This window comes from Methylophaga frappieri (assembly GCF_000260965.1).
In the GTDB taxonomy this organism is placed as follows: Bacteria; Pseudomonadota; Gammaproteobacteria; order Nitrosococcales; family Methylophagaceae; genus Methylophaga; species Methylophaga frappieri.
This window is the reverse complement of the sequence record NC_017856.1, coordinates 57,672-115,342: the sequence shown is the minus strand read 5'-3', so window position 1 is coordinate 115,342 and position 57,671 is coordinate 57,672. Positions and strand designations below refer to the sequence as shown.

At 44.6% G+C, this 57,671-nt stretch carries 53 protein-coding genes, 1 tRNA gene and 3 pseudogenes (2 of these 57 cut by a window edge); 36 read left to right on the top strand and 21 right to left on the bottom strand.

What is annotated here, in order from left to right:
* The 4 genes from lpdA to Q7C_RS00535 form a co-directional block, all read left to right on the top strand.
* A protein-coding gene (lpdA, locus tag Q7C_RS00550; protein ID WP_014702748.1) for a dihydrolipoyl dehydrogenase crosses the window boundary here: on the top strand, positions 1–412 show its end. 1,352 nt of this gene lie to the left of the window's left edge; the window shows 412 of its 1,764 coding nt (coding positions 1,353–1,764); the start codon falls outside the window, past its left edge; the stop codon is at positions 410–412.
* Between the two features lie 79 nt (positions 413–491).
* Positions 492–1,268 (top strand): DNA adenine methylase, encoded by a 777-nt coding sequence (locus Q7C_RS00545; protein WP_014702747.1) that lies wholly within the window; start codon positions 492–494, stop codon positions 1,266–1,268.
* 48 nt (positions 1,269–1,316) lie between these two features.
* Positions 1,317–2,525, top strand: coding sequence for an argininosuccinate synthase (locus Q7C_RS00540; RefSeq protein ID WP_014702746.1), 1,209 nt, complete (start codon positions 1,317–1,319; stop codon positions 2,523–2,525).
* 26 nt (positions 2,526–2,551) lie between these two features.
* Positions 2,552–3,592 carry a GGDEF domain-containing protein gene (locus Q7C_RS00535; protein WP_041366307.1) on the top strand — a complete coding sequence of 347 codons (1,041 nt, stop codon included), beginning with the start codon at positions 2,552–2,554 and terminating at the stop codon, positions 3,590–3,592.
* Positions 3,593–3,601: 9 nt separating this feature from the next.
* On the opposite strand, the gene Q7C_RS00530 is transcribed toward Q7C_RS00535, so the two are convergent.
* Genes Q7C_RS00530 through purB form a run of 4 tightly spaced genes read right to left on the bottom strand, consistent with a single transcriptional unit; the run spans position 3,602 to position 6,844 of the window.
* Positions 3,602–4,204, bottom strand: a complete 603-nt coding sequence (locus tag Q7C_RS00530; RefSeq protein ID WP_014702744.1) for a nitroreductase family protein — start codon at positions 4,202–4,204, stop codon at positions 3,602–3,604.
* A gap of 16 nt (positions 4,205–4,220) precedes the next feature.
* On the bottom strand, positions 4,221–4,967 hold the full coding sequence (locus tag Q7C_RS00525) for a hypothetical protein (RefSeq protein ID WP_014702743.1): 747 nt from the start codon (positions 4,965–4,967) through the stop codon (positions 4,221–4,223).
* 12 nt (positions 4,968–4,979) lie between these two features.
* Positions 4,980–5,477, bottom strand: coding sequence for a DUF7931 domain-containing protein (locus tag Q7C_RS00520; protein ID WP_014702742.1), 498 nt, complete (start codon positions 5,475–5,477; stop codon positions 4,980–4,982).
* Positions 5,477–6,844 (bottom strand): adenylosuccinate lyase, encoded by a 1,368-nt coding sequence (gene purB / locus Q7C_RS00515; RefSeq protein ID WP_014702741.1) that lies wholly within the window; start codon positions 6,842–6,844, stop codon positions 5,477–5,479. The genes Q7C_RS00520 and purB overlap by 1 nt, the downstream gene beginning before the upstream one ends.
* A gap of 126 nt (positions 6,845–6,970) precedes the next feature.
* Here purB and acnB point away from each other — a divergent pair, with 126 nt between their 5' ends.
* A complete protein-coding gene (acnB, locus tag Q7C_RS00510) occupies positions 6,971–9,508 on the top strand; it encodes a bifunctional aconitate hydratase 2/2-methylisocitrate dehydratase (RefSeq protein WP_014702740.1) in 2,538 nt (845 codons plus the stop codon).
* A 78-nt stretch (positions 9,509–9,586) separates the two neighbouring features.
* Positions 9,587–10,312, top strand: coding sequence for an ABC transporter permease (locus Q7C_RS00505; protein WP_014702739.1), 726 nt, complete (start codon positions 9,587–9,589; stop codon positions 10,310–10,312).
* On the opposite strand, the gene hflD is transcribed toward Q7C_RS00505, so the two are convergent.
* From hflD to Q7C_RS00485, 4 genes are read right to left on the bottom strand one after another with little or no spacing between them, the layout of a single operon-like run.
* Positions 10,287–10,919, bottom strand: coding sequence for a high frequency lysogenization protein HflD (gene hflD, locus Q7C_RS00500; RefSeq protein WP_014702738.1), 633 nt, complete (start codon positions 10,917–10,919; stop codon positions 10,287–10,289). The genes Q7C_RS00505 and hflD overlap by 26 nt on opposite strands.
* Entirely contained in the window at positions 10,916–12,016 is a 1,101-nt protein-coding gene (gene mnmA / locus Q7C_RS00495; RefSeq protein ID WP_337998636.1) for a tRNA 2-thiouridine(34) synthase MnmA, read from the bottom strand. The genes hflD and mnmA overlap by 4 nt, the downstream gene beginning before the upstream one ends.
* A gap of 5 nt (positions 12,017–12,021) precedes the next feature.
* Entirely contained in the window at positions 12,022–12,399 is a 378-nt protein-coding gene (locus Q7C_RS00490; RefSeq protein ID WP_083839433.1) for an NUDIX domain-containing protein, read from the bottom strand.
* Positions 12,320–13,018: a pseudouridine synthase gene (locus Q7C_RS00485; protein WP_014702735.1), complete on the bottom strand. Its 699-nt coding sequence runs from the start codon at positions 13,016–13,018 to the stop codon at positions 12,320–12,322. Before Q7C_RS00485 ends, Q7C_RS00490 begins: the two co-directional genes overlap by 80 nt.
* A 61-nt stretch (positions 13,019–13,079) precedes the next feature.
* Here Q7C_RS00485 and icd point away from each other — a divergent pair, with 61 nt between their 5' ends.
* The 5 genes from icd (at position 13,080) to Q7C_RS00460 (ending at position 17,315) form a co-directional block, all read left to right on the top strand.
* On the top strand, positions 13,080–14,333 hold the full coding sequence (icd, locus tag Q7C_RS00480; RefSeq protein WP_014702734.1) for an NADP-dependent isocitrate dehydrogenase: 1,254 nt from the start codon (positions 13,080–13,082) through the stop codon (positions 14,331–14,333).
* A 9-nt stretch (positions 14,334–14,342) separates the two neighbouring features.
* A complete protein-coding gene (locus tag Q7C_RS00475; protein WP_014702733.1) occupies positions 14,343–14,825 on the top strand; it encodes an FKBP-type peptidyl-prolyl cis-trans isomerase in 483 nt (160 codons plus the stop codon).
* Between the two features lie 67 nt (positions 14,826–14,892).
* Positions 14,893–15,792 carry a D-hexose-6-phosphate mutarotase gene (locus Q7C_RS00470; protein WP_014702732.1) on the top strand — a complete coding sequence of 300 codons (900 nt, stop codon included), beginning with the start codon at positions 14,893–14,895 and terminating at the stop codon, positions 15,790–15,792.
* Positions 15,793–16,025: 233 nt separating this feature from the next.
* Positions 16,026–17,072: a PepSY-associated TM helix domain-containing protein gene (locus Q7C_RS00465; RefSeq protein WP_014702731.1), complete on the top strand. Its 1,047-nt coding sequence runs from the start codon at positions 16,026–16,028 to the stop codon at positions 17,070–17,072.
* Positions 17,073–17,315 carry a DUF4198 domain-containing protein gene (locus Q7C_RS00460; protein WP_014702730.1) on the top strand — a complete coding sequence of 81 codons (243 nt, stop codon included), beginning with the start codon at positions 17,073–17,075 and terminating at the stop codon, positions 17,313–17,315. It begins immediately after the preceding gene.
* Between the two features lie 52 nt (positions 17,316–17,367).
* Here the strand turns inward: Q7C_RS00460 and Q7C_RS00455 are convergent, their stop codons facing one another.
* Positions 17,368–20,352: a Tn3-like element ISKox2 family transposase gene (locus tag Q7C_RS00455; protein WP_014702729.1), complete on the bottom strand. Its 2,985-nt coding sequence runs from the start codon at positions 20,350–20,352 to the stop codon at positions 17,368–17,370.
* A gap of 141 nt (positions 20,353–20,493) precedes the next feature.
* Here Q7C_RS00455 and Q7C_RS13425 point away from each other — a divergent pair, with 141 nt between their 5' ends.
* From Q7C_RS13425 to Q7C_RS00435, 5 genes are read left to right on the top strand one after another with little or no spacing between them, the layout of a single operon-like run.
* On the top strand, positions 20,494–20,670 hold the full coding sequence (locus tag Q7C_RS13425) for a winged helix-turn-helix domain-containing protein (protein ID WP_014702728.1): 177 nt from the start codon (positions 20,494–20,496) through the stop codon (positions 20,668–20,670).
* On the top strand, positions 20,667–21,992 hold the full coding sequence (locus tag Q7C_RS00450) for an ATP-binding protein (RefSeq protein ID WP_014702727.1): 1,326 nt from the start codon (positions 20,667–20,669) through the stop codon (positions 21,990–21,992). Before Q7C_RS13425 ends, Q7C_RS00450 begins: the two co-directional genes overlap by 4 nt.
* On the top strand, positions 21,989–22,327 hold the full coding sequence (locus tag Q7C_RS00445; RefSeq protein WP_014702726.1) for a cupredoxin domain-containing protein: 339 nt from the start codon (positions 21,989–21,991) through the stop codon (positions 22,325–22,327). The genes Q7C_RS00450 and Q7C_RS00445 overlap by 4 nt, the downstream gene beginning before the upstream one ends.
* 2 nt (positions 22,328–22,329) lie before the next feature.
* On the top strand, positions 22,330–23,109 hold the full coding sequence (locus tag Q7C_RS00440) for an FTR1 family protein (RefSeq protein ID WP_014702725.1): 780 nt from the start codon (positions 22,330–22,332) through the stop codon (positions 23,107–23,109).
* Positions 23,102–23,791: a hypothetical protein gene (locus tag Q7C_RS00435; protein ID WP_014702724.1), complete on the top strand. Its 690-nt coding sequence runs from the start codon at positions 23,102–23,104 to the stop codon at positions 23,789–23,791. Before Q7C_RS00440 ends, Q7C_RS00435 begins: the two co-directional genes overlap by 8 nt.
* Positions 23,792–23,794: 3 nt before the next feature.
* Here Q7C_RS00435 and Q7C_RS00430 read toward each other — a convergent pair whose 3' ends face one another.
* The gene (locus tag Q7C_RS00430) at positions 23,795–24,103 is read right to left on the bottom strand and encodes a hypothetical protein (protein WP_041366301.1); all 309 of its coding nucleotides are present in this window, start codon (positions 24,101–24,103) and stop codon (positions 23,795–23,797) included.
* A gap of 117 nt (positions 24,104–24,220) precedes the next feature.
* Entirely contained in the window at positions 24,221–25,438 is a 1,218-nt protein-coding gene (hmpA, locus tag Q7C_RS00425) for an NO-inducible flavohemoprotein (RefSeq protein WP_274377657.1), read from the bottom strand.
* A 166-nt stretch (positions 25,439–25,604) separates the two neighbouring features.
* On the opposite strand from hmpA, the gene norR reads away from it, so the two are divergent.
* Entirely contained in the window at positions 25,605–27,182 is a 1,578-nt protein-coding gene (gene norR / locus Q7C_RS00420) for a nitric oxide reductase transcriptional regulator NorR (protein ID WP_014702721.1), read from the top strand.
* Between the two features lie 47 nt (positions 27,183–27,229).
* Here the strand turns inward: norR and Q7C_RS00415 are convergent, their stop codons facing one another.
* Entirely contained in the window at positions 27,230–27,580 is a 351-nt protein-coding gene (locus Q7C_RS00415) for a DUF3147 family protein (RefSeq protein WP_041366300.1), read from the bottom strand.
* A gap of 391 nt (positions 27,581–27,971) precedes the next feature.
* On the opposite strand from Q7C_RS00415, the gene nirK reads away from it, so the two are divergent.
* The gene (nirK, locus tag Q7C_RS13230) at positions 27,972–29,285 is read left to right on the top strand and encodes a copper-containing nitrite reductase (RefSeq protein WP_083839432.1); all 1,314 of its coding nucleotides are present in this window, start codon (positions 27,972–27,974) and stop codon (positions 29,283–29,285) included.
* A gap of 36 nt (positions 29,286–29,321) precedes the next feature.
* Positions 29,322–30,524, top strand: a complete 1,203-nt coding sequence (locus Q7C_RS00405; protein ID WP_014702718.1) for an NnrS family protein — start codon at positions 29,322–29,324, stop codon at positions 30,522–30,524.
* Between the two features lie 33 nt (positions 30,525–30,557).
* On the opposite strand, the gene Q7C_RS13805 is transcribed toward Q7C_RS00405, so the two are convergent.
* Positions 30,558–30,713, bottom strand: coding sequence for a hexameric tyrosine-coordinated heme protein (locus tag Q7C_RS13805; RefSeq protein WP_014702717.1), 156 nt, complete (start codon positions 30,711–30,713; stop codon positions 30,558–30,560).
* 490 nt (positions 30,714–31,203) lie between these two features.
* On the opposite strand from Q7C_RS13805, the gene gntA reads away from it, so the two are divergent.
* The 6 genes from gntA (at position 31,204) to Q7C_RS00370 (ending at position 37,144) form a co-directional block, all read left to right on the top strand.
* Positions 31,204–31,920: a guanitoxin biosynthesis heme-dependent pre-guanitoxin N-hydroxylase GntA gene (gene gntA / locus Q7C_RS00395; RefSeq protein ID WP_014702715.1), complete on the top strand. Its 717-nt coding sequence runs from the start codon at positions 31,204–31,206 to the stop codon at positions 31,918–31,920.
* Entirely contained in the window at positions 31,917–32,525 is a 609-nt protein-coding gene (locus tag Q7C_RS00390; protein ID WP_014702714.1) for a DUF1989 domain-containing protein, read from the top strand. The genes gntA and Q7C_RS00390 overlap by 4 nt, the downstream gene beginning before the upstream one ends.
* A gap of 256 nt (positions 32,526–32,781) precedes the next feature.
* Complete coding sequence (locus Q7C_RS00385; RefSeq protein ID WP_014702713.1) at positions 32,782–33,501, top strand: Crp/Fnr family transcriptional regulator; 720 nt, start codon at positions 32,782–32,784, stop codon at positions 33,499–33,501.
* Positions 33,502–33,584: 83 nt separating this feature from the next.
* Complete coding sequence (locus tag Q7C_RS00380) at positions 33,585–34,643, top strand: SDR family oxidoreductase (RefSeq protein ID WP_014702712.1); 1,059 nt, start codon at positions 33,585–33,587, stop codon at positions 34,641–34,643.
* Positions 34,644–35,026: 383 nt separating this feature from the next.
* The gene (locus Q7C_RS00375) at positions 35,027–36,040 is read left to right on the top strand and encodes an SIR2 family protein (RefSeq protein ID WP_014702711.1); all 1,014 of its coding nucleotides are present in this window, start codon (positions 35,027–35,029) and stop codon (positions 36,038–36,040) included.
* Positions 36,041–36,049: 9 nt separating this feature from the next.
* Positions 36,050–37,144 carry an ATP-binding protein gene (locus tag Q7C_RS00370; RefSeq protein ID WP_014702710.1) on the top strand — a complete coding sequence of 365 codons (1,095 nt, stop codon included), beginning with the start codon at positions 36,050–36,052 and terminating at the stop codon, positions 37,142–37,144.
* A gap of 78 nt (positions 37,145–37,222) precedes the next feature.
* Here Q7C_RS00370 and Q7C_RS00365 read toward each other — a convergent pair.
* Positions 37,223–40,205: pseudogene (locus Q7C_RS00365) on the bottom strand (Tn3-like element ISKox2 family transposase).
* Positions 40,206–40,372: 167 nt separating this feature from the next.
* On the opposite strand from Q7C_RS00365, the gene Q7C_RS00355 reads away from it, so the two are divergent.
* The 3 genes from Q7C_RS00355 to Q7C_RS13745 are packed head-to-tail and all read left to right on the top strand — an operon-like array spanning position 40,373 to position 41,564.
* The gene (locus Q7C_RS00355; protein ID WP_003108276.1) at positions 40,373–40,624 is read left to right on the top strand and encodes an AbrB/MazE/SpoVT family DNA-binding domain-containing protein; all 252 of its coding nucleotides are present in this window, start codon (positions 40,373–40,375) and stop codon (positions 40,622–40,624) included.
* On the top strand, positions 40,621–41,016 hold the full coding sequence (locus Q7C_RS00350; protein ID WP_003159186.1) for a type II toxin-antitoxin system VapC family toxin: 396 nt from the start codon (positions 40,621–40,623) through the stop codon (positions 41,014–41,016). Before Q7C_RS00355 ends, Q7C_RS00350 begins: the two co-directional genes overlap by 4 nt.
* Before the next feature lie 11 nt (positions 41,017–41,027).
* Entirely contained in the window at positions 41,028–41,564 is a 537-nt protein-coding gene (locus tag Q7C_RS13745) for a hypothetical protein (protein WP_003159187.1), read from the top strand.
* 89 nt (positions 41,565–41,653) lie between these two features.
* On the opposite strand, the gene Q7C_RS00340 is transcribed toward Q7C_RS13745, so the two are convergent.
* The 3 genes and pseudogenes from Q7C_RS00340 to Q7C_RS14030 all read right to left on the bottom strand — a co-directional run bounded on the left by Q7C_RS00340 (position 41,654) and on the right by Q7C_RS14030 (position 44,634).
* Positions 41,654–43,798: a Tn3 family transposase gene (locus Q7C_RS00340; protein ID WP_014702707.1), complete on the bottom strand. Its 2,145-nt coding sequence runs from the start codon at positions 43,796–43,798 to the stop codon at positions 41,654–41,656.
* Between the two features lie 22 nt (positions 43,799–43,820).
* Entirely contained in the window at positions 43,821–44,162 is a 342-nt protein-coding gene (locus Q7C_RS14035; protein WP_420795009.1) for a hypothetical protein, read from the bottom strand.
* A pseudogene (locus Q7C_RS14030) lies at positions 44,089–44,634 on the bottom strand (DUF4158 domain-containing protein). The gene Q7C_RS14035 and the pseudogene Q7C_RS14030 overlap by 74 nt, the downstream one beginning before the upstream one ends.
* Positions 44,635–44,783: 149 nt before the next feature.
* Between Q7C_RS14030 and Q7C_RS00325 the strand changes: the two are divergent.
* Positions 44,784–45,191: pseudogene (locus tag Q7C_RS00325) on the top strand (DUF4198 domain-containing protein); the annotation flags it as partial.
* Positions 45,192–45,299: 108 nt separating this feature from the next.
* Here Q7C_RS00325 and Q7C_RS00320 read toward each other — a convergent pair.
* The 3 genes from Q7C_RS00320 to Q7C_RS00310 form a co-directional block, all read right to left on the bottom strand.
* On the bottom strand, positions 45,300–46,436 hold the full coding sequence (locus tag Q7C_RS00320; protein ID WP_014702705.1) for a sensor histidine kinase: 1,137 nt from the start codon (positions 46,434–46,436) through the stop codon (positions 45,300–45,302).
* A 65-nt stretch (positions 46,437–46,501) separates the two neighbouring features.
* Entirely contained in the window at positions 46,502–47,113 is a 612-nt protein-coding gene (locus Q7C_RS00315; protein WP_014702704.1) for a response regulator, read from the bottom strand.
* A gap of 74 nt (positions 47,114–47,187) precedes the next feature.
* Entirely contained in the window at positions 47,188–47,580 is a 393-nt protein-coding gene (locus Q7C_RS00310; RefSeq protein WP_014702703.1) for a response regulator transcription factor, read from the bottom strand.
* A 451-nt stretch (positions 47,581–48,031) separates the two neighbouring features.
* On the opposite strand from Q7C_RS00310, the gene Q7C_RS00305 reads away from it, so the two are divergent.
* The 4 genes from Q7C_RS00305 to Q7C_RS00290 all read left to right on the top strand — a co-directional run bounded on the left by Q7C_RS00305 (position 48,032) and on the right by Q7C_RS00290 (position 54,633).
* Positions 48,032–50,284: a collagen-like triple helix repeat-containing protein gene (locus Q7C_RS00305; protein ID WP_014702702.1), complete on the top strand. Its 2,253-nt coding sequence runs from the start codon at positions 48,032–48,034 to the stop codon at positions 50,282–50,284.
* Between the two features lie 123 nt (positions 50,285–50,407).
* Positions 50,408–52,069: a ShlB/FhaC/HecB family hemolysin secretion/activation protein gene (locus tag Q7C_RS00300; RefSeq protein ID WP_014702701.1), complete on the top strand. Its 1,662-nt coding sequence runs from the start codon at positions 50,408–50,410 to the stop codon at positions 52,067–52,069.
* A gap of 41 nt (positions 52,070–52,110) precedes the next feature.
* Entirely contained in the window at positions 52,111–52,860 is a 750-nt protein-coding gene (locus Q7C_RS00295; RefSeq protein ID WP_014702700.1) for a PhnD/SsuA/transferrin family substrate-binding protein, read from the top strand.
* Positions 52,861–52,977: 117 nt separating this feature from the next.
* Positions 52,978–54,633 carry an ATP-binding protein gene (locus Q7C_RS00290; protein WP_014702699.1) on the top strand — a complete coding sequence of 552 codons (1,656 nt, stop codon included), beginning with the start codon at positions 52,978–52,980 and terminating at the stop codon, positions 54,631–54,633.
* A gap of 57 nt (positions 54,634–54,690) precedes the next feature.
* On the opposite strand, the gene Q7C_RS00285 is transcribed toward Q7C_RS00290, so the two are convergent.
* Positions 54,691–54,780: transfer RNA gene (locus Q7C_RS00285), tRNA-Ser, on the bottom strand.
* Positions 54,781–54,939: 159 nt separating this feature from the next.
* Here Q7C_RS00285 and Q7C_RS00280 point away from each other — a divergent pair.
* The 3 genes from Q7C_RS00280 to Q7C_RS00270 all read left to right on the top strand — a co-directional run.
* Entirely contained in the window at positions 54,940–55,611 is a 672-nt protein-coding gene (locus tag Q7C_RS00280) for a Bax inhibitor-1/YccA family protein (RefSeq protein ID WP_014702698.1), read from the top strand.
* Positions 55,612–55,800: 189 nt separating this feature from the next.
* On the top strand, positions 55,801–56,814 hold the full coding sequence (gene moaA / locus Q7C_RS00275) for a GTP 3',8-cyclase MoaA (RefSeq protein ID WP_041366292.1): 1,014 nt from the start codon (positions 55,801–55,803) through the stop codon (positions 56,812–56,814).
* A 65-nt stretch (positions 56,815–56,879) separates the two neighbouring features.
* Positions 56,880–57,671 carry the start of a GGDEF domain-containing phosphodiesterase gene (locus tag Q7C_RS00270; RefSeq protein ID WP_014702696.1) on the top strand. Its footprint extends 1,323 nt past the window's final position, so only the first 792 of its 2,115 coding nucleotides appear in the window; it begins with the start codon at positions 56,880–56,882; its stop codon lies off the right edge, out of view.

Sequence of the window (57,671 nt, the reverse complement as noted above, 5' to 3'; positions counted from 1 at the left end):
GGTCTTCGAGCCGATGACTATTCCTTCTGTAGCCTATACTGATCCTGAAGTGGCCTGGATGGGCTTGAATGAGGCCGAAGCAAAAGCGCAAGGGATTGATTATGTTAAAGGGGCCTTTCCTTGGGCAGCCAGTGGTCGGAGTCTCAGCCTCGATCGTGATGAAGGACTCACCAAAGCGTTGTTCGAAAAATCGACAGGCAGGATCATTGGCGCGACGATTGTTGGTCCTAATGCCGGTGAACTCATTGCAGAAGCTGTCTTGGCACTTGAAATGGGAGCAGATGCCGAGGACATTGGACTCAGTATTCATCCGCACCCAACCTTATCTGAAACCTTGGGTTTTGCAGCAGAAATGGCCGAAGGCAGTATCACGGATCTGTTACCACCGAAAAAGACATTGCATAGCAAGTGATGTCGGCTGGAGGCAACGTTAAGCTTCAACGAGGGCTGGTTATGACACTGGCCCTTGTTTTTATTGGCTTAGTCATGTCATGACTGACGCTGGTTTACGGCCACCGTTAAAATGGGCCGGTGGTAAGCGTTGGCTTTTACCAGAACTGCAAAAGCGCTGGAAACCACATGCGTCGCGACGTTTGGTTGAGCCTTTTTGTGGCGGTCTCGCTGTGGCGTTGGGATTACAACCCAAACAGGCGTTACTGAATGATATTAATCCCGCACTGATAAATTTTTATCAGCAATTACAGCGGGGGCTTACCATGACAATTGCCATGGCCAATGATGAGTCGCTCTATTACCAGCACCGCCAATCTTTCAATAACCAGTCGCTAACAGATGCTGATCGGGCGCAATTGTTCTACTACTTGAACCGCACCGGTTATAACGGTTTGTGCCGATTTAACAAATCGGGTGCCTACAATGTGCCATTCGGTCGATACAAGACTATCTATTATCAGACAGACTTTAGTGCATATTCGCCGGTTTTATCCGACTGGCAGTTTACCCAGTTAGATTTTGAGGCGCTAACCACTCGGCCCACGGATTTTATTTATGCCGACCCGCCGTATGATGTGCCGTTTCGGCAATATGCTCAGCAAGGCTTTGATTGGCAAGATCAGGAGCGACTTGCCTTGTGGCTATCAAAACACCCTGGACCTGTCGTGTTATCCAATCAGGCCACAGACCGTATTTGCCGGCTTTATCGACAACTTGGCTTTCGGCTGCGTTATTTACAGGCACCCAGACGCATCAGTTGTAAAACGGCGTCAAGAAAAACCGTTAAGGAAGTATTGGCAGTACGCGGTTTTTGATAAAATAATCTGCACGAATTTACCCCAATTTTTAACAGGATCTTTTTCATGTCCGATATCAATAAAGTTGTTTTAGCCTACTCAGGTGGTCTGGATACTTCAGTCATTTTGAAGTGGCTGCAGGATAAGTATCAATGTGAAGTGGTGACATTTACGGCCGATCTCGGACAAGGCGAGGAAGTGGAGCCTGCACGTGCCAAGGCACAGTCACTGGGTATCAAAGAAATATACATTGAGGATTTGCGGGAAGAATTTGCGCGGGATTTCGTCTTCCCGATGTTTCGAGCAAACGCGATTTACGAGGGCGAATATTTACTGGGCACCTCAATCGCACGGCCTTTAATTGCAAAAAGACTGGTTGAAATAGCCGCCCAAACCGGTGCTCAAGCGGTATCACATGGCGCAACAGGGAAAGGCAATGATCAGGTACGGTTTGAATTGGGTGCTTACGGACTAAATCCAAACATTAAAGTGATTGCACCATGGCGTGAGTGGGACTTACTTTCTCGTCAAAAACTCCTTGATTATGCAGACCAACACGGTATTCCGGTGGAAATGAAACAAGGTAAAAAATCGCCTTATTCCATGGATGCAAACTTATTGCATATTTCCTATGAGGGCGGGATTCTGGAAGATCCTTGGGCAGAAGCAGAGGAGTCCATGTGGCGCTGGTCGGTTGCACCTGAGACAGCGCCCGATAAGCCAACGTATCTGGAGCTGACCTATGAAAAGGGCGATATTGTCGCTATTAACGGCGAAACAATGAGTCCAGCTACCGTAATGAGTTATCTCAACAAAGTGGCCGGTGAAAATGGTATCGGTCGTTTGGATATTGTAGAGAACCGTTACGTTGGTATGAAATCACGTGGTTGTTATGAAACTCCGGCAGGAACGGTCATGTTGCGTGCACATCGGGCAATCGAGTCGTTAACGCTGGATCGCGAGGTGGCACATCTTAAAGATGAGTTAATGCCACGTTATGCCAGCCTGATTTACAATGGTTATTGGTGGGCACCAGAACGGAAAATGATGCAAACAATGATAGATGCATCACAGCAAACCGTGAATGGGGATGTCAGAATCAAACTTTATAAAGGTAATGTCATTGTTGTCGGTCGTCGTTCAGCGACAGATAGTTTGTTTGATGAATCAATGGCCACCTTTGAAGATGATGCGGGTGCGTATGATCAGAAAGATGCTGAAGGGTTTATCAAACTCAATGCATTGCGTTTGAAGATTGCCGGGAAAAAGCGCTAGCATCAGGGATAACAGGCCAGAACATAATGGACTACACTGAATACGAAGAACGCACAGCAGAGTGTATGCGTCTGGCCATTTCCATGATGAAAAAGCATAGTATTGCCACGACACCTGCGAATTACGCGGTATGGTTTGAATACGTCTCTGGCAATAATGCAGATCTCATGCGGGCAATGGATGATGTCTTGGCACAGCATGGCAGCTTGACAGATCAACAAAGCAAGCAACTTTACGAACAGTTTTTTGATCGAGAGAAAGACCGTTCGACGTTGCTGCAAATCCGTAAAGAGCTTGGTAACCTGCTCAAGCAAGTGCTGAATGTGGTATACAGCGGTGTTAATTCTAGTGATAACAGTCATTATCAGCTTCAACAAACCTTACAGCGTTTGCAGCCTGACATCAGCCGGCAGCAATTAAATGATTTGATTCAGGAAGTACTGATAGAGACGCGATTAATTGCTTCTGCTGGCGAAGCGATCAGTAACCGGCTCAATGTCGCGGTGAATGAAGTAGAAGACCTAAAGAAGCTGCTTGAAACAAGTCGTCGAGAAGCAAATATCGATATGTTAACCGGGCTGGCTAATCGCAAAGCATTAGATGATTCCTTAACACGTCTTACGCAGCAAGCTGATCACAATGGCATGGATTTGGCTGTTTTGCTCTGTGACATGGATTCATTCAATGCACTTAATGAAAAGCATGGCCAACCTGTTGGAGATCAGGTTCTGCGCATGGTCGCCGAGACGATGCAAAACAGCTTGAAAGGGCGAGACCTGATAGCTCGATATGGCGGAGAAGAATTCGTTATTCTACTCAGTGATACGACACTGGCCAACGCCAAAATGATTGCTGAAAACTTGCGAGCGGAGATTGCCGGCAAACATCTCAGACGCAAAGATACCCAAGAGCCGTTGGGCATGATTACTGTCTCATTCGGTGTGGCCCGTTACACTGCAGGCGAAGGGTCGGATAGCTTGATGCAGCGCGTCGATCGTGCCGTATTTATGGCCAAGAAAAACGGGCGTAATAGTGTTTGCGAGGCACCACCGCCCGTCATTTTCTGAGCATTAACACTAAAATGTGTCGGTGACAAAGACATCCTCTAATGCTAATTGGCCTGGACGTGGCCACGCATCCTGACGTTTTTTGCCGACCGTTATCATCATGATAATAATATGGTCATGTGGCAGGTTAATGATTCGGGCAACTTTATCAAAGTCAAAGCCATCCATGGGGCAGGTATCATAGCCCATCGCTTTTGCCATCAGCATAATGTTCATCGCGGCAATACTGGCAGAACGAATGCATTCATCACGTTGACCTTGATGATGATTGGTATAGTAATTTTCGATGGCCGGTAAAATCATCTCCTGCGCTGATTTAGGGGCATGCTGCCAATAGCGTTCAGGTTGTTTTTCCCATGCATTCAGATCCGCACAAAGTACCAGTAATAGGGATGACTCAACCACCTGTGCCTGTCCCCAGGCCGCTTCAAGAATTTGCTGTCGTTTTTCCATGTCCTGAACGCGTACAAAACGCCAATGCTGAATGTTAAAAGCAGTCGGGGACAAGATGGCATGCGACATCAGCTCTTCAATTTCTGCTTCGGTCATTTGATGCGTGGGATCGTAGTGCTTGATTGAGCGACGACTTTGGATTGCCTGTTTGACATCCATAACGGTATTTTCTCCTCTAGTTTAAAGGGTCAACCCTGAGATAAATAAATTGTTTTTGTTTTGGACTGGTGCGATAGGTAGACACGTTTTGTTCAATGTCAGGTGCATCACTTGTACTTGCCAGTAATAACCAGGTTTTTTGCGCCCCCGATATTTGGGTCAAAATATCTTGTTGTATGACGGTATCTTTTTGACGATCATAACCAGATATCGCGGGCAATATATCAACTTGAACTTTATTATTTTTTAATAAAACTGTCCGCGCCATAAAGCCATTTTCTGTCGGTAAATATCGTGTCTGTTCGGCAACGGCATAGCCACGATGTCCGGCAATCAATAGTTGGTCACTCACACCAGTAAACTCACGCAATGATAAACGCATCGGTTGATAAGCCAAGCCATTTACCTGATAGCTACGTTCCGGCTGTTTGATGGATTGCGTTGACCACTCTCGGCTCTGATTGTCAGATTGTTGATCTTGGGGTAGAGATTTACTCGTCAATAACAAGGATACTTTGATGGGGGTTGCCGGTTGATCAAGGGCATCAACAAGCCGTCTTACCTCTTCAAACGTCGCAGCATCACTGCGTAAAATTAATTTGTTATCGACCACTTGCAGTGATGCAGCGTCCGGTAATAGCGTCTTAATTTGCGAGGCAATTTGCAACGCATCACGATGTTGCAGCGTTAAAGTATGGATTGCATCCACGGCCAGAAGCAAACCAGACCAACTCAACATCAACAGACCAACGATATGGCGCATAAAGCCTCCCGCTTATAAAAACAGTCGCCTTGATTGCACATCGGGTGTGCTGCGATCCCACATGGCATTAAATTGTTGTTTGAGTTGCTGATTCTGACGTCTATCAGCGCATGCAAAAGAACCAATGTAACGCCGGGCATCATGACAAATCAGACTACCCAGATTATCACTAAGTAACTGCAAGCCAGCTTGACGGCTATCTTCTTCCGCACATAAGTGAACAGCAATATGGCTGGTCATTTTTTGAATAAGGGGCAAAAGCAAGTGACCATTGGCAACCGCCTCGCGACCATCTCGAATTAAGATTCGAAGCTGACTATACCGACTAGCACGAACAAACTGACCAAGCAGTTGCACAGTATCATGATGATTTAATAGCGGATCCAACGTTGGCCCCAAAAAACAAATTTCACGCCGCGCTTGCGAAATTAAATGCTGCGTCACTAACTGTGCTTGTTGACGACCTGATACCGATTGTTCGACATCACTGGTGAGATCAATGTCTGCCATTAGCAGTTTTTAGCCTGCGTAGCGGCATTACCGACATAATTTGCTGGCGTCAGCTGTTTCAGAGATTGTTTGACTTCATCCGGTAGGGCAAGTCCGTCGATAAAGTCTTGCATGATTTGCTTGTTAACGCGTTGACCACGGGTCAGTTCTTTTAATTTCTCGTAAGGATTTTCGATACCATAACGGCGCATAACGGTTTGAATTGGTTCTGCCAATAACTCCCAATTGGCATCAAGATCGGCTGCCATGACTTCTGGGGCAGGATCTAATTTGCTGATGCCCTTAAGCGCCGAACTATAAGCCAATAGCGAGTGCCCAAAACCAACGCCGATATTCCGTAAAACGGTGGAGTCAGTCAGATCCCGCTGCCAGCGTGAAATGGGTAGTTTTAACGCCAGATGATCAAAGGTTGCATTGGCAATACCCAGATTGCCTTCTGAGTTTTCAAAATCAATCGGATTGACTTTGTGCGGCATAGTAGAAGAACCAATTTCTCCTTTAACCGTTTTTTGACGAAAGTAACCGATAGAAATATAGCTCCAGACATCTCGGCAAAAATCAATTAACACCGTATTAAAACGAATCATTGCCTGAAAGAGCTCAGCAACATAATCATGTGGTTCAATCTGGGTTGTAAATTGATTCCAACGCAACCCTAATCCCGTAACAAAAGCATTGGCCATTAGTGGCCAGTCTACATCCGGGTAGGCGGAAAGATGTGCATTATAGTTGCCAACGGCACCGTTCATTTTGCCGTAAAGCAAAACAGCCGCAACATGGGTGCGTTGTAATTCAAGACGTTTGACCACATTGGCAATTTCTTTCCCCAAAGTCGTTGGCGATGCCGGTTGACCATGCGTACGCGCCATCATTGGCGTATCTGCCTCAGTTAATGCCAGTTGGCGTAGCGCGGCGATGAGGGTGTCCATTTCTGGCAAAATAACTTGCTCGCGGGCATTTTTAAGCATAATGCCGTAAGCGGTGTTATTAATGTCTTCTGAAGTACAGGCGAAATGAACAAATTCTTTAATCGCATTCAGTTCCGCATTCGCTGCAAACTTATTTTTTATAAAATACTCAACTGCCTTAACATCATGATTGGTTGTACGTTCGATCTGTTTAATTTCTTCAGCATCTGCGATGGAAAAATCATTAATCAACGTTTCAATGAATTGTTCTGCTTCCGCACTCAATTTAGGGACTTCTTTAATAGCCGCGTTGGCCCCTAATAGATGCAACCAGCGCAACTCAACTTCAACTCGGGCTTTTAACAGACCATATTCACTAAAATAAGGGCGCAAGGCTTCAGTTTTATTGGCATAACGACCATCGACCGGTGAAATTGCGGTCAGTGCAGTTAATTCCATGAAATCTCCGTAGAAAATCAGCTAAATTTTAGAAAAAATTATAGCAGAACTGCTATTGAATTCGGCGTTTATCGCTGGTTACGGTAAAATAGGTAAAGTCAGAGAATCAATCGTGGAGCAAATCGCGTGCTAGAAGAATATCAAAAACATGTTGAAGAACGAGCCGCTGAAGGTCTGCCGCCATTACCATTGGATGCAGTTCAGGTATCAGCGATCGTTGAACAATTAAAACAACCCAAGACAGACGAAACGGAAGTTGTTTTGTCTTTATTAATTCACCGCGTACCACCTGGTGTGGATAAAGCGGCTTATGTTAAAGCCAGTTTCCTTGCTGATGTCGCTAAAGGGGAAACGGCGTGTGAGTTTATTGATCCGGTTCGGGCGACCGAGTTACTTGGCACAATGATGGGCGGCTATAATATTGCACCATTAATTGCGTTACTGGATAACGAGCAAACTGCGGATGCGGCCGAAAAAGCGTTAACCAAAACCGTCATGGTCTATGATGCCTATCATGATGTCGTCGAAAAAGCAGAAAGCAACCAACACGCTAAAAATGTTTTAGCTTCCTGGGCTGAAGCAGAGTGGTTTACCAGTCGGCCGCAATTACCTGAAGAAATTACGGTGACGGTCTTCAAAGTGCCGGGTGAAACAAATACAGATGATTTGTCTCCTGCGACCGAAGCCTGGAGTCGTCCTGATATTCCACTGCATGCAAAGGCCATGTTAGTCAGTAAAATGCCTGGTGCATTAGAGACAATCGCGACCTTAAAAGAAAAAGGCTATCCGCTAGCCTATGTGGGTGACGTGGTTGGTACCGGCTCTTCCCGTAAGTCAGCGATCAACTCTGTCTTATGGCACATGGGGCATGATGTTGACTATGTGCCTAACAAGCGACAAGGCGGCGTTATTCTCGGTAATAATATTGCCCCAATTTTCTTTAACACCGCCGAAGATTCTGGTGCGTTGCCGATTGAATGTAACGTTGATCAGTTAGAAACCGGTGACGTGATCATCATCAAACCGTACGAAGGTCAAATCGTGAATGCCGATGGTCAGGTTTTATCGGAGTTTACGTTAAAACCAACAACGCTTGCCGATGAAGTTCGGGCGGGTGGTCGTATTCCTTTAATTATTGGTCGTGGCTTAACTGATAAAGCCAGAGAAACCCTTGGTTTATCGCCGTCAACGGTGTTCCGACGTCCTGTAGAACCGGTGCATAGCGATAAAGGGTTTACCTTGGCACAAAAAATGGTTGGTCGTGCCTGTGGTGTTAAAGGGGTTAGACCGGGAGCTTATTGCGAGCCGAAAGTAACGACAGTGGGTTCACAAGATACCACCGGCGCAATGACGCGGGATGAGTTGAAAGAGCTGGCTTGTCTGGGGTTCTCGGCAGATTTAGTGATGCAGTCATTCTGTCACACTGCTGCTTATCCCAAACCGGTTGATATTAAATTACAGCATGAATTGCCTGAATTTATCAGTACCCGTGGTGGGGTGTCACTTCGGCCTGGAGATGGCGTTATTCACTCCTGGCTGAACCGGATGATTCTGCCCGACACGGTTGGAACGGGGGGAGATTCTCATACCCGTTTTCCTATCGGTATCAGCTTTCCGGCAGGTTCTGGCTTAGTTGCGTTTGCAGCGGCATTAGGCGTAATGCCACTGGATATGCCAGAGTCGGTTCTGGTCCGATTTAAAGGTGAAATGCAACCGGGCATTACCTTGCGGGATCTGGTTAATGCCATTCCTTATGCAGCCATACAACAAGGTTTATTAACCGTTGAGAAAAAAGGCAAGAAGAATATTTTTAATGGTCGGGTGTTAGAGATTGAAGGGCTACCCGACCTGAAAGTAGAGCAGGCCTTTGAATTATCGGATGCTTCCGCTGAGCGGAGTGCTAACGGTTGTACGGTACATCTCAATAAAGAACCGATTATTGAGTTTATGCATTCCAATATTGCTTTAATGGAATGGATGATTGCGGAAGGCTATGCGGATGCCAGAACCTTGCAACGTCGTATCGATGCCATGAAAGCCTGGCTAGATGACCCGCAGTTAATGGCGCCTGATGACGACGCTGATTACGCTGCCATCATTGAAATTGATTTGAATGAAATTACTGAGCCATTGCTGGCATGTCCTAATGACCCAGATGACATTAAGCCTTTGTCAGAACTCGCAGGTGAGAACATTGATGAGGTATTCATTGGATCGTGTATGACGAATATCGGTCATTATCGGGCGGCAGGTAAAGTGCTGGAAAATATGGGCAACTTGCCAGTCAAACTTTGGGTGGCGCCGCCAACCAAGATGGATAAACATCAGTTAACCGAAGAGGGCATTTACAGCACTTTCGGCCGCGTCGGCGCGCGTACCGAAACGCCAGGCTGTTCCTTGTGTATGGGTAACCAGGCCAGGGTGGCAGATAATGCAAAAGTGGTCTCAACCTCAACCCGAAACTTTCCAAATCGCTTGGGTAATGGCGCTGACGTCTATTTGTCTTCAGCCGAATTGGCGGCTGTCGTTGCCAGTATGGGCAGGCTGCCAACAGTGGCGGAATACATGGAAAAAGTGGCTGGTATTCAGCCCATGGCGGATGAAATCTATCGTTATTTGAATTTCCACGAGTTGGAAGAGTACAAACAGGCGGTATCAGAGTGATATCGTCGGATTTGCTTTAATTACAAGGCCGTCTCTGCAAAGAGGCGGCCTTATTTTTTATAGAGAGATCGCCCAGCAATGAGCCAGACTGTCGCACCGATTCCGATGATTAACCTAGCGATTGCCTTTATTCCCGTTTTATTGGTCTTTGTTGTACTGATCAGGTGGACAATGGATTGGCAAAAAGCCTTAATAGCGGTCAGCCGAATGCTGGTACAACTTTTATTGGTGGGCTATCTGTTAAGCACCATTTTTGCTGCCGAGCAGGCTGGTATTGTCATGCTCGTCATGCTGGTGATGGTTGGCGCCGCCAGTTGGATTGCCCTCAATACGACGACGTTCAATCGCAAAAATTTATTGGCGCAAACCTTTTTGGCGATTTTGGTAGGCGGTGGCGTAACTCTGGCGCTGGTCACGCAGGGCGTGATTCAATTGGACCCTTGGTTTCAGCCTAGTTATATGATTCCACTGGCAGGGATGATTTTCGCCAACGCGATGAACTGTATCAGTTTGGCGGTAGAGCGTCTGCACAATGAATTACAACATGGTGTTACTTTCGATAAAGCACGAATTGCCGCCTTTCAAGCGGCTTTTATTCCGCAAATTAATGCCTTATTGGCGGTTGGCCTCGTTTCTCTTCCGGGCATGATGACAGGGCAGATTTTGTCCGGGGTTTCGCCAGTTATCGCTGCGCAATATCAAATTGTCGTAATGTGCATGATTTTTGGTTCAGCAGGCTTATCAACAGCGCTATTCTTGACGCTATCTAAAGCACAATTTACAAAGACTGCAACAGCGCTGTAGACGCCTTTAGCAACTTATTGCTGGCAAACATTAGCTGCCAGCGATTACCGCCTTTTTGTCGCCATAACACGGCAGCGCGAATACCACAGAGTAGTAGGGCCCGAACCTTATTAACATTATCGGGTTGTTGCAGGTGACTGGCCTCACCTAACACTTGAATACGAGGTGACAATTCACTGATAGTCCGCTCGTAAATGCCAGCAAATCGGGCGATAACTTGCGGACTGGTAATGTCATCAAAATAAGCAAGATGTTGGGGTAATTGCTCAATTTCTTTGCGTATAGTGGCTAGCATATCGGGGCGTTTGGCCAGCTTTCGCTCAAGATGAACCAAGGTAATGCTATAACGAATCAGTATGATGTCTTGCGGTGTTTTTTTCTTGGATAACTGCTGATTCAGTTGTCGTAAACCATTTTGTAATTTGGCCACGCCACCATAAACCGCAGCGGTGTTTTCGGCTTCGATGGCAATGAGGCTCTGTAGCAGCGTGCTTAATTCATCCTGATTAACCTGGCCGGTGTCCGCTATTTGTTGTACTAATCCAACTGATTGCAAAACAGCTGCCAAAGCCAAGGCGCGATCGGTATAAGCATCAACTTGACTCATGGATGCACGCCCGGTGCATTGGTTTGAATAATAATGCCACCACCAAGACAAACGGCATCTTGATAAAAAACCACAGATTGGCCAGGCGTCACGGCACGTTGTTTATCATCAAAAGTCACCACAATTTGTCCTTGCGAATTCTGATCAATGACGCAGTCTTGATCAGGTTGCCGATAACGCGTTTTTGCGGTGGCACGACATGGCAAGCTTGGGGGGTTACCCGCCACCCAGGAAAGTTGTTCAGCGATGAGTTGATCACTGTAGAGCCATTCATGATCGCCTTGAACAACATATAAGGTTCGGGTTTCCATATCCTTACCGGCAACAAACCAAGGCTCACCGGTACTATTTGGCCGGCCACCAATACCCAGCCCCTGTCGTTGTCCTAAGGTGTAATACATCAGACCGATATGTTCGCCAATCAAATCACCTTCTGGTGTTCGCATTTCACCGGGTTTAGCCGGAATATAACGGCTGAGAAACTCTCGAAAACGTCGTTCGCCAATAAAACAGATGCCGGTGCTGTCCTTTTTATCGGCAGTGATAAAACCAGCTTTGTCAGCAATCTGACGAACTTCGGTTTTTGGTAATTCACCAAGAGGGAACAGGGTTCGGGAGAGTTGTGCCTGACCGAGGGTATAAAGAAAGTAGCTTTGATCTTTATTGCCATCCAGACCTTTCAATAATTGAAATTCACCATCAACTTCTCGTACTCGCGCATAATGCCCGGTCGCAATCAGGTAACCACCCAATGCCATGGCATGATCCAGAAAGGCTTTGAACTTGATCTCACGGTTGCACAGAATATCTGGGTTGGGCGTTCGGCCAGCCTGATATTCATCAAGAAAATGCTTAAAGACAAAATCCCAATATTCCATGGCGAAATTCGCTTCATGAAATGGAATGCCTACCTTATCTGCAACAGACAAGGCATCTTTGCGATCTTCTTCGATGGTGCATTCACTCTCATCAGCAAAGTCGACCCAGTTTTTCATAAACAGGCCTTCTACGTCATACGCTTGTTGTTTTAGTAATAAAGCGGATACAGAAGAGTCGACACCGCCGGACAAACCAACGACTACTTTTTGTTTTTGCACCATAGTTATTCGTTCAATAAATCAAGGGGATAACGTTTGCCAGCAAGGTAGTCTTGCCAACATTGCGCAACAAGCGGGCTGCGAAACTCTGCTGTGCGCTCTGTTAAAGCCGTCGTATCCAGCCAAACTGCCCGAGTTATGTCTGGATCCAGTGGCGTATCCAAAAATACACCTAAATGTCCAGTGAAACAGAAGCGAACGTAGGTTTCCTGAGAGACGGCATGTCGCCAACGATAAATACCAACCAACGCCTCGGGTTGAAATTGCCAGGCCGTTTCTTCGCGTGTTTCACGAATAACGGCTTCAATCAGACTTTCGTTGTCTTCGAGGTGACCTGCGGGTTGATTCAGACGCACGGCGCTGCCGATGCGTTCTTCTACCATCAGGAATTGTTGGTCGTGCTCGATGACGGCGGCGACGGTGGTTCTGGGAGTCCAAATCATCTTTATATTTTAACACGGAGTTTGCTTCAACTTGACACCACTGACCCGGTAATAATTCACCTAGAGCCCATGGACCAATGGCCACACGGATTAAGCGAAGCGTAGGGTGACCGACCGCTGCTGTCATCCGTCTTACTTGGCGGTTTTTTCCTTCATGAATAATGATTTCAAGCCATTGCGTTGGAATGTGCTGCCGAAATCGAACCGGAGGACATCTTGACCAGACTGCCGGTTCATCAATCAATCGAACCTGCGCTGGCAGTGTGAGGCCATCTTTTAAAAGAACGCCTTGTTCTAATTGATTCAGGGCTTGCTGTTCGGGAATATTTTCAACCTGAACCCAATAGGTTTTCGGCATTCTTTGGCTTGGGTTCGTTATCTGTTGTTGCCACTTCCCATTATCAGTCAATAGCAATAAGCCTTCACTATCTCGGTCTAACCGGCCAGCAGCATAAACGTCCGGTATATCCAAATACGCTTTCAGGGTGGTACGGTTCAGATCATCGCTGAATTGGCATAACACATCATACGGTTTATTAAAGGCGATTAACTTTGGCATGATGATGAAACCGCTTGGATGATGCTAAAATACACGTTTTTTTCTCTCAGGAGCTGCGTGAATGGCGTATCAGCATATCAGTGTACCGGATCAGGGACAGGCAATTTCCAGTAATACCGACTTTTCACTGAACGTTCCGGATCAGCCAATTATTCCTTATATTGAAGGTGATGGTATCGGTGTTGATATCACGCCAGCGATGCTTTCCGTTGTAAATGCAGCTGTTGAGAAGGCTTACGGCGGTAAACGTCAAATTGCCTGGATGGAAGTGTATGCCGGTGAAAAAGCCACGACTGTCTATGACAAAGATACCTGGTTACCTGAAGAAACCATGGAGGCGCTGCGCGAATATGCGGTTTCGATAAAAGGCCCTCTGACCACACCAGTTGGCGGCGGAATTCGTTCGTTAAACGTCGCACTCAGACAAACACTGGATTTGTATGTTTGTCAGCGTCCAGTTCGGTATTATGCCGGTACGCCAAGCCCGGTCAGGCAGCCTGAAGCGATTGATATGGTTATCTTCAGAGAAAACTCCGAAGATATCTATGCCGGTATTGAGTGGGCAGCAGGCACGCCAGAAGTCAGCAAACTCATTTCGTTTTTACAAAATGAGATGGGGGTCAACAAAATTCGTTTTCCTGATACTTCTGGCATTGGCATTAAGCCTGTGTCTAAAGAAGGAACGGAACGCTTGGTTCGCAAAGCAATTCAATATGCTATCGACAATGATCGTGACTCTGTGACACTGGTTCACAAAGGAAATATCATGAAGTTCACCGAGGGTGGCTTTAAACAATGGGGTTATGATTTGGCTGAACGCGAATTTGCAGCCAGCCCATTGGATGGTGGTCCATGGAAAACATTCAAGAATCCGAATACCGGCAAACAAATTGTCGTTAAAGACGCCATAGCGGATGCGTTTCTGCAAGAGATATTATTGCACCCAGCCGACTATGATGTTGTCGCCACACTCAACTTGAATGGCGATTACATTTCGGATGCGCTAGCCGCGCAGGTAGGCGGTATTGGTATTGCTCCGGGGGCTAATTTGTCCGATACCATCGGTATGTTTGAAGCGACGCATGGTACGGCACCGGCACTTGCTGGCAAAAACCTGGCTAACCCTTCCTCGTTGATTTTGTCCGCTGAAATGTTATTACGGCATTTAGGCTGGGTTGAAGCTGCTGACAAAGTCGTTTCTGGCGTTTCTGGCGCCATTGCCAATGCGCAGGTCACCGGTGACCTGGCATCTGCGATGGGTGTCGATGCGCTGAGTTGTAGTGATTATGCTGCAGCTGTTATCCAATATATGTAAGGAGAATTTATGAAAGTTGCAGATAATGCGGTTGTCGTTATCGACTACACGCTCACCAACAATGAAGGTCAGGTTATTGATAGCTCTGAAGGTGCAGGGCCGCTGGCTTATTTGCATGGTGCTGGCAATATTATTCCTGGGCTTGAAACGGCCCTGGCTGGTAAAGAAGCAGGTGATGAAGTTAAAGCCAGCATCGAACCGGCAAATGCCTATGGCGAGCGTCATGAAGCATTAAAGCAAGAAGTCCCGGCCGAGTTATTTAGTGGCGTTGACAAAGTCGAAGTCGGCATGCAGTTCCAATCAGAAACTGAACAAGGCCCTGTTTTGGTTACGGTAACCGAAGTCGGTGACAAAACTATCACGGTCGATGGGAATCATCCCTTGGCCGGCGTACATTTGAATTTTGATGTCAACGTGCGTGAAGTCCGCGAAGCGACGCAAGAAGAGTTGGAACATGGCCATGTCCATGGTGAAGGTGGCCAACAGCACTAATCAGTTAACAACAATCACCTAAAGGCGGGCATCGTGCCCGCTTTTTTGTTTAGGGCATCGACAAGTAATGCAAGACATCGATAGATTAAATCAGCAATTTTCGCTGGCCGAGGCAGTTCGGTTTGAAATGGGGCCTAATGGTCTCATTATGATTGAGATAACAACACCATCAGCATCGGCGAAGATATCCCTTTATGGTGCCCAGGTACTGTCTTATAAGCCAACACACAAAGAAGAATTCTTTTACCTCAGTGAACAAAGTGTTTATGGCGATGCCAAGGCAATTCGAGGGGGCGTGCCAATTTGCTGGCCCTGGTTTGGGGATGACCCCAGCGGGCAGGGTAGGCCGGCTCATGGTTTTGCGAGAAATCAGGTCTGGACGGTGGTTGACACACACCAAAAAGACACGGGTGAAGTTGCGGTTAAGTTACAACTTACCGCAAATGCCCATAGCCGCCAGTTTTGGCATTGTGACTTCCATTTAGAAATGGACATTATCGTTGGCGCATCCTTAACGCTGCGACTAACCACGACCAACACGGATAAAGAAAGTTTTACCATTTCTCAGGCATTACATAGTTACTTTCAAATTGGCGATATCAATAATACGCAGGTTCGTGGCTTTGATAATCATCATTACCTGGATAAAACGCTGGATTTCACTGAAAAATTACAACAAGGTAATATTCGGTTTGTGACAGAAACAGACCGCATCTATCTACACGCGCCAACATACTGCTTTCTTGAAGACAGTTCACTGAACCGTAAGCTGCTTATTCGTAGTGCCGGCTCACAAACAACGGTGGTCTGGAACCCGTGGCAAAAGGCTATTTCCTTAGCAGATATGGCCAATGACGACTATCAACGTTTCGTCTGTATTGAAACAGCTAATGCTGCAGATGACAGTGTGACTCTGTCGCCCGGTGAATCACATCAACTGGTCGCTGAATATTTAATACAAGACTAAATTTTTGCGGCCGGCACAATCCGCACGATGGCAATTTATTTCATCAAGGGTAGAGATAAGATAAGTTGTGATCGTAAATGTAAAGATGATTGCCATTTACCGTCAATTTTTATAAAACTATTCGGGCTAACCGGCGGTTTTAAACTAAGACAAAAATCAGTTACGCGTCAGCAATATTCAAGTTTGCTGTAATCTTATTTCAAAATTACCTTTTAAAAACGGATGCTTACAACGTGAACTTGAAGCTGCCACGCAGTGTTAATGCAAAAAATTTGCATTGGATCAGCTCTGCAATTTGCCTGATTGGCATGTTCTTATTTTCGATCACCGGTATTACCTTAAATCACGCTGCAGATATTGAGGGCGAACCAAAAATCACACAAATTGAGTCACAGCTTCCACAAGCCATGTTGGCTCAACTAAAGCAGCAGCAGCTATCTCAGGGATTTCTTGCCTGGTACAAGCAACAGACCGGCAAGGCTTTACCCGACAATGTCAGTCCTCAGTGGAGCGAATACGAGCTCTATATTGCCATGCCTAGAGCGGGTGGAGATAAATGGTTAACCGTCGATCTTGAAACCGGTCTTTTTTATCAAGAGGTTACAGATCGGGGTGTTATCGCTTATCTCAATGATCTTCACAAAGCACGTAATACGAACCAATTATGGGGGTGGTTTATCGATATTTTCTCACTGGCCTGTATTTTCTTTTCTGTTACAGGGTTAATTTTATTAAAACGCTACGCCAAGGTCAGAAAATCAACCTGGCCATTAGTCATTTCAGGACTGTTTATCCCGGTCATTGTGCTTATCTCAAGTACGGCGCACGCCAATGAGATTGAAGTTAGTATTCCGCGGCTCAAGGTCGCTGAATACCACGCACCTTATGTCGCAGTTTGGATCGCGGATGCCAAGCAAAATGCGGTATTAGATATCGCCGTTTGGTATGACTACACGATGGCCGATGATGAGGGTGAAAAGTGGCTCAAGGATATGCGCTTATGGTGGCGTAAATCCGGCCGTGGTCTGGACTTGCCTATTGATGGCTTAACTGGCGCAACGCGTCGACCAGGTACCGCCAAGATCAATCTGGCACCGTTTGCAGCAGAACTGGCCGCATTACCTGCCGGCACCTATCACTTGTTTGCTGAAGCGGCGCGTGAACTAGGTGGACGCGAAGCGATTAGCATCGAATTTACCATGCCCATTGAAAAGCCACAGACCCTGTCTGTTCCAGGTAAGCGCGAATTAGAGCAATTAAAATTAACTTTGGAGCCATAAATGAAAAATAAGCTAATTAAAACACTCGTTGCTGCATCACTTACGGTAGGGCTGTTCCAGGCGAGTCTGGCCCACGCTCATCGGGTATGGGTGAAACCGAGTACAACCGTTGTTTCTGGTGATTCTGAGTGGGTCACATTTGATGCTGCAGCGGCGAATATTATTTTCTTTGCCGATCATTTCCCGTTGGGGCTGGATAACTTCAAAGGGGTTCTAGGGATTTTCCCCTCTAAAGTAACATAAATCGCCACAACCCTCGCAGTTAATGGCTTGTGGAGCTGGGTTACCTTTCATTTTAGACTTCATTTTCAACAATAGGCCTAGTTATTTCCTGTAAATCAGGTAGTTTGCGGTTACTAGCGAACTGATAAGTGCCGCTCAGATTAATGTTCTGCCATGCAACGGGTGATACTTGTCGAGTTATTGCTGCTTTTTCCTCGTCACCAACTTCTTCAAAGTGCAGTAATAGATGACTTAGGATCATCGAGTTAAAGTAGATAATAGCATTTGCCGTCAAACGGGCACACTCGTTCCAGACGACTATTTCTGATTCGTTTTTTCCACGGAACTGGTCACGATTGACCGATGCAATAGCTCGCCTGAGGAAATGCCAGGCTTCGCCTCGGTTCAGTGCTCGTTGAACATATTGGCGCAGACTTGCATCATCAATATAATCAAGTAAATATTGGGCTTTGATGAGCCTATTATATTCCGTTAATGCTTGTAATATAGGGTGTCTAGATGGATAACCAGATAATTTGCGTACTAGCAATGCCTGTGTTGTGCGTTTTTCTTGAAGGGATAACACAATACGCTGAATATCCTGCCAGCCTTCTTCAATCACATTCATTTTTATCGGCTTTTTCAGCGCCAGATGCGTGTTTCCGTCGTCGCTTTCAGTTACGTTAAATAGGTCATTGATCACACTGGTGAACTGAGCATACCTAGGCGCAAAACTATAACCGCATAAATCCAATAAGGCATAATTAACATGATTAACACCATGGGTGTCGGTTGAGAGGACATCTGGCTTAAGATCACTAGTATTAGATTGTAGTAAGTCGTAAATATAATGGGACTCATGCTCATTAGATCCTATGATACGGGCATTTAACGCACTATGATTGGCAACTAACGTCATGGCCGTAATACCTTTGTTGGTGCCGAAGTATTTCGAGGAGTAGCGAGTTTTAAAAGTCTCAAGGTGAGTTTCAAATTTTTGCCCATCGGTACTGGCGTGCAGGACGTCTTCTTGGATGTGATAGTGGCGGAAAATAGGGAGTGCCGCTACTGCGTTATTGATGATATCACTAGCCTCTTGCAAGGTTTCAGGCCTAATATAATTAGCTTGTATAGTGCTTAGATGCTCATAACTGCGATCAGATATTTGTGCCATCCCATATACGCCGCGATGTGTCGCATTCGCAATTAGAATAGCCAATAAATCATCCTGATTGGCGCCTACTTGTTTTTGTATTGGCAGCACGTGTGCGAAGCATTGCATAAAGTTGGTTTCTTGTTCAACATAACGCAACACATCAGCAATACTGACGGGGATCATTTGTTTAAAGAAAGGGTTGTTGACAAGTGATTGGGAGCCTTTAACTGGCAGTCGCCATCGTGTGCCACTTCGGCTCTTCATGATCACATTGCGGTTATCACCATTATCAATGTGACGAGCAACATCTTCTAGGGATGTTGTTAAGCGTATTTGTTCTACTTGCAGTAGCTTCTGAATCGGCTGCTTTAGCTTTTCCAATGTTGATGATGCCAATAGATCAGGCTGTATTGACGATGCAATTAAGTCGTCTTCTAGCGCACGATATTTAGTGACGTTTGATAAGTAAATTCGACCATTAAGCCGAGAAGCCAGTTGACGGTAAAGCAACCATTCGTATCGCTGTGGATGAACAACATCCTTGTTAATTAACCATGGACGATGTTTTTGTTGGATAAGTGTACTATCCATTGTTTGCAATGTATTACCTGCTAATAGTTCTGTTTTTGTGGTTTTGAGCTGGGTCACTAATGCTTCTGAGCCTTTACCTGCTTGGCATTCAAGACATAGAAACACGGGCCTTAATAACTGCTCAATTAACCCGTTTTGATCATCATAATATTGCCATTGATATTCTTCTACCGTGCGTTTTTGCTTTTTTAAGTACAGGCATAGCGTTTCTATATCTTGGTTATTCATTACACTTAATGCTTGTTGCCTAACCGTTGCAAATGGTTGATTATCGTCGATACTGTCATCAACAAACAGATGCAGTAATTCTGCGGCTTTGGTGACATTGTCTGCAGCTGACCTCCATGAGTCAAACACTGCCTGTTGGGCAAACGCATGCGCAGCTTCTTGTTGTTTACGGATATGATGAATAAACCCATCAGCCAATCGCTCTAGGCTTTGCCGTATGCGTTGAGTCAGAAAACACAGCAACCATAGGTGTTGCTGTGGACGCTTAAAGCGTTTTAGTTTACTGCCATAATAATCCACCATTTCACCGAAGTGTTGTTGGTTTTTAGACGATAAGGCTAAGCCCTTAACAGCATTATCAATCTGTCTTGTATAAGGCTGTAACTGATGATACACCGTCAGTTCTTTTTTTAGCTCTGTCACCATAACGCTTTTTGCACCGGCTCGAAGCTGGCTTAAGGAGAGCCCATCTTTGTCATCGATAATAGTATTTAGAAATCCGTGTAGTTCAGATGAAACATGAATACGAAGCTTATTATTTAACGCCTTCTTGACCTGTTGGATAACACGACTGATAAGCTTTTGTAAGACAGTATATTTAGGGATGGCAATTCTATGCGTTGCTAGATATTCAGCGGCTGCATCGAATAGATAACGAGGCTCAAGCCAAGCTTTGCCGACCATAACAAGATGTTCGTACAGCGGCGCAAAGTGCAGACTTTCGTCCCATTTCTGATAGTTTAATAACCTCAGTATTCTTTGATATATACGGTCACGCTGCATCTTATTAATGCTGAAAGGCCTGATCCCTTTGCCTCCTTGAACTTGCGTTGAAATAAACTGCATATCGTCAAAGATGAGGTTAAAGCTAGGTGAAAGAATCACAGGCTTAGACTTAAAATACCCTAATAACGCAATGAAATAGCATCGGTGGTTCCTTAGGCGAATACTTTTCAACTCTGTTAACTCGATCTCGTTTGGCGTAAAATACAATCGTTGTTGTTCAAGTGATAATAGCGGCGGAGAATATAGATCAAGCTGCTCAGCTTTGGTAAGAATTGATAGTTCGTTTTTTATAGCCATAGGAATTAAATTAAGTTTAAGGGGTTGTTAACCTCATAATTTGCCATACTTTGGAGAAGTAACCCACCTTTGTATGCCTTTAAATATGGTGAGTATGGCGATTTATGTTACTTTAGAGGGGAAAATCCCTAGAACCCCTTAATGGAAAATGTCGGGCGGGTGCAGACGCGTGACAGTCTGGAATCAAAGCTCTATAGCTGGGGAGAAGAGGTTGCCAGTAATGCCATCGAGGTGCATGTTCATCATTTACGTAAAAAACTACCGGAAGGATTTATCAAAACCATCCGTGGTGTGGGCTATCAGATCAGTAATCAATGAAATCGATTCGACTGTATTTACTACTGATATTGGTAGCAACGCTGATATTGGTGATGTTTGTGTCTTTGCTGAAAGGCTATCAATCCAGTATCGATACGGCGCAACGCTTATTTGATGAACGGCTGGTCAATACGGCTGAATTAATTGCCTCCGCTCATACTGGGCAAACCACTGCCGATTCGTCGCAAAGACCCAGCAGTGATTATTTGTTTTTTCAGATCTGGAATACCAAAGGCCAATTGTTGACCCGCTCCGATACTGCGCCACACATCGCGTTGAGTCGTTTGGAAAAAGGATTTGATGACGTCAATTTTAATGGCTTTCGCTGGCATAACTATGTACATCCTGATCCGCAGTCTCAACGGTGGATTATCGTTGGAGAGCGCAGTGATGTTCGCAGCTCGATGGCGGAAGATATTGTTTTAGCAACGATTCTACCGGCGTTTTTCGGGATACTAATCGCCGCCATTTTAATCTGGTGGCTGATTGGCACAGGTTTAAAACCGTTGAAAAATCTCTCCAAACAACTAGCCAGTAAGCAGGCAGATGATTTAAAGCCGGTTGAACTGGCCCCATTACCCAGTGAAATGAGTCAGTTGGTGAAGATTATTAACCAGTTGTTCTGGCGGCTTGACCAGAGTTTTCAACGTGAACAACGTTTTGCTGCGGATGCTGCTCACGAATTACGCACACCTATCAGTGCCTTACAGATACATCTACACAATTTAAGACAAACCTATGGCGACAACTCCGAGGATTGGCAACTTATGCAGGCGGCGGTAGACCGAATGGGACATCTGGTCAATCAGATCCTTATGCTGTATCGGACAGCGCCAGAGCAAATTGCGGCTAAAGCCGAACAAATCGATCTGTATAAATTAACCAGCGAAGTCATTGCCCGTGATTATCAACAGTTTGAAAAACGCTTACAACACATTGAATTGATTGGTGAATCAGCCATGATGCACGGGCATTTGTTTGCCTTGGAAACCTTACTGCAAAATCTGCTTAACAATGCCAGCAAGTATGCCCCTACAAATGGTCATATCGTGATTCATGTGCACCCAACTGAAAAAGGGGTTCGCTTAACCATTGAGGATGATGGACCAGGTATTCCGGCAGACCAGTATGAACGTATTTTTGACCGTTTTTATCGTTACCAGAATGAAAACAGTGATCTGCAGTTACCCGGATGTGGACTGGGACTGGCGATTGTTCAACATATTATTGAGATGCACCATGCTGATATTAAGCTCACCAAATCAGCTTTTGAGAGTGGCCTTAAAGTTGTGATTGATTTTCCGGCGGCGTTGAACAAATGATGAAGTATTTATTTAAATGCATAGCTATCCTGTTGATTTCATTTAATTGTTATGCTGAACCTCCAGTATTTGAAATCCTTATCAAGGATCATCTGTTTTATCCGGATGAATTGGTAATACCCGCCAATACCAAGGTTAAATTGCTGGTCAAAAATCAGGATGCCACACCCGAAGAATTTGAAAGCTATGAACTCAATCGCGAAAAAGTCATTCCCGGAAATACTCAGGCGATCATTTTTGTCGGTCCCTTAAAACCCGGGGTGTATCCATTTTTTGGTGAGTTTTTTCCTAAAACAGCTCAGGGCAGAATAATTGCTAAAGAGAGTGGTGATTAACCATGCTATTGAATAGCGTTATTCTGGTGTTACGTGAGGTTCTGGAAGCCGCCATGGTGGTCAGTTTGTTCATGGCCTTCACCACTGTAAGCCAGCAATCTCGAGGCTTTCTGCTCAAAGCCATCCTACTTGGATTGATTGCCGGGGCTACTTATGCGTATTTCTTACCTGAAATCTCCAATTGGCTGGAGGGCATTGGTCAGGAAATTACCAATACCATAATTCACATTGGTATTTATCTATGCCTGACAGGTTTTTTATGGCTTATTTCCAGCAATATTGTCTTACCCAATCGACTGGTTAAAGCGGTGATGATGGCGGCAATCATCCTGGCCATTAGCCGAGAGAGCGCCGAAATCATGTTATATATTTCCGGCTTTCGTAGTGACCACTTTTTAATGCAATCAGTCTTATCAGGCAGTCTGATTGGATTAGGCATTGGAGTAAGCTGCGGTATTTTTCTATATCACCTGATGATTGCCTTAAAGCCTGCAGCTGCGACCAAATTTATATGTGTTCTGGTGGTTGTCGTGGGGGGGAGTCTGATGTCTCAGGCCACCCAGTTTCTGATTCAGGCTGACTGGTTACCCTCTACAGAACCTGTGTGGGACAGCTCCCACATTATCAGCGAACATTCGTTACCCGGTCAGTTACTTTATGCCTTGATGGCTTATGAATCGACACCAACATTGAGTCAAATAATGGTTTATCTGGCGAGCTTGTTACTGATGCTGGTTGTTATTATTTCCGGACGATTTTCCAGGTCTTTACAACATGATTAATCTTCGAATCACATTATTATTTTTAATCCTCGTGGCACCAGCTAGCAGTTATGCCGACGGTAATCCGGTCGATAAAGTCTATGCACCATACGTTCAGCCACTGGAACACGAAATTGAATGGCGAATGACAGATTCTGATGGAAAACAGGTGCAACGACTGGGGATAGGGAAGAGCCTGTCGGATCGGCTTTTTATTGAAGGATATCTGATTGGCGAAGATAACCAGAATAACGATCTGCGCCTTCAGGCTTTTGAAATAGAGGCTTTGTGGCAGCTTACCGAGCAAGGCGAATACAGTATCGACTGGGGCTTAATTACTGAACTTGAACGGCAACGCGATGACAATAACTGGGAAGTGTCTGCAGGATTAATTGGTTTGAAAGAGTGGGGCAGATGGGTGGCGACAACCAACCTCTGGCTCAAGTATGAATGGGGTCAAACTCAGGAAAGTGAATTTGAAACCGCTTTGTCATTGCAAACGCGCTACCGGCTTTCACGTTATTTTGAACCGGCTATGGAGTTTTATGCAGGTGAAGATACCCGAGCCTTAGGCCCGGTTTTTCTGGGTGATATCAGTATTTCACCTGGCAAAAAACTGCATTGGGAGGTGGGTGTGCTTACTGGACTCTCATCCAAAACGGCCGATACCAATTGGCGAGCCTTGCTGGAATATGAGTTTTAAAATTTATTCCATTTGTAAAATACACTCTTGATAGGTTTGGCTTTTAAAATCATCAATAGCTTTTTGCTTGCCTTCGTTGGTTTCCTCTACTGGTTGTTGGTAGGCACTAAGCAGTAAACCACGTGTAACATTGCCCATCGCATTTTCCATGGCCTCCTGTATCGGTGTATTCATTTGTCGAAACAACATATACGAGCCGGCTTTGCTGGCCCAGTCTTCACATATCTGTGTGTCGTTTGGTTGTTCGGCCTGAGCGGAGAACGCAAGCACTCCAATTCCGCTGAAGAATAAAGCGATATAGATATTTTTCATAAGGCATCCTGATTAACATTGGCAATAAAGTTTTTACGCCAGTGCAGATGAAGATTGCGTCAAGATGCAGGTATTTACACAGGAAAGTGGAGAGCTGTAACGCTCTCCACTGAATTTTTAAATATCGCTATGCGGACCAAACACTTCATAATGAATCTGCTCTGCAGCAACATTTAAATCCACCAGTTGCTGTTTGATAAAGCGCATGAATTCGACGGGACCGCATATATAAAAATGTCCGTCAGTCAGGGGCAGCTCAAACTGCAGACGATCTAAATTAAGCAAACCACTAAGCGCTTTCTCATCATCAGAATCATCCTGCTTATACCAATAGTAATAATGCAGCTTATCCAGCTGGTTTTCTTTTGTTTTCAGTTGCTTACCATAGGTGTGTTGATTTTTATTGTCACAGGCATGTAAAAACCAGATGGGTTGCTCGGTCTGGCTTGCAAGCAGGGTTTCCAGCATTGCCATCATCGGGGTGATGCCAACACCTGCAGAGATCAACACTGTCGGTTTATCTAAATGGGCTAAAAAGAAATCACCTGTGGGTGGCATTAGCTCTATATGGTCACCAACTTGTACGGCGTCGTGTAAGTGATTAGAAACCAAACCTGCTAGTGGCTGAGATTCACGTTTGACGCTGATCCGGTAACTTTCGCCATTAAATTTATCAGAAATGGAATATTGTCTGATTTCAACATTCTCCGCCCGCTCAGGTTTTACTTTAACGGCAAGATATTGACCAGGTTGATAGTTGGCAATCTCACCACCGTCTACAGGAACAAAGGTAAAGCTGGTCACCAGGTCTGATTCAGGTGTTTTATCCTTAACTTCAAATAAACGTGAACCAGTCCAACCACCTGCTTTCGTTTGGTAATCGCTGTAAATTTCGTGTTCGCGGCCAATCAATACGTTGGCCAGTAACCCATAGGCCTTCACCCATGCCTCGGCCACTTCATCAGAAAATTCATTAGGCGCCATCTCTCGTAGTGTTTCAATCAAATGATGGCCGACAATTTGATACTGGTCTGGCTGAATATCAAAACTGACATGTTTATGGGCAACTCTTTCCACCAATTCGCCTAAAGCACCCAGATCATCAATATGCTTAGCGTACATCGCAACGGCGCTGAACAAGGCAAACTGCTGTCTTCCGGTGGCCTGATTAGCAAGGTTAAAAATATCTTTTAATTCAGGGTTATGACTGAACATGCGTTTGTAAAAATGATCGGTGACTTCAACCCCGGCATCTTCTAATAATGGGATAGTACTTTTTACAATTTCAATGGTTCTGTTATCTAACATAAATAACCTCTTAACTAATACAAACAACTGATTCGTTAAAGTGATTGCAGAGGTTGTGCCATTTATTTAAATAGTTATAAATCAATGTGATAGATTTTTATATATAACTTAACGTGTCAAAATGACATATAGATAAATAAGTCTTTTTGACCTTATCGTGCTAAATTGACATTAATTGTTACTTGAGGTGGCTATGCAAGAATTTGATTCAACCTTATTACTTGAAGTGGCATTGGATCTTGCCAATAGCATCAATAATGATGATCGATTTGACCGATTGCTGGCTTCTATTCGTAAAGCGATTAAATGTGATGCTGTGGCCTTATTGGGTCTGCATGAAAACCTGCTGACACCATTAGCCATCCAAGGCTTGTCCTCTGAAGTTTTAGGTCGACGTTTTTTTCTGAGCGAACATCCCAGACTTCAACAACTTTGCAATGCCAGCAAACCGCTTATTTTCCCGGATAACTGTGATTTACCCGATCCTTATGATGGATTGTTATTAGCCAGAACTGGTGATCTGCCAGTACATTCCTGCATGGGTTTGCCCTTGTATTCGGATCAGAAAGTCATTGGTCTGGTGACTATCGACAGTTTACAGGCAGGAAGTTTTAACACTATCAGTTCAAAAACGCTGGAACTGATAGCAGCTTTGTCTGCAGCCACCTTAAAAACCGCTCTGGAATTTAAAAAGCTTGAAATCAGTGCCCAGCATGCCCAGCAACTGGTGCAGGAACTGACTCAGGAGGCGTTATTAAAAGATGGGGGAGAGCTGATAGGTCAAAGCACTGCGATGCAGACCTTGAAAAATGAAATTCAGCTGGTCGCCGGTTCGGACTATACCGTGCTTATCACTGGTGAAACCGGCGTAGGGAAAGAGCTGGTCGCACGTACTGTGCATCAATTGTCATTACGTAAAGACCAACCCTTAGTCCACATTAACTGTGCTTCTTTGCCGGAAACATTGGCTGAATCCGAGTTGTTTGGCCATACCAAAGGCGCTTTCACCGGAGCGGATCGTGAAAGGGCCGGTAAATTTCAATTAGCCCATCGTGGCAGTCTGTTTCTTGATGAAGTGGGTGAATTGCCTTTGGCGGTGCAAAGTAAACTGCTACGGGTGTTGCAAAGTGGGGAAATACAACCCGTTGGCAAAGACAATGTTGAACAGGTTGATGTCCGAGTGATTGCCGCCACCAATAGAAATCTGGAAGAAGAAGTAAGACAGGGACGTTTCAGAGCCGATCTTTATCACCGTTTATCAGTCTATCCCATCAAAGTGCCGCCGTTAAAAGACCGGGAGCAGGATGTTTTATTGTTGGCGGGTTACTTTCTGGAAAAAACCAGTCGGAAATTAGGCATAAGACAGTTACGTCTAACTCAGGATGCAGAGCTGGCCCTAAGGAGCTATTCCTGGCCGGGCAATGTTCGTGAGTTGGAGCATGTGATCAGCCGGGCGTCATTAAAAGCCAACGCCAAGCCTACTGCCACCGGCATCATTTCATTGAATCGAGAATTTCTTGAATTACCCGCAAATCAAAAAGCAGATAACTTAAACGCAAAAACTGAACAGTATTCTTTAATCGACAATGATTTCGATCTCAAAACCGCAACCAATGAGTTTCAAAAACACTGCATCTTAACCGCCGTAACACAGGTCGATGGAAACTGGAGTGAAGCAGCCAGAGCCTTGAAAACCGATCGGGCCAACCTGGTCAGAATGGCAAAACGACTTGGGATTTCGGTTAAAAAATCTGTTGTTAAAACTTCATAAATGAAGCATCTCGGATGAACTTTGTAAATAACGAAAAGTAATGTTTTTCAGATATTTATACCCATGAAACGCAGTGAAGCGAGCATGGCGAAATAACAAATAATTGTCACACAGATTGAGATAGATAAACTCCAGTAAAAACCTAAGCCACTTTTGAGTAGTACCGGTAAAGTCAAAAACAGAGCCAGTGAGGGGATAACCAGCCAGAAAATATTGCTTGCCAGTACGCTAATTTTGGCCGTATCACCGGTTTCGTGATACAACCAAATAATCGCGATAAGAGAAATCATTGGTACAGACGCGAGAATTGCTCCTATAAGAGAACTTCGTTTGGCAACTTCTGAAATCGCGACGATCATAAATGCGCTGACCAAAACTTTGGTGAAGTAGTACCACATAGGAAGCTCCATAAAATTTACACGATCTATATCGTCACACTCTATTACACAAGACAGCGTTTTAGCAGAATTAAATGCATTGCACTCTAATGCACATTTCTAATTATGACTCTGACAAAATCCTACCCCTTAAATACAAACTAAGTTATTGATCTTTATAATTAATACATTCAAGCAATACTAATCGCCAGCCCTACTGTTTGGCTTATGCAAGCATGCCTTTCTTGAGAATCATTTTGACATGTTGCAGCTAGTAATTTGGGGGTTCTTACCTTTTAGAGTAAAACCAAATTTCACCTATCCATCAAATATCTAATAACGGTGTTGAATGGTTAATTATTGTTATATTCATACGACTCGTTTATGACTCGGGTAAATCTAAACAGGAATAATGATGAATTTATACCGGCTCTCAAATGTTTTGGTTATCACCGTGACCACAGCATTATTACTCAGTCTAATGGTGATATTAGCTCTAGGTGGCTTTTCCTTATTGGCTTATCTCAAAACCAGTTTGATACAGATGTTCGGTTTTGTTATCGCCGCCACAGCGTCGCTATTTTTCTTTATGCGACTGATCCATCAGATGCATTCCCGTGCATATGTTATTTCCATGGTGATATTTATTGTGGGCATAGCCCTATTTCTGTCTGTTTCGATAGGCAGAATGTATATGTTTCAATACCCGATGTACGTTGAATCATATGGCCCTGGAAAAGGTCCGGGTTTGCCGTTGAATAATGTGCTGACCTTCTTTAGGCATATTGGTCAATTTGAGTGGATTGAGGATATTGCGCATGATCCCAATAATGTGCCTGAACCAGTTGTTTCCCAGACGAACACTTCAGGAAATGTAACTAAAATCACCTTGGAAACCAAAGAAGTTCTGGCTGAACTTGCTCCAGGGATTACGTTTAATTACTGGACGTTTAACGGGACGGTTCCCGGACCAATGATTCGGGTTAAAGAGGGCGATACAGTCGAGCTCACATTACATAATCACAGTACCAGTCTGCATCAACATAACATTGATCTTCATGCCGTCACTGGCCCTGGCGGTGGTGGCGAAGCAACAGTAGTTGAGCCTGGTGAAAGTAAAACCATACGATTCAAGACACTTAATCCAGGGCTATTTGTTTATCACTGCGCTGTGCCAAATATGGCGGTACATATGACCCATGGTATGTATGGCTTGATTCTGGTTGAACCTGAAGCAGGCTTACCTGTCGTGGATAAAGAGTTTTATCTGATGCAAGGTGAGCTCTACACCACAGGTGCTATTGGCAGAAAAGGCCTGCAGGTATTTGACGCTAAAAAAATGCTCGATTCACAACCTGAATATGTGGTGTTTAACGGGCGCACCGGTGCCGTTGTGGACAACATGCAGGTTAATGTAGGTGATACCGTCAGACTGTATGTCGGCAATGGTGGCGTGGCGATGAATTCCTCATTTCATTTAGTAGGCGAGATTTTTGACACGGTCTATCCGGAAGCATCAATGAATGGTGCTCAGTTCAAGAATGTTCAAACCACGAATATCCCGGCCGGTGGGGCCACTATCGTCGAGTTTACGGTCGATTATCCTGGTCATTATGTTCTGGTTGATCATGCATTGATGAGAACTGATAAAGGGGCGTGGGGGGTAATTGAAGTGATTGGAGAAAAAGATCCCAGCATTTTTGAAAAAGTGGAAATCAACAATTAATGTGAATGCTGTAAATTTAAAATTGGATTTGTATCTATGACGCCAGAATTATCAGAAAGCGAAAAAGCCATTGTGCCCTTATTTCGTCAGGCGTTTAGACCGCTATTTCTGTTTGGGGCAGCCTTCAGTGTGATTGCCATGTTGTTGTGGGGCTTGATCATATCTGGTCATATCAACTTCCAGTTTGTTGGCAATCAACTGTTCTGGCATAGCCACGAAATGATCTTCGGCTATGTTGCAGCGATAGTGATTGGATTTTTATTAACCGCAGTGCAGAGCTGGACAGGTCAGCGAGCACCACATGGCAAAACACTGTTAGTAATTGTCATGTTATGGCTGGCTGGAAGGCTGGCATTGCTATTTGGTGCTGGGTTACCTTTATGGTTAGTGATAGCGATTGATCTAAGTTTTTTACCGGTAAGCGCCTATTTATTGGCGAACCCCATTTTGCGAGCTAAACAAACTAAAAGCTTATTTTTTATTCCAGTACTGTTATTACTGACTATCTGCAATGCAGTAATGTACGCAGGGCTGGTGATGGAACGCCCGGATATTCAACAAACTGGCAGCCTTAGTGCCGTATTGTTGATCACATTATTAATGACAGTGATTGGTGGTCGTGTTATTCCAATGTTTACCGCAAACGGTACTCAAACATCCAAAGTAAACAACATTGCCTGGTTGGATAAAACTGCACTTACAAGTGTTTGGCTGCTATTTGCCTTACATTTTTTAATGCTGACAAAATTGATTCCATCTAATCTTCTGAGTTTGTTGTTCGCTGTTTCGGCAATACTGGTATTTATTCGTGGGTTTAGATGGAAAATTTGGGTCACCTTCCGCGTGCCACTGCTTTGGTCTTTGCATATAGGCTATTGGTTCATCCCGCTGGGACTGATTATGTTTTCAGCATATTATGCCGGTCTCGACATGCCCTATAGTGTTGCCTTACATGCATTAACCGCGGGTGCCATGGGCACAATGATTCTCAGTATGATGTCTCGCGTATCACTAGGACACAGCGGCAGATCATTAACGCCAAAACGTTTAATCTCATTAGCATTTATTTTCATTATTGCCGTCGGCTTAATTCGAACACTGATGATTTGGCTGTTACCAACGCAAATTTCTTTTTGGTTATGGTTTAGCGTCCTTGCATGGGCTACTGCTTACTTACTGTATATCATTCTTTATTTTCCGATTTTAACGACACCCAGACCCGATGGTAAACCAGGTTAACGGCATAACTACGCTGTTTGTTTAGCTGCTTATTTACGCCAATAATCGTTGGCAAATGGCTATTGTTTTAAATTCTATTGCCACAAGCTCAGCAGCAACCATTAATAGTGCAGGATCTTCAGCATACTTCGCTCTTACACGATGTTTTGCAGCAGGATCGGTTTGAATTGTTCCAATGGTTTTTCGCACCAATTTAATGGCTAGCTGACGACCTTCATAGGGTGTTTCGGTAATTAAAGTGGGTAGATATTGGCAGAAAGGTTAATTGGCATTAACAATGGCAATGTCATAAAAAATAGGGACGTGAGTTTGCTGATGAAGGAGAAAACATTGCCAAGCTGGCATTGTGTGCTACTGGCTTGAATGAAACTGAGGTCAAGCAGTTAATAAAAATCTGCAATAAAATCAAAAATAACCTGTAAATAAACATATCGAGCATCAATCGATTTACGTCTAATTCAAACTCTTTATGACGGTTACCAGCCCCTTGCTTATAACCAAAAAATTAAGGGGAAATATCGACTAGCTGGGTTAGGAACCGTACATACTATCTTCGCAACGAACGTTAGTATTTATTCGCGGGTTTGTATTTCAAACTCAAGTAATGCCTAAGATACCTTCACCACTGTGGCTATAAGTGTCTTTCGCTGTTATTAATTTGCGAATTAAAGATAAACTAATGATACGTAACGAATATTCTCAAACAATTGAAAAAAATCAAAAGCCCATTACAGAAATAGGCGAGAGCTTTTTAGCGTTTCTGGATGACAATGCCTTTCCCTGTGTGGGTGCAAAGTCAGCGTTAGCCCATGACTCGATTGAAACGCATGAGTTCGGAACATTGGGCGATCCCGACAATGACCAAGCCATTGCAGATGGGCTTTCTGAATTTGTTGACATGATCGAGACAAACGTGTCCGACAGCGACATAGTGCATTCTTTTGTCGCAATATTCCGTGGACCGTTCAATATGAGCGAGCATCGTTTTGAGTCATTAATGTGGTCGCAATTGTGGCGAATCCACAAACTTGATGTTTTGGCAGGCAATTTACCAGCCGACGATGTCAGTAATGATACAGAAAGCTCACGATTTAGCCTGAGCATGTCGGGACATCCGTTCTTCCTGATTGGGCTTCATCCAAATGCTTCGCGACTTGCCAGACGTTTCAAGCGTCCGGTATTGGTGTTCAATTCTCACCGTCAGTTCGAGAGGCTCAGAGAAGACGGACGTTTTGAGAAAATGCAAGCGGCTACTCGTTCCCGCGATATCGAATTGCAAGGGTCGATCAATCCCAATCTGGCAGATTTCGGGGAGGCAAGTGAGGCCAGGCAATATAGTGGTCGTGAGGTAGAGAAGGACTGGCAGTGTCCTTTTGATTTTAAGGAGAAGTTATGAATACGGACTTAGAGACAATTAGAATTCAGCCTTGCTCTGCACAGTCGGTCGAACTTGCCACGGGTGATGAGCTGGTAATTATCGATCCCGATGGTCAACAAGTAAGTGACCTGGTCGCTTTTGAGCAAACCAATCATGAAGAGTATTTGTCCTCAGGTCGTTCGCTCGATTATGCCTCACGTCTATGGCTTACAACAGGCGACGTGTTGTACTCGAATCGTAGCCGCCCCATGTTCACTATCATGGAAGACACCTGTGGCCGACACGACTTTACCTTAACACCTTGTTCAAAAGATACCTTCAAGATCATCTACGGTGAGAATGAAGGACGGCCGGGTTGTGAGGGAAATCTTGTGGCAGCACTGGCACCTTACAATATCGGAGTCGATCGCATTCCCATCGCTTTTAACGTTTTTATGTATGTTGCGGTAGATGCCAAAACTGGTGAGTTCAGCGTGCTTCCGCCACTCAGCAAAGCAGGGGATTTCGTTCGCCTGCGAGCAGAGATGCCACTCGTGGTGGCGATGACTGCATGCTCCGCTGGGCAGTCAAACAACTTTTGCTACAAGCCAATTGATTTTCAAGTTTTGCGCCACGGAAGTTAGCATGCCAAGGCTATTTTGCTTGAAGAGGTGATTTGTTATTCCTAGATTTTTTTGGATTAAAGGTAACAGCAAAAGTTGTATGTATTATGTTTTCCAACAAACACGGAGAAATTGAAATATTGTTTTTTTTGAATTGTGTGCGATAGCTTACCCTTGAATAAGGATCAAGTTTGAAAGGAAGGAATGACTGACACGCAATGTGAGAGGAATAATCGCTAGATAAACAGATATTCATGGATATTTGTGTTGCGAGCCTATGAAATTAGAACAATACCCCAGTCATAATTACCTTCTGGCAGCGCTGACAGAGGAAGAACGTAAACGAGTCTTTCCGAATTTAGAGCTGGTGAAGCTACCGTTGGGAGAGGTACTTCATTCTCCTGATAAACAGATTAAGCATGTGTATTTTCCAACCACAGCGATGGTGTCTTTATTACATTTAACGGAAAGCGGCGCTTCAACCGAAATTGCAGTAGTGGGCAAAGAAGGCATTGTCGGTATCTCATTGTTTTTGGGAGGCGAAACTACTTCCAGTTGGGCATTGGTACAGAGTGAGGGATTTGCTTACAAGTTGACTGGGAAACTATTGAAAAAGGAGTTTTTTCGAGCGGGAAAGTTACAGCGGCTGTTGTTGCGTTATACACAGTCACTGATAACTCAGATGGCGCAAACAGCGGTATGTAATCGACACCATACGGTCGATCAGCAATTATGCCGATGGTTATTATTAAGCTTGGATCGGTTACCCTCAAATGAACTCACCATGACCCAGGAGCTGATTTCCAATATGTTGGGCGTTCGCCGTGAAGGTGTCACAGAAGCAGCATGTAGTTTACAACGTGACGGTTTGATCCGTTATGTCCGTGGGAAAATTACCGTATTGGATCGCGAAGGTTTAGAAAACCGCGTCTGCGAATGTTATCAGATTGTCAAAGTAGAAACAGACAGATTAATGAAATATAACGAAGTCCAGTAAATAATACAGCTCTCAGCGTTGGTTGTGCTGTGTACTTCATGCGGCTTATGTGGGCCGAAACCATTTCCGAAAGGAGAAATCTCATGCGTAAAGGTATCGCACTAGTCGTCGGCGCCACCGGAATAACGGGTGGTAATCTAGCTTCATATTTGGTTGCCAGTGGATGGACGGTATTCGGGCTTTCACGTCGCGCGACTGAACAGAGTGGCGTGATTCCAGTTACCGCAGATCTGCTTGATGAGTCGGCTACCCGAGATGCGTTGGTTGGTCTGCCGATCACCCATGTTTTCTACTGCACATGGATCCGTCGCGACAATGAAAAAGCTAACATTGAAGCCAACAGTGCCATGATGCGTAACCTGTTCGAGGCGCTCGAAGATGCCGACCTACAGCACGGCTCACTAGTCACTGGAACCAAGCAGTATCTCGGTTCATTCGAAGCATACGGTAGCGGTCGCACCGAGACCCCGTTCCGTGAATCCGAACCGCGTGTTCCCGGCGACAACTTTTACTACGCGCTGGAAGATGTGCTGTTCGAAACTGCCGAACGACAAGGCTTTACCTGGAACGTGCATCGTCCACATACAGTGATTGGCTACGCCCGCGGTAACGCTATGAACATGGGAACAACACTTGCCGTCTATGCCACGATCTGCAGGGAAAAAGACAAACCTTTTGTGTTTCCAGGTTCGAAAATTCAATGGAACGCACTGACTGATATGACCGATGCACTGGTTCTGGCGCGCCAGATGGAGTGGGCCGCCACAACTCCAGGCGCAGCAAATCAGGAATTCAATACGGTTAATGGTGACGTTTTTCGCTGGAGACGCATGTGGCGTGAGATTGGTGAGTATTTCGGTCTCGAAGTCGCGGATTGTCCTGAAACGCCGCAGCCATTGGAAGTGCAGATGGGCGAAGCAGATTTGATCTGGCGTGAAATTGCTAGAAAGCATGATTTGATTGAGCCGGACATTAGCAAATTGGCTTCCTGGTGGCATACCGATGCAGACCTGGGCCGGGATCAAGAATGCGTCAACGATACGACTAAATCTCGTGAATTTGGTTTTGATCATTTCCGCGAAACAAGAGCTGCATTTTTTGACCTGTTTGATCGTCTGCGTGCTGAGAAAATAATTCCCTGATCTTAAAAGTTTGGTAAGTCATAAGCCCGATAGGTCTCAGCGACGCAAGGTAGGGCATAGGCACACGATAAAGATGAACCTATCTAAAGATAACTTGAGTATTCTGAATCTAAAAACCAATACATCACAAAACTTTGTATAACCATATCGATTGTGGGTAAACTCAAAACCATCTGACTTGATTGAGCAAGACATGGAAGCCCAGCCCACATTTATATCTCTCCCAAATAGCAAAAACTAATCGTGAATCATTCACGATTAGTTTTTATGCCTGATAATTATGAGGTCAAAGACCCCATTAACAGACTTTTAGAGCGAGTAAAAGTTATCGATGTGCTGAAAATCCAGCAAGAAGGATGCAGAGAATTAATGGCGAAGATGATATGTCAGATGTGAACTACCAAAAACAAGCACAGGATTATTACAACAAGGCTCCCCTTATCATCCTGGGCAGCGGTGCATCGGCTGCCCATGGCATTTCTGGCATGTGGGCGCTTGCGAAGCATTTGACTGAAAATACCGACATTTCTGGATTATCCGCTGGAGAGATAGACGTCTGGGAGAAATTCTGTGAGGTCTTGAATGCTGGCGTTGATCTGGAGTCGGCGCTGCATCAGGTGGCTGTTACAGAAGAGCTAACTTCCAGAATTATCAGAGCAACCTGGTCGCTCATCAACGCTGAAGACATTCACATTTTCAACCGAAGCCTTCAGAACCAAGCGATTTTTCCGCTTAGCCGACTGTTGAGCCACATGTTCAAAAGCAGTCTTACCAAATTAAACATTGTTACTACGAATTACGACAGACTCGCCGAATACGCCTGTGATCAGGAGCGAATTCACCATTATACGGGCTTCACGCACGGTTTTTTTCGACAACTGGCTGCACCGAATGAGATAAATTCTGCCCGCAGAGTCAATATCTGGAAGGTTCACGGCTCGCTGGACTGGTTTAAATCGCCGCTCGAAGACATTGTGGCTCTTTCAAATATTCAAGGTATCCCTGTCAACTACAAGCCGGAAATAGTGACTCCAGGCACTCAGAAATATCAAACGACACATTTAGAACCATACCGCTCAATCATCAACAATGCAGACCAAGCCATTACTGCGGCGAACTCTTACCTTTGCATTGGATACGGCTTCAATGACGAGCACATTCAGCCAAAACTCATGGCGAGATGTCAGCGTCTGAATACCCCGATCACGATTATTACATATGCGCTTTCAGATGCGGCCAGAAAACTAATTACGGACGGCAAGGCGAAAAATTGCCTAGCAATAGAGCGGGGTGCTACAGACGACCAGTCCATCATCTACTCCTCTTTAGATAAGACTCCTGTAACTGTTGAAAAAAACTTATGGAGTCTTGAGGGTTACCTGTCACTCATTATGTAGGAAGAAGATATGCCGATATTTAATTTTAGGGATGAAGACGCTCTTGGAAAGGTGGCCTCCGTCGATACGACAAACGTCATCGTGGACGTAGAAAATATCGACCAACTCAAAAGGTTGCAAGTCAACCATCTGGCCGTGCTCCAAAGCAGCAGGCCTGGACAGCATCTCATCGGGCTCATCACCCAGGTGACCCGTAAGCGTGGTATCGAGGACATTGCAAATGATGGCATCAGCGAGCAGACCTCCGAACTGAACCTGTGCAAAATCGCCCTGATTGGCACGATGCTGGATCGTGATGGAGAAAGAGAAAATGTATTTCGCCGCACTCTGGAAAGTGTTCCAGAAATTGATGCGAATTGCTTTTCGCTAGAGGGCGAAAACCTTACCGGCTTTATGCGGACTCTCTCTAGCATCTCAGCAGATGGTAATGCCCTGACGCTGGGCAAATACACGTTGGACGAACACGCTGTTGCCTATCTCAACGGTAATAAGTTTTTCCAGCGTCACGCCTTCATCGGCGGCAGTACCGGGTCAGGTAAGTCCTGGACGACAGCCAAGATTATTGAGCAAATGGCAGGACTCTCTACGGCTAACGCCATTGTTTTTGATCTTCATGGTGAATACTCACCATTGGTAGACCCAGGCATTCAGCACTTCAAGGTGGCCGGGCCCGCAGATGTTGAGGCTAAACGCACCATTGATGACGGTGTTCTATACCTGCCTTACTGGCTACTTTCGTACGAAGCACTCGTATCCATGTTCGTTGATCGAAGCGACCAGAATGCGCCCAACCAGGCCATGATCATGGCGCGTGAGATCAATCAGGCGAAACAAAAATACCTGGAAGATGGCGGCCAGACAGATGTACTGAAGCACTTCACCGTCGATAGCCCGGTCCCCTTCAAACTAGATTTTCTCATGGGCAGGTTGAATGACATCAACGTAGAGATGGTTCCAGGCGCTCGTGGTGAAAAGCAAGGCGATTTCAACGGAAAGCTTTCCCGCATGATTTCCCGTCTTGAGAACAAAATCTCTGATCGGCGCCTTGGCTTTATGTTCAATGGCGGCGGAGACGTTCTGGATTTTTCCTGGCTGGGGTTCTAGGGATTTTCCCCTCTAAAGTAACATAAATCGCCACAACCCTCGCAGTTAATGGCTTGTGGAGCTGGGTTACCTTTCATTTTAGACTTCATTTTCAACAATAGGCCTAGTTATTTCCTGTAAATCAGGTAGTTTGCGGTTACTAGCGAACTGATAAGTGCCGCTCAGATTAATGTTCTGCCATGCAACGGGTGATACTTGTCGAGTTATTGCTGCTTTTTCCTCGTCACCAACTTCTTCAAAGTGCAGTAATAGATGACTTAGGATCATCGAGTTAAAGTAGATAATAGCATTTGCCGTCAAACGGGCACACTCGTTCCAGACGACTATTTCTGATTCGTTTTTTCCACGGAACTGGTCACGATTGACCGATGCAATAGCTCGCCTGAGGAAATGCCAGGCTTCGCCTCGGTTCAGTGCTCGTTGAACATATTGGCGCAGACTTGCATCATCAATATAATCAAGTAAATATTGGGCTTTGATGAGCCTATTATATTCCGTTAATGCTTGTAATATAGGGTGTCTAGATGGATAACCAGATAATTTGCGTACTAGCAATGCCTGTGTTGTGCGTTTTTCTTGAAGGGATAACACAATACGCTGAATATCCTGCCAGCCTTCTTCAATCACATTCATTTTTATCGGCTTTTTCAGCGCCAGATGCGTGTTTCCGTCGTCGCTTTCAGTTACGTTAAATAGGTCATTGATCACACTGGTGAACTGAGCATACCTAGGCGCAAAACTATAACCGCATAAATCCAATAAGGCATAATTAACATGATTAACACCATGGGTGTCGGTTGAGAGGACATCTGGCTTAAGATCACTAGTATTAGATTGTAGTAAGTCGTAAATATAATGGGACTCATGCTCATTAGATCCTATGATACGGGCATTTAACGCACTATGATTGGCAACTAACGTCATGGCCGTAATACCTTTGTTGGTGCCGAAGTATTTCGAGGAGTAGCGAGTTTTAAAAGTCTCAAGGTGAGTTTCAAATTTTTGCCCATCGGTACTGGCGTGCAGGACGTCTTCTTGGATGTGATAGTGGCGGAAAATAGGGAGTGCCGCTACTGCGTTATTGATGATATCACTAGCCTCTTGCAAGGTTTCAGGCCTAATATAATTAGCTTGTATAGTGCTTAGATGCTCATAACTGCGATCAGATATTTGTGCCATCCCATATACGCCGCGATGTGTCGCATTCGCAATTAGAATAGCCAATAAATCATCCTGATTGGCGCCTACTTGTTTTTGTATTGGCAGCACGTGTGCGAAGCATTGCATAAAGTTGGTTTCTTGTTCAACATAACGCAACACATCAGCAATACTGACGGGGATCATTTGTTTAAAGAAAGGGTTGTTGACAAGTGATTGGGAGCCTTTAACTGGCAGTCGCCATCGTGTGCCACTTCGGCTCTTCATGATCACATTGCGGTTATCACCATTATCAATGTGACGAGCAACATCTTCTAGGGATGTTGTTAAGCGTATTTGTTTTACTTGCAGTAGCTTCTGAATCGGCTGCTTTAGCTTTTCCAATGTTGATGATGCCAATAGATCAGGCTGTATTGACGATGCAATTAAGTCGTCTTCTAGCGCACGATATTTAGTGACGTTTGATAAGTAAATTCGACCATTAAGCCGAGAAGCCAGTTGACGGTAAAGCAACCATTCGTATCGCTGTGGATGAACAACATCCTTGTTAATTAACCATGGACGATGTTTTTGTTGGATAAGTGTACTATCCATTGTTTGCAATGTATTACCTGCTAATAGTTCTGTTTTTGTGGTTTTGAGCTGGGTCACTAATGCTTCTGAGCCTTTACCTGCTTGGCATTCAAGACATAGAAACACGGGCCTTAATAACTGCTCAATTAACCCGTTTTGATCATCATAATATTGCCATTGATATTCTTCTACCGTGCGTTTTTGCTTTTTTAAGTACAGGCATAGCGTTTCTATATCTTGGTTATTCATTACACTTAATGCTTGTTGCCTAACCGTTGCAAATGGTTGATTATCGTCGATACTGTCATCAACAAACAGATGCAGTAATTCTGCGGCTTTGGTGACATTGTCTGCAGCTGACCTCCATGAGTCAAACACTGCCTGTTGGGCAAACGCATGCGCAGCTTCTTGTTGTTTACGGATATGATGAATAAACCCATCAGCCAATCGCTCTAGGCTTTGCCGTATGCGTTGAGTCAGAAAACACAGCAACCATAGGTGTTGCTGTGGACGCTTAAAGCGTTTTAGTTTACTGCCATAATAATCCACCATTTCACCGAAGTGTTGTTGGTTTTTAGTACGATAAGGCTAAGCCCTTAACAGCATTATCAATCTGTCTTGTATAAGGCTGTAACTGATGATACACCGTCAGTCTTTTTAGCTCTGTCACCATAACGCTTTTTGCACCGGCTCGAAGCTGGCTTAAGGAGAGCCCATCTTTGTCATCGATAATAGTATTTAGAAATCCGTGTAGTTCAGATGAAACATGAATACGAAGCTTATTATTTAACGCCTTCTTGACCTGTTGGATAACACGACTGATAAGCTTTTGTAAGACAGTATATTTAGGGATGGCAATTCTATGCGTTGCTAGATATTCAGCGGCTGCATCGAATAGATAACGAGGCTCAAGCCAAGCTTTGCCGACCATAACAAGATGTTCGTACAGCGGCGCAAAGTGCAGACTTTCGTCCCATTTCTGATAGTTTAATAACCTCAGTATTCTTTGATATATACGGTCACGCTGCATCTTATTAATGCTGAAAGGCCTGATCCCTTTGCCTCCTTGAACTTGCGTTGAAATAAACTGCATATCGTCAAAGATGAGGTTAAAGCTAGGTGAAAGAATCACAGGCTTAGACTTAAAATACCCTAATAACGCAATGAAATAGCATCGGTGGTTCCTTAGGCGAATACTTTTCAACTCTGTTAACTCGATCTCGTTTGGCGTAAAATACAATCGTTGTTGTTCAAGTGATAATAGCGGCGGAGAATATAGATCAAGCTGCTCAGCTTTGGTAAGAATTGATAGTTCGTTTTTTATAGCCATAGGAATTAAATTAAGTTTAAGGGGTTGTTAACCTCATAATTTGCCATACTTTGGAGAAGTAACCCACCTTTGTATGCCTTTAAATATGGTGAGTATGGCGATTTATGTTACTTTAGAGGGGAAAATCCCTAGAACCCCATCAACCTTGATTGCGAGGGCAAACCACCATGACCACATTGACCGTTACCGCACGGGGACAAGTGACGTTTCGGAAGGACGTACTGCAACACCTCGGCATCAGGCCAGGCGACAAGATCGAGCTGGACTTGTTGCCAGACGGTCGGGGCGTGCTCAAGGCGGCACGGCCCGCAGGGACGATAGCCAGCTTTGTCGGCCTGCTCGCGGGCAAGACGCAGAAGGTTGCCACCATCGAAGAAATCAACGAGGCGGCGGCGCAAGGCTGGGCAGGTAAGCAATGAAGGTCGCAGTCGATACCAACGTCCTTGTGCGTGCGGTTGTGCGTGACGATCCCGCACAAGCGGACGTTGCCGCCGCAGTCTTGACCGACGCCGAGTTGATCGCGGTCGCGCTGCCGTGCCTATGCGAATTTGTTTGGGTGCTGCTGCGTGTCTACGGCTTCCAGCAAGCCGACGCGGCCAGCGCGATCCGGGCACTACTGGCCGCCGCGAATGTGGAAGTGAACCGGCCTGCCGTGGAGGCTGGCTTGCTGGTGCTCGACGCGGGCGGAGACTTTGCCGATGGCGTCATTGCCTACGAAGGCAACTGGCTTGGCGGGGAAACCTTCGTTTCCTTCGATAAGAAGGCGGTGGCACTTCTCACGGCGCAAGGGCAATCAACGCGCCTTTTGTGACGGACATGAGCATGAACGAATTCCGCCGACTGGCCGCGAAGATCGACCAACACATGCAGCAGCTTGCCGCCCAGGGTGTCAGCGAGGCCCATGCCATCATCAATCGCATGATGGGGTACGGGCCTGACCTGCACAGGATTTGGGTCGGCACATCCGATCAGCAGCTCATGGCGCTGTCCCGCGAGTTCCCAGGGTTCTACCGCTACGCCCGCATCATGGAAGAGGCATCCGAAGCCGAGCGCCGCAAGGCTTCGCGGCCCTATGACGGCATGGCCGAGTTCTCCGAACAGCACAAGCAAATGGGCGCGCAACTGCTGACCACGGCGGCCACGCTTGAGCGTGGCTACCAGGCGTTTCGTGCGAGCGGCAGTCTCCAAGACTTCCGGCCTCAGCTCGACGAGCTGGGCCGCCTGCATCGGCAATGGCTGTCCGACCTGGAAGCCTTCAAAGACTCGCTGCGCACGCAGGGCGCAGAACCCAAGGTGCTGGAATACGTGAACGAGGCTTTCGGCCGCCTGGCCGAGCGCATCAAGCAGCTTGCCGGTTGATGGGGTTCTAGGGATTTTCCCCTCTAAAGTAACATAAATCGCCACAACCCTCGCAGTTAATGGCTTGTGGAGCTGGGTTACCTTTCATTTTAGACTTCATTTTCAACAATAGGCCTAGTTATTTCCTGTAAATCAGGTAGTTTGCGGTTACTAGCGAACTGATAAGTGCCGCTCAGATTAATGTTCTGCCATGCAACGGGTGATACTTGTCGAGTTATTGCTGCTTTTTCCTCGTCACCAACTTCTTCAAAGTGCAGTAATAGATGACTTAGGATCATCGAGTTAAAGTAGATAATAGCATTTGCCGTCAAACGGGCACACTCGTTCCAGACGACTATTTCTGATTCGTTTTTTCCACGGAACTGGTCACGATTGACCGATGCAATAGCTCGCCTGAGGAAATGCCAGGCTTCGCCTCGGTTCAGTGCTCGTTGAACATATTGGCGCAGACTTGCATCATCAATATAATCAAGTAAATATTGGGCTTTGATGAGCCTATTATATTCCGTTAATGCTTGTAATATAGGGTGTCTAGATGGATAACCAGATAATTTGCGTACTAGCAATGCCTGTGTTGTGCGTTTTTCTTGAAGGGATAACACAATACGCTGAATATCCTGCCAGCCTTCTTCAATCACATTCATTTTTATCGGCTTTTTCAGCGCCAGATGCGTGTTTCCGTCGTCGCTTTCAGTTACGTTAAATAGGTCATTGATCACACTGGTGAACTGAGCATACCTAGGCGCAAAACTATAACCGCATAAATCCAATAAGGCATAATTAACATGATTAACACCATGGGTGTCGGTTGAGAGGACATCTGGCTTAAGATCACTAGTATTAGATTGTAGTAAGTCGTAAATATAATGGGACTCATGCTCATTAGATCCTATGATACGGGCATTTAACGCACTATGATTGGCAACTAACGTCATGGCCGTAATACCTTTGTTGGTGCCGAAGTATTTCGAGGAGTAGCGAGTTTTAAAAGTCTCAAGGTGAGTTTCAAATTTTTGCCCATCGGTACTGGCGTGCAGGACGTCTTCTTGGATGTGATAGTGGCGGAAAATAGGGAGTGCCGCTACTGCGTTATTGATGATATCACTAGCCTCTTGCAAGGTTTCAGGCCTAATATAATTAGCTTGTATAGTGCTTAGATGCTCATAACTGCGATCAGATATTTGTGCCATCCCATATACGCCGCGATGTGTCGCATTCGCAATTAGAATAGCCAATAAATCATCCTGATTGGCGCCTACTTGTTTTTGTATTGGCAGCACGTGTGCGAAGCATTGCATAAAGTTGGTTTCTTGTTCAACATAACGCAACACATCAGCAATACTGACGGGGATCATTTGTTTAAAGAAAGGGTTGTTGACAAGTGATTGGGAGCCTTTAACTGGCAGTCGCCATCGTGTGCCACTTCGGCTCTTCATGATCACATTGCGGTTATCACCATTATCAATGTGACGAGCAACATCTTCTAGGGATGTTGTTAAGCGTATTTGTTTTACTTGCAGTAGCTTCTGAATCGGCTGCTTTAGCTTTTCCAATGTTGATGATGCCAATAGATCAGGCTGTATTGACGATGCAATTAAGTCGTCTTCTAGCGCACGATATTTAGTGACGTTTGATAAGTAAATTCGACCATTAAGCCGAGAAGCCAGTTGACGGTAAAGCAACCATTCGTATCGCTGTGGATGAACAACATCCTTGTTAATTAACCATGGACGATGTTTTTGTTGGATAAGTGTACTATCCATTGTTTGCAATGTATTACCTGCTAATAGTTCTGTTTTTGTGGTTTTGAGCTGGGTCACTAATGCTTCTGAGCCTTTACCTGCTTGGCATTCAAGACATAGAAACACGGGCCTTAATAACTGCTCAATTAACCCGTTTTGATCATCATAATATTGCCATTGATATTCTTCTACCGTGCGTTTTTGCTTTTTTAAGTACAGGCATAGCGTTTCTATATCTTGGTTATTCATTACACTTAATGCTTGTTGCCTAACCGTTGCAAATGGTTGATTATCGTCGATACTGTCATCAACAAACAGATGCAGTAATTCTGCGGCTTTGGTGACATTGTCTGCAGCTGACCTCCATGAGTCAAACACTGCCTGTTGGGCAAACGCATGCGCAGCTTCTTGTTGTTTACGGATATGATGAATAAACCCATCAGCCAATCGCTCTAGGCTTTGCCGTATGCGTTGAGTCAGAAAACACAGCAACCATAGGTGTTGCTGTGGACGCTTAAAGCGTTAGTTTACTGCCATAATAATCCACCATTTCACCGAAGTGTTGTTGGTTTTTAGACGATAAGGCTAAGCCCTTAACAGCATTATCAATCTGTCTTGTATAAGGCTGTAACTGATGATACACCGTCAGTTCTTTTTTTAGCTCTGTCACCATAACGCTTTTTGCACCGGCTCGAAGCTGGCTTAAGGAGAGCCCATCTTTGTCATCGATAATAGTATTTAGAAATCCGTGTAGTTCAGATGAAACATGAATACGAAGCTTATTATTTAACGCCTTCTTGACCTGTTGGATAACACGACTGATAAGCTTGTAAGACAGTATATTTAGGGATGGCAATTCTATGCGTTGCTAGATATTCAGCGGCTGCATCGAATAGATAACGAGGCTCAAGCCAAGCTTTGCCGACCATAACAAGATGTTCGTACAGCGGCGCAAAGTGCAGACTTTCGTCCCATTTCTGATAGTTTAATAACCTCAGTATTCTTTGATATATACGGTCACGCTGCATCTTATTAATGCTGAGGCCTGATCCCTTTGCCTCCTTGAACTTGCGTTGAAATAAACTGCATATCGTCAAAGATGAGGTTAAAGCTAGGTGAAAGAATCACAGGCTTAGACTTAAAAATACCCCTAATAACGCAATGAAATAGCATCGGTGGTTCCTTAGGCGAATACTTTTCAACTCTGTTAACTCGATCTCGTTTGGCGTAAAATACAATCGTTGTTGTTCAAGTGATAATAGCGGCGGAGAATATAGATCAAGCTGCTCAGCTTTGGTAAGAATTGATAGTTCGTTTTTTATAGCCATAGGAATTAAATTAAGTTTAAGGGGTTGTTAACCTCATAATTTGCCATACTTTGGAGAAGTAACCCACCTTTGTATGCCTTTAAATATGGTGAGTATGGCGATTTATGTTACTTTAGAGGGGAAAATCCCTAGAACCCCACAAAGCCGTACCCAAAGAGGCCAATGAGTTGAGAGTTATCGACTCTTCACGCCGTATTGAAGTCTTTGTCAGCCTCGGTAAACCATCAGAAATCAAAATGACAGGCAAAGGCATCGAATTAAACCCGGTTACGCATCCTAATGATCTGTATACCGGCGAAGAGGCGACAATGCAGTTCATGCTGAATGGCCAGCCAGTCAGCGGTGGTGATGTTGTTATTGTCAAAGATGGCGAGAAATATCGTAACGAGGCTAAAGCCATTAAAACCAGCACGGATAATGACGGAAATATCAATATCACATTTGAAGAGGCGGGCTTGTATTACCTGGAAATGGAATACAGTGACGAGAATGCCAAAGCCCCTGCTAAAGAGAGAAGTGCCAACTATTCAGCCGTGTTTGAAGTACAAGCACTGTAAGTTTTAGGGGTAATCCGGTACAGATGACTGTGCCGGATTACTGCATCAGTCTGAAACGATAACAATTGAGAGAAAACAGTACGCCAATTGAGCTGACTTATGAACAGATCAGGGAGTACCTGCAGGTAACCACACTATAACCTGCGTTCCTTGGTTTATTTGACTGTGTATATCGATTGTACCCTTGTGCAATTTGACAATTTCTTTGACGATACTCATACCCAAGCCACTTCCAGATACAGAGCGGGATGCGTCAGCCCGAAAGAAATGATCAAAAATCCGAGTCAGATTTTCTGGTGAAATACCAATCCCTTGATCAGCAATTTCCAGCCTGATTCCTGATTGTTCCTGACGGCGCTCCGTGGACACTTGAATGGCTATGTTGCTGCCTGCTTCAGAGTATTTTGCGGCGTTGGTTAGCAGGTTAATCAAAAGCTGTTGGATCTTGGTTTTGTCGCAATAAATTGCGAGTTCTTCCTGAGCGTCAACGCTAATGACATGATTTTCCAGAGCCAGACTTTGCACTTCAAGCACGTTGTTAATCAAATCCGAAAGCAAGTGTTTTTCTAACTCAAGTTCAGATGGGTGCTGCGCTTCAATTTTAGCTAAATCCAATAAATCATTGAGGATTTTGAGCATTCTGGCCGTTTCTTGATAAACCACGGATACCATGTTCTGCTCGTCATCTGGTTCAAACTGGTAATTAGCCATTAACTCGGCATAACCATATATAACGGCCAGTGGTGCCCGCAACTCATGAGCCGTCGTACACAAAAACTGTGTTTTGGTTTTTTCAAGGTGGTAACTACGAGTAATATCACGGAGGTGAATCAACCCGGCAATATTGTCATTATGGGCGTATTGAACGGTTTTTTCGATAACCATTGGCTGCGGGTTTGCAAGTAACACAATACATTTTAACGGTTCTGAAATGTTGTTATCAGGAGGCGTGCGGTCGATATTGAGCTGACTACCCGCTAACGCAATCTCATTTAAGAATTTTTCAAATATATGACGAGTGAATGGTCGTGGGGCTTGAAAATTATATGCCGCAACAAACTGGTCGAATAATTGATTGGTAACAGTAATGACACCGTCTTTATTGAAATATGCGACTGCATCAGGCAAGAGATCCAGAAAACCGCTGGAATTATGATTATCGTCGGTCAATATCGCTGAAAATTTTTCTGAAAAACTTTCTTCTACTAAAGATATTGAAGACGCTGCCGAAGAACGTGGGTTCATTTTATAAGCCTTTGCGGCATCCCGCCACCCAAAGTAAAACACCCATAAATTAATGATTTAGATGGTTAACCAATCATATCCATCTTTTTAAAATTTGACTCTAACCTATTTTGAATTTCTTCGCGAATTATTTTGAAGTCGACAGGTTTTTGCAGGTGTCTAATATTTTTTATATTCTCAATATTTTGATCAATATCGGCTTTGGCAAGGCCAGAAACAACAATGACTCGCATGCTGCTCAACAGGTTATTTTTAAGTAGTGTCGCGATGATTTGAAAGCCATCCACACTAGGTAGGGAGAGATCCAGAATAAGAATATGTGGCTGAATGAGGCCAATTTTTACCAAGCCATCATAACCATCTTGCGATAACGCCAGCTTGATCGGCAGTTCCCAGCTGTTGATGTTCATATTATAAAGATTGAGTAGCATCGGATCGTCTTCGATAATCAGTACCCGGCAGCTCTCACTATCCTCGATCACTTCAGCATCGACAGATTTCTTCGTTATTTGCCGGTCTTTGGCAAAAGCTTCTACAACCTGACGGTCAAAACGTCGGTGACCACCCGGTGTTTTCCAGGACTCCAATACACCCGATTCACACCACAACTGAATGGTTCTAGGCGTAACGCCTAATACCTGCGCGGTATCTTTGGTGGTGTAGATATCATTCGCCACGAGTTTATCCTTGTATTATTGTGCACAAGATATTAACTGAACATGGATATAGCGTCCAATGTATCACTGGACATCTACCATTGACGATTCGGTGGTGCATGGCCATCTATACTTTCTAATAAGCTGATAGGGCTAAATGGCTTCACAAAATAGGCATCAGCGCCAACCAGATCGCCAGCGACCAAATCCATTTTCTGTCCCTTGGCTGACAAGATTATGACGCGCGTGTCACGGATATTCGGATCAGATTTGATTTGAGCGCAGACATCCAGCCCGTTCAGATCCCCTGGCATCATAATATCCAACAGGATGACATCAGGCCGAATCTGTTTGATTAACTGCAAAGCTTCGATTGCATTTTCTGCTTCATGCAATTGATATTCGCTAAATGCCAAAGTCAACCGAACCAATTCGCGTAATTGCTGATTGTCATCGACGATAAGAACCGATTTAGTTTTCTTAGTCATGAGAATATCCTTTCTCTAACGACATTGTACCTTTGCCCATCGTGTCTAAAGAAATTTATGCATTTTTCCATTTACTGGGCACTTTGTTGCTAATTGACTGACACCACATTTCCGTGGTGATAAACAATCCCGATTTCGATAACAGTATCAGGCTACCCGAAAAATCATCCTTCGTGATTACTAAGGTATCACTAAAAAACACAAAATCAGAAATTATTTTAAATTAAATCGGAATATTTGCGATGCGTTTCGCATTTATGAAAAATAATATTTTACGAAAAACAGCTTTATTTTAGATTTAAATAAAATAAATCAACGGCTTACATATATAAAGAGCATTCTGCAGCAAGCTGTTTTAATTATTGACAATCACTTTGTCGAGCTTAAAATAAGAAAAAACAGAAACATATTGTTTTCGTTTTTCTGATTTAACTGGAGAGGAATGTCACTTATGGATAAATTATGGAAAGTTATGGTTTTGGCAGTCGCACTGACTGTCATCAGCGGGTGCTCAGGAAGCAGTAGTAAAAGTTTGAAGAATGCGTCTTCTGCTGACTCAACAACAAGCGAAGAAGGATCTGGCGATACGGCCTCAAATGATACTGAGGATCAAAATAATTCAACTGACACTGATTCTAACGATAATGCGTCAAATGACACTGATTCGGATATAGATATTGCTGACTCAGGCGATGACCTGATTAACGGCGGCGGTAATAACGGTGGCGGTAATAACGGTGGCGGTAATAACGGTGGCGGTAATAACGGTGGCGGTAATAACGGTGGCGGTAATAACGGTGGCGGTAATAACGGTGGCGGTAATAACGGTGGCGGTAATAACGGTGGCGGTAATAACGGTGGCGGTAATAACGGCGGCGGTGATAACGGCGGCGGTGATAACGGCGGCGGTGATAACGGCGGCGGTGATAACGGCGGCGGTGATAACGGCGGCGGTGATAACGGCGGCGGTGATAATCAGCAATCAACCAGTGCCATTGAAGGCGCTGTTCAAGATACCAGCAATACAGTGGGCGCTGCCGCGAATACCATTCAAGTGCTAGGCGCAACCATCAGTCAAACTGAAATGCCGATGATAGGCTCTGTCACCGATGGTGCAGGGAATATTGTGACGCACGCAGGTAATGGTGTTGGCACTTTATCCACCGGTTTGCATGATGGTTTGGGGAATATTTCAGAAAATGATAATGCCATTGGCACCACCCTTGGAGGGGTGACAGGTCTGATTTCAGATACGGGTAGAGTCGTTAGCGCTTCTGGGCAAACAGTTGCCGCACTCAATACAATGCCTGTTCTGGCACAGATCGATGAAAAAAGTGGTGTGCTGACTACCTTAGGCGGTACCGTCGATACGCTTGGCTTGGCAGTGACAGGCTTTGGTGATTATTTAACTTTGTCGGTGGTTGATGAAAACAGTAAGTTAGGTCAACTCTCAACCAAATTAACGGCTGTTGTTAGACCTGTCATCATTAATGTTGACGGCACAGTGAGAACAGTTGGTCAAGCGGTTGTCGTGACGCCTGCAGTGCTTGGCTTGGTTGGTAAAGTTGGCTCTGCCGTTGTCGTGCTAGGTGAGAAAATTGGCGGCATTGACAACATTGTACTTGCCGATGCAGGCGGTGTCGTTGAAGGGGTTGGTCACTTACTGGTTAATCTTGACGGTAATCTCACGACAGGTCCATCCGAAGGCGAAGGTCTGGAGTTAGTAGGTATCACGGATCTACTCGGTGAGAATGGGTTAAGTGATTTGCCGGGTGGTTTACTTGATTCTGATAACGATCTGTTATTAGGTTTAACTGAAAAGCTGGATGGTCTGACTGGTGGCGCCCTTGGCGATCAAGGTGGGCTAATAGATGGCATTACACAGCCCGGTAATGGTGAACTTGTCGCCAACATTGGTGATACCGTTGATGGCCTGACTTCAAGCTTATTACCAGGTGATAATGGCGGCATCATCAGTGGGGTTACGACAACCGTTGATGGCGTCACCGGCGGGCTGGCAAGTAATGTTACCGATGGATTAGACGAGGTAAGTAATGGCCTGGTTGGCGATGTAGTTGCCTCGGTTGACGACGTAACTAGCGGTCTGGTTGGTGGTCTGACCGGCGAACCTGGAACTGGCGATGGTTTTGGTGATGGTTTGGTTGGTCAAGTTGTTGATGGCGTCGATGATGTTGCCGGTGGCCTAGTGACTAATGTGGATGAAGGCACTGGTGGTGTGGTTGGTGATGTGGTCGCTGCCGTTGATGATGTGACTGGCGGTCTGGTTGGTGGTCTGACCGGCGAGCCTGGAACCGGTGATGGTTTTGGTGACGGTTTGGTCGGGCAAGTTGTTGACGGTGTCGACGATGTTGCCGGTGGCTTAGTCGGTGACATAGATGACGGTACCGGAGGCATCGTTGGCGACGTTGTAGGTACCGTTGATGACGTGACTGGCGGTTTAGTTGGCGGTCTGAATGATGAGCCAGGTACCGGCGATGGTTTTGGTGATGGCCTAGTTGGTGAAGTCGTTGGTGGTGTCGACGATGTTACCGGCGGCTTAGTCGGTGACATAGATGAAGGTACCGGTGGCGTTGTTGACGACGTTGTCGGCACAGTCGATGGCATTCTTGGCGGTGGTCAAGGTGGAGATGAAGGTGGCAATTCAGGCGGCCTATTAAATGGATTGACTGGTGGATTATTTTAAGAAAAATCGGTTATCCTGAAACGGAAAAAACGGCAGTCATGATTTCATGACTGCCGCACTCCGATAAAAAAGGGATATTTTTAGATCATGATTAAAAAAAAATGGACGGTGGCTGTAAGTGTAATGAGTGCAATGGTTTTAATGGGAGGAGGCCAATCGGTAAGCGCTAATGAGCCACCTCTAATCGTAGATGAACCTTTTCAAAAAACACCTGAAATTTCTCCTAGCGAATCTGAATTACCCTCTGTTCCGTCCGAATCTGAATCAGTCAAAACAAACGCACCAGCGCAAGTTATCAATGATGTAAATATCATTGGCGGTACCGTATTTGACCTCGAAACATTATCTGAGTGGTTACAGCCCATTATCGGTAAGACGGCACAACGCGATCTGTTACTTCAAGTTGTTAATAAAATCACCACGGCCTATGTTCAAGCCGGTTATCCGTTGTCTTATGCCGCAATCCCACCCGGGCAGGATCTAACCAAGGGGCGGCTTTCCCTCGTGTTGGTTGAGGGTTATTTAGCCCGATCTGAAATTGACGTTGAAGAAGACCATATTCAAAAAAGAATCGAACGATATGTTACGCAGTTAATGGCAGAAAAACCGTTAACGCGTAAAACTTTCGAACGTTACACGGCATTAATTGAGTCGACGCCGGGTTATCAATTTCGAATTAAAGTGCCACGGCCTCAATCGGCGAGCGGTGCGACAACGATTCGTGTTGAGCAAACGAAAAAGAAGCGATATAAAACAGGTGTTGCATTAGACACTGCAGGTGACGAACCCAACCGTTTGTTGGGTTCTTTAACATTAAATTCGATGACATCGCATGCTGATCAGTTAACCCTGAGCGGTTTGATTCCGAATGACACAATTGATCGTTTCTATTCGGTTAATTACGCACAACACCTTAATTCTCATGGCTTGAAACTCAATATGATGATGAGCCACTTTAAAACGGATAACGATGATCGTTTTTTTGTTTCCGATATTCCTGTTGATTTTGTCGAAAATAAGACACGTAACCAGTTCAATATTGGTTTAAGTTATCCAATCGAATTACAAAAGAAATATTCATGGTGGGTCGGTGGAAAGCTGCATCACCTTGATGAAGAGGCAGACTATGATTTGAATGTTGCTTCAACCACATCAGAAATAAATAAGGATTTAACTTACTCTTCGCTGGAAGCTTTCAGCAATATGCAATTCAATAGTCCCAAAAGTGTGACGTTATGGCAATTCAGTGTTCGTCAAGGCGTTGATCTGGGTGCCAATGAAAATCGACTGATACAAGCCGGCAGCAGCAGACGTGGTGTTGAAGATCTTCACTTTACCACGCTATCAACAACCGTCTTCTGGCGTTACCGGTTTGCACCCAAATGGCAACTCCAAAGTCGTTTACATGGTCATTGGTCGGATGATTCGTTACCATCGGCAGAGCAGGCGAGATATGGTAGTACACGTTATGCACGCGGTTATTCGGAAGGTCAGGCTCAAGGTGACCGAGGCTATGCTGGTGAAGTCGAACTTAGATATTTGCATAATCTAAATACGCGGTTTCTCAAGCAAGTTCAGCCTTATATTATTCTAGATACAGCCCATACTGAATTACGCTCAGGTGGCGCGAGACGATCATTATCTTCAGCAACAGTAGGGATAGAGCTTTCTGATAACGATCATTACGGTATCAATCTTGAATATTCATTACCTACCGGGGATAGACCAATCGACTCTGACGACCGAAGTGCTATTTTTAACTTACGCTTTCGGTGGCAGCTTTAAACAAAAAAATAAATGAATTTAACGAGATGTCAGAGAGTTATATGAAACGAATCGTCAGTTTTATTCTGCTTGGACTTTTATCATGCCAGGTGATGGCAGAGTCTGAGATTTATAATGTTGGCATTGAGCCAAGTGACGATGCCATGATATTGGCACAAACCTGGATTCCACTTTTAAAAACCATGTCGTCAAAAATGGATGCCGAATTCAGGTTTCGAACAGCCAAAAACATCGTCGACTTTAATCAGCATATTAAAGAATCAAAATTAGACTTTATCATTGCCTCTGAATACCTCACCTCGGTTTTTTACACTAAATATGATGTTACCCCGCTAGTTAAATTTTCGTATAAGAATGAAAAATCCCGATGTTTACTCATTTTCAATAAAAAGTTTGTTGGCTCAGAAAAAGTAGTCAGCGTTGGCATTGCTCGGCAGCAAAACAATGTCGATAGCAAATCGGTTTTTGATCATTTATCGAACAAAGGCAGTGCCTATTTTCTGCAAACATACCAAAATACTGAGGATGTAATTAAAGCGGTGAGAGAGGGGCTCAGTCAGTATGGCGTCGTACAATTTGAAAATGCTATGCAGGCAAGTGAGATCAGAAACTTAGGTCTCGAAGTTGAAATGATAGATGAAAATGATTACTCGCGGTATTTTTCGGTAGCGAAGAATGTCGATGATATGCTTAAAGAAAAAATCGCCTCCGTTTTGATTACAATGCCTGAAGTCAGCATCGTACTTGAATCTATGGGCATTATTAAAAGTGAGCTAATTAATAATGACTAACATAAGGTTTTTATTTATTCATAACTGTTGCTAGCAATGAGTGCCATTTTTTCAGTCATCAGATCGTCCTTCATTTATAAGCTTTCGGCTCTGATTGTTTTTATATTTGTTTTGATTATGGCTTCGCTCTTTCTGTTTAATATTTCGGTATTAGAGCGTGCTTTTCTGACTGAATATGATAATTACACCAGCAATATAGAGCGTTTTGTCAGTGGCAGTGTCTTACCCCATGTTGTGCAAGGTGACCTTGATTCAGTTAAGAATCTTGTTGATGGTATGTCGGATCTGGATATTATTCATCAGGTCTATGTGTATTCTTATGATGAACTCATTTATAAAAAATATAAAAATGTTCACTACACAGACGAAGGATTATTGATACAAGATTTTGAGTTTCAGCCGCTATTTGTTGAACTCAAAGTACATGGTGAGACTGTTGCTTCGGCAAAAGTGAACTTACTCTTAAAAGAGCGACTTGAGCGGCTAACCCAGATCGAGGTAGGGCTGTTGCTAGCGACCATTATCGCGATGCTACTTTTCATTCTGTTCTTTTTTATTTTTCTGCACAGCATCAAGCGTAAATTGGCAAAGATTGAACAAGCCACACGCAGCATCAGTCGCAATCAAATACCGGAGTTCTTGCCTGTGTCTGGCGATGATGAGTTTGCGCATACAGCAAGTGCATTTAACGAAATGCTTTGGCAGCTTCGAGAAAAATATGTCGCGATGGATATGTCGCCGGACGGTATTTTAATCGTTAATGCGGGTTTACGAATCACCTATATTAATGATGCCTTGACGCGTTTTTTTGGCATTGAAACAACAGAACTTGAAAGCATTACGTTTGAACAACTGACCACAGCATTTCATCAGCAAATTAATGCCAAAGAATCAGAGATAAACAGTCTTAAATCTCAGTTTGAATCTGCAACAATTGTGTTGAATGGTAAAAAGCCTGTGATATTGCGTTGTCATAAAAAACGCCATGAAGTGTTTTCCAAGTCTGGCTACTCTACCGTTTTCTACTTTATCGATGTTAGCCATGAAACCGAGGTAGAGCGACTGAAAACAGATTTTTTGAATATTGCCGCTCACGAGTTGCGGACGCCACTAGCCGGTATTTTAGGTTTTAGTGAGCTTTTACTTAATTATCAATATGACGAACAGCAAACACGCGATATTTTGGAGCGTATTCACCAACAGTCAGTACTATTGTCAACAATTACTGATGACTTACTCGATCTGGGCAAAATCCAGTCTCAAAATAATAGCTTTGTTGAGGCCGTAGATGGCGATTTAGCGAGTATTCTGGATAGTTGCTGTGAGCAAATTAAAATCATGGCACAACCTAAATCAATTCAGTTATCAGCAACGTATCCATCTGAGATTCCGGCAAAATTTGATCCTGAGAAGATGCGCCGCGTGATTATCAACTTGTTATCAAACGCTATTAAGTACTCGGGTGTGCGATCCAAAATAAGATTGAGTTATCTCCCTCCAGAATTCAGTCGAAATTGGCATGAAATTATTATTTCTGATGAAGGGGTAGGGATGAATAAAGAGCAATTGAGCCATCTTGGTGAGAAGTTTTATCGCGCTGATAATTCAGGAAATGTCCCAGGGACGGGCTTGGGTGTGTCAATTAGTAAACAAATTATGGCTTTGCATGGTGGTGATATTATTTTTCAAAGCGCGGTGGGGATGGGCACAACCGCAACTATCCGCTTGCCAACTATCTCAGATTGGCCGACCCTCAATGGCGTAACTGGGTAAGACTATGGCGTCAGAAACAAAAAAGCCCCAAGCTATTTATGGCTTGGGGCTTATTTTTGGCGGAGGGACAGGGATTCGAACCCTGGATGGTCGTTAAACCATGCCGGTTTTCAAGACCGGTGCATTCAACCGCTCTGCCATCCCTCCAAGACGCGAAATGATACTAGGAACGCCTTGCAGTGACAACCTATAACGCGAAATTAATTGTCTGTGAGTTTATATTTGTTATTTAGAACTAATCCGGTACGATATTAGTCTGAAATATATGTTAAATCATCAATCTGTAAAGGACGGAGTGTACTTAAGATGAATTACGATACGCAAAGCACGGTTGTTCGTTCGCAGCAATCGGTTCTGCAAACGAACAAACTGTTACGTAATACTTATGCGTTACTGGCGATGACCCTCGGATTCAGTGCCATAACGGCAGGTATTTCAATGGTTTTCAATCTGCCGCATCCTGGCATCATTATTACGCTGATCGGTTATTTTGGTCTGCTATTTTTGACTGCAAAATTGCGTAACAGTGTTTGGGGGCTGGCCTCTGTTTTCGCACTTACCGGTTTTATGGGCTTTACACTGGGTCCAATCATTAACGCCTATCTGAGTATTCCAAATGGCTCGCAAATGGTGATGCAAGCGCTTGGCGGTACAGGCATCATTTTCTTGGCGTTATCAGCGTATGCCATCAAATCTGAAAAAGATTTCAGCTTCATGGGTGGCTTTTTGTTTGTCGGCATTTTGGTTGCGTTTTTAGCGGGTCTGGCGGCATTTTTCTTTGAGATGCCTGGTTTATCACTCGCTGTGTCGGCAATGTTTGTTTTGCTGATGTCAGGTTTAATTCTTTTTGAAACCAGCAATATTATTCACGGTGGCGAAACGAACTACATCATGGCAACTGTAACGCTATATGTCAGTATTTATAATTTGTTCACAAGCTTATTACATTTAATCGGTGCATTTTCCGGTAATGATTAGTGTCGAAATTAACGCTTAATGTGTCAACTTCAAGCCCCGTTTTCGGGGCTTGTTTGTATTTGTGCGACCAAAATGCGACAGACATCTACGCAGAGATTTTGTCAGCGTTATAATGTATAGGCGAATTACAGCCGTTTGAATATCAATAGCAGGCCCAAGTGAATTAGGTAACGAGCCAAGTCCGAAAACATGAAAAAGCACGAGACTAACAATCAACTTATCGACCGGTTTGGCCGCCGAGTGACTTACGTGCGCATGTCTATTACCGACCGTTGTGATCTGCGTTGCGTTTATTGTATGGATGAAGACATGCAATTTATGCCACGGCAAAGATTGCTTACGCTTGAGGAGATTGTTTTTTTGCTCCGTGGATTTTGTGAGCTAGGCGTAGAAAAAATCCGTATCACTGGAGGAGAGCCATTAGTTCGTCGAGATGTAGATTGGCTGCTAAGCGAGCTTGGCCAGCTAAAAACGCAGACTGGATTACGCGAATTAACCATGACGACCAATGGGACACAACTCGTCAGGTATGCCGATGCGCTGGTTAAAAGTGGTGTGGATAGGCTGAATATCAGTCTTGATTCACTCCAGCCTGATCGGTTTAAGTCACTGACACGTATTGGCGATCTGGCTAAAGTTCTGGCGGGCATTGAAGCAGCCAAACAAGCTGGGTTTAAACGCATCAAACTGAATGCCGTCATCATGAAAAACCGCAATGATGATGAAATCGTCGATCTTGCGCAGTTTGCCATCAATAACGAAATTGATATTTCTTACATTGAGGAAATGCCGCTTGGCACGGTTAGCCACCAACGCAGCGAAAGCTTTTGTAGTAGTGACACCGTGATGGCAATATTAACCAAGCATATTGATATGCAACCCAGTTTAGTGAATACCGGTGGCCCTTCGCGATATTACCAAGTCGCGGGTAGTCCTAGTCGAATTGGCTTTATTTCGCCGCACAGTCATAATTTTTGCAGCAGTTGTAATCGTGTTCGCGTGACGACAGAAGGCCGCTTGTTGTTATGCCTGGGTCAAGAACATTCTGTGGATTTGCGTCAGGTCATAAGAGCGCATCCAGGCGATATGGTGAGGTTGAAACAAGCAATTATTCAATCGATGCAGATAAAACCAGAAGGCCATGATTTTGATATTCAGGCGCAACCGGTTATTTTTCGTCATATGAGCGTGACTGGCGGCTAACATTCATCAACGTTAAGCAAACACTCATCTTAAATCTTCAGCGTCACAATCCAGTGGAGCCCTGCATGTCAAACGCAGCAAAGCAAGTGACACACTTTCTCGTGTCGTTCATCGCCAACTTTGCGGTTGTCTCAATTGTGATATGGACGGTGCACGAACAAAACCAATTAGACCCGTTAGTTAAGATGGGGCTCGCATTGGTCGCCGCGGTTGTTTTGAGTGTTCTGACGCTTTTTTTACGTTTTTTTCAATATAACAGCCAGACTAAATTAGCCCAGCAATCCTATAACCTTATTCAAGAAAAAATCCGATTAATTCAAGCCCGTCGTTACGATCAGGCCAAGTCGATTCAATTCGAAAAACAATCCAGTGAGCTAACACAGTCAGCATTACTGATGAGTGAATTGGATCAGTTAGCGACAAAGCTGAATTCAGTCGATGAACAAGCAGCGCAACGAATCCGCGAAAGTCATCATAATGTTGATACCGTCAATCAAGAATTATCGCGGGTTAGAGAGGTAATTAACTCAGCGCAAATGTTGATTATGTCTGTTGATACGCATTTAGATATTCAGTTTTTTAATCGTTATGCCGAACAAATTACCGGTCGTCATGCCAAAGATTTACTGGATAAAGGGGCCGCTAACTTGTTTTCGCCTCATGATTGGCACGAAATGCGACATCACTATGAGTCTTTGCTTCAAGGCCAAACCAAGCAGGCTCGCCAAGAAACAGAAATTATCAATGGAGCAGGGCAAATTCGTAAAATCTGGTGGTTACATAGCCTACTTGATGATGTCAATGAAGTCAGAGTGCTGTCGATAGGCCATGACATAACGGAGCAAAAGCAAGTTGAA

What these genes read in the sequence shown, in the direction of transcription:
- Q7C_RS00300 (WP_014702701.1), top strand. Translation starts at nt 50,408, where the DNA reads ATGAGTGCAATGGTTTTAATGGGAGGAGGCCAATCGGTAAGCGCTAAT.
- moaA (WP_041366292.1), top strand. Translation starts at nt 55,801, where the DNA reads ATGAAAAAGCACGAGACTAACAATCAACTTATCGACCGGTTTGGCCGC.
- Q7C_RS00380 (WP_014702712.1), top strand. Translation starts at nt 33,585, where the DNA reads ATGCGTAAAGGTATCGCACTAGTCGTCGGCGCCACCGGAATAACGGGT.
- Q7C_RS00450 (WP_014702727.1), top strand. Translation starts at nt 20,667, where the DNA reads ATGAAATCGATTCGACTGTATTTACTACTGATATTGGTAGCAACGCTG.
- Q7C_RS00485 (WP_014702735.1), bottom strand. Translation starts at nt 13,018, where the DNA reads ATGCCAAAGTTAATCGCCTTTAATAAACCGTATGATGTGTTATGCCAA.
- Q7C_RS00535 (WP_041366307.1), top strand. Translation starts at nt 2,552, where the DNA reads ATGGACTACACTGAATACGAAGAACGCACAGCAGAGTGTATGCGTCTG.
- Q7C_RS00545 (WP_014702747.1), top strand. Translation starts at nt 492, where the DNA reads ATGACTGACGCTGGTTTACGGCCACCGTTAAAATGGGCCGGTGGTAAG.
- Q7C_RS00490 (WP_083839433.1), bottom strand. Translation starts at nt 12,399, where the DNA reads ATGGTAGAAGAACGCATCGGCAGCGCCGTGCGTCTGAATCAACCCGCA.
- Q7C_RS00280 (WP_014702698.1), top strand. Translation starts at nt 54,940, where the DNA reads ATGAATTACGATACGCAAAGCACGGTTGTTCGTTCGCAGCAATCGGTT.
- icd (WP_014702734.1), top strand. Translation starts at nt 13,080, where the DNA reads ATGGCGTATCAGCATATCAGTGTACCGGATCAGGGACAGGCAATTTCC.
- hflD (WP_014702738.1), bottom strand. Translation starts at nt 10,919, where the DNA reads ATGAGTCAAGTTGATGCTTATACCGATCGCGCCTTGGCTTTGGCAGCT.
- purB (WP_014702741.1), bottom strand. Translation starts at nt 6,844, where the DNA reads ATGGAATTAACTGCACTGACCGCAATTTCACCGGTCGATGGTCGTTAT.
- Q7C_RS00540 (WP_014702746.1), top strand. Translation starts at nt 1,317, where the DNA reads ATGTCCGATATCAATAAAGTTGTTTTAGCCTACTCAGGTGGTCTGGAT.
- Q7C_RS00460 (WP_014702730.1), top strand. Translation starts at nt 17,073, where the DNA reads ATGAAAAATAAGCTAATTAAAACACTCGTTGCTGCATCACTTACGGTA.
- Q7C_RS00440 (WP_014702725.1), top strand. Translation starts at nt 22,330, where the DNA reads ATGCTATTGAATAGCGTTATTCTGGTGTTACGTGAGGTTCTGGAAGCC.
- norR (WP_014702721.1), top strand. Translation starts at nt 25,605, where the DNA reads ATGCAAGAATTTGATTCAACCTTATTACTTGAAGTGGCATTGGATCTT.
- Q7C_RS00375 (WP_014702711.1), top strand. Translation starts at nt 35,027, where the DNA reads ATGTCAGATGTGAACTACCAAAAACAAGCACAGGATTATTACAACAAG.
- Q7C_RS00525 (WP_014702743.1), bottom strand. Translation starts at nt 4,967, where the DNA reads ATGCGCCATATCGTTGGTCTGTTGATGTTGAGTTGGTCTGGTTTGCTT.
- Q7C_RS00430 (WP_041366301.1), bottom strand. Translation starts at nt 24,103, where the DNA reads ATGAAAAATATCTATATCGCTTTATTCTTCAGCGGAATTGGAGTGCTT.
- Q7C_RS00320 (WP_014702705.1), bottom strand. Translation starts at nt 46,436, where the DNA reads ATGAACCCACGTTCTTCGGCAGCGTCTTCAATATCTTTAGTAGAAGAA.
- nirK (WP_083839432.1), top strand. Translation starts at nt 27,972, where the DNA reads ATGATGAATTTATACCGGCTCTCAAATGTTTTGGTTATCACCGTGACC.
- Q7C_RS00370 (WP_014702710.1), top strand. Translation starts at nt 36,050, where the DNA reads ATGCCGATATTTAATTTTAGGGATGAAGACGCTCTTGGAAAGGTGGCC.
- Q7C_RS00520 (WP_014702742.1), bottom strand. Translation starts at nt 5,477, where the DNA reads ATGGCAGACATTGATCTCACCAGTGATGTCGAACAATCGGTATCAGGT.
- Q7C_RS00305 (WP_014702702.1), top strand. Translation starts at nt 48,032, where the DNA reads ATGGATAAATTATGGAAAGTTATGGTTTTGGCAGTCGCACTGACTGTC.
- Q7C_RS13425 (WP_014702728.1), top strand. Translation starts at nt 20,494, where the DNA reads ATGGAAAATGTCGGGCGGGTGCAGACGCGTGACAGTCTGGAATCAAAG.
- Q7C_RS00445 (WP_014702726.1), top strand. Translation starts at nt 21,989, where the DNA reads ATGATGAAGTATTTATTTAAATGCATAGCTATCCTGTTGATTTCATTT.
- Q7C_RS13745 (WP_003159187.1), top strand. Translation starts at nt 41,028, where the DNA reads ATGAACGAATTCCGCCGACTGGCCGCGAAGATCGACCAACACATGCAG.
- Q7C_RS00355 (WP_003108276.1), top strand. Translation starts at nt 40,373, where the DNA reads ATGACCACATTGACCGTTACCGCACGGGGACAAGTGACGTTTCGGAAG.
- Q7C_RS00290 (WP_014702699.1), top strand. Translation starts at nt 52,978, where the DNA reads ATGGCTTCGCTCTTTCTGTTTAATATTTCGGTATTAGAGCGTGCTTTT.
- Q7C_RS00350 (WP_003159186.1), top strand. Translation starts at nt 40,621, where the DNA reads ATGAAGGTCGCAGTCGATACCAACGTCCTTGTGCGTGCGGTTGTGCGT.
- Q7C_RS00405 (WP_014702718.1), top strand. Translation starts at nt 29,322, where the DNA reads ATGACGCCAGAATTATCAGAAAGCGAAAAAGCCATTGTGCCCTTATTT.
- Q7C_RS00295 (WP_014702700.1), top strand. Translation starts at nt 52,111, where the DNA reads ATGAAACGAATCGTCAGTTTTATTCTGCTTGGACTTTTATCATGCCAG.
- Q7C_RS00470 (WP_014702732.1), top strand. Translation starts at nt 14,893, where the DNA reads ATGCAAGACATCGATAGATTAAATCAGCAATTTTCGCTGGCCGAGGCA.
- Q7C_RS00435 (WP_014702724.1), top strand. Translation starts at nt 23,102, where the DNA reads ATGATTAATCTTCGAATCACATTATTATTTTTAATCCTCGTGGCACCA.
- Q7C_RS00415 (WP_041366300.1), bottom strand. Translation starts at nt 27,580, where the DNA reads ATGTGGTACTACTTCACCAAAGTTTTGGTCAGCGCATTTATGATCGTC.
- Q7C_RS00390 (WP_014702714.1), top strand. Translation starts at nt 31,917, where the DNA reads ATGAATACGGACTTAGAGACAATTAGAATTCAGCCTTGCTCTGCACAG.
- Q7C_RS00455 (WP_014702729.1), bottom strand. Translation starts at nt 20,352, where the DNA reads ATGGCTATAAAAAACGAACTATCAATTCTTACCAAAGCTGAGCAGCTT.
- gntA (WP_014702715.1), top strand. Translation starts at nt 31,204, where the DNA reads ATGATACGTAACGAATATTCTCAAACAATTGAAAAAAATCAAAAGCCC.
- Q7C_RS00475 (WP_014702733.1), top strand. Translation starts at nt 14,343, where the DNA reads ATGAAAGTTGCAGATAATGCGGTTGTCGTTATCGACTACACGCTCACC.
- Q7C_RS00530 (WP_014702744.1), bottom strand. Translation starts at nt 4,204, where the DNA reads ATGGATGTCAAACAGGCAATCCAAAGTCGTCGCTCAATCAAGCACTAC.
- Q7C_RS00505 (WP_014702739.1), top strand. Translation starts at nt 9,587, where the DNA reads ATGAGCCAGACTGTCGCACCGATTCCGATGATTAACCTAGCGATTGCC.
- Q7C_RS00310 (WP_014702703.1), bottom strand. Translation starts at nt 47,580, where the DNA reads ATGACTAAGAAAACTAAATCGGTTCTTATCGTCGATGACAATCAGCAA.
- Q7C_RS00385 (WP_014702713.1), top strand. Translation starts at nt 32,782, where the DNA reads ATGAAATTAGAACAATACCCCAGTCATAATTACCTTCTGGCAGCGCTG.